We start from the raw sequence: 57,517 nt of genomic DNA on the forward strand, positions 1-57,517 counted from the left end.
CACCAGCGCAAACACCAGCAGGCCTATCGTAACCACCTGCGGATGCCACTTGCGGCGGTGCACCAGCGCCTGAAACCACGGCCGGAACACCACAAACAGAATACCGGCGCCCAAAAACCCAGTAATCGTGTCGCCGAGCCCATACAGAATCAGCGCTGCCAGCACTAGTAGGCTGGAGATCAGTAGTATATGTTGTTGGCGAGCGGAGTAGATGCTATCGGACATACAGGAAGATTTCAGAAATACAGATTGCCTAATGAGGCATTCGGCCCAGTTGGTGCGCCTCGCACTGGCAAGGTATACTTAACTGCCTGAATCCTGTATATATAACATAAATACTTGATAATCAAATAGTTGCATTTTATGCAAATAGCGAGTCTATGTCCTTAAGATGCAGGGCTTGAACCCAGTCCTGCTCTGCACAGCCAGGTGTTCGAACTCGCCGGTTGCTTTGGTTTTGTCTATACTGCGGGCTGCGGAGGCATCATCAGACTTTCATTCGGCTGGGTTTCCTTTGGTATGCGGGCTATTGTCCCGCTATGATCTTGTAATACACTATGGCTCATTTACTTATCGTCCGGCACGGGCAGTCTGTCTGGAATCTGGAAAACCGTTTTACCGGCGAAACCGACGTCGATCTGTCGCCGCTAGGCGAACAGGAAGCCCTGCGCGCCGGGAAACTACTCAAGCCGCATCCGGTGGATGTTGCCTACACCTCCGTTCTGAAACGAGCCATTCATACGCTGGCCATCATCAAGGTGCAAACCGGCTGGCTGGATCTGCCCGTGATTCGGTCGGCGGCGTTGAACGAGCGGAATTACGGATTGTTGCAGGGCCTGAACAAAGCCGAAGTAGCCAAAAAGTATGGTGCTGAGCAAGTTGCGCTCTGGCGCAGAAGCTACGACGTGGCGCCGCCGCAGGGCGAAAGCCTAAAAGATACCTACGAGCGGGTCGTGCCGTATTACACCGCCCAGATAGAGCCCCAGCTACGAGCCGGCAAAAGCGTGCTGATTGTGGCGCACGGCAACAGTCTGCGCGCCCTGATGATGCATCTGGAGCAAATCAGTCCGGAAAAGATCGCGCTCGTCGACTTGGCCACAGGCGTTCCGAGGCTATATGAGTTCGACGCATCGCTTCGGATCGTGGAAGCAAGCTATCTGCCTCATCGTAAAGGCGTTGTGTGAGCTTGGCATGACTCCACGGTTGCAGCCAGTTGACCAACTGCGTCGCTCGCCGCTGTGAAGAGGGGCGAGGGAGCGGATTTGCATCAGCGGAGGCTGGGAATTTCACGGTGGGATTTACCGGAAAAAGCGGTCGGCCCGGAATAGTGTCGAAGGTTTTGTTGCGCCGGACGATCGTTGCTTGGTGAAGCGGCCGTTTGCTATTCCGCCGGAAATCAGTATCTTATCTCCCCCATCAAGCTCCTTACGCCATGAATTCCACCCTGCCAAGTCCGTTTTCGGGTGTCCGCACCTGTGTGTTGCGGCGCTATCTGACGCTGCGCTACCAACTGCTTTCGGCTCCGAACGGAGCCGCCAAAGCGGCCCAACGCGCCCGCAAACGGCGCAAGAAACAAGCGAAGCAGGAGCGGCTGCGCAACTTCTTTGCTTGGTGCGCGGGCTTCGAAGCTTACGGCTCCATCTTTTAGCACCGCTTCTCCAAAGCCGCTTTGGTTAGGAAAAGCCTGAGCGGCTCTGTTACTTGGCGGCCGTTACTTCAATTTCCACCAACAGGTTGGGGAAAGCCAGGGCTTTAACTTCGACCAAGGTACTGGCCGCCCGGCATTGGTGCTGGGCCAGCCGGTTGACAACCGCGCCGTACTGGGGAAAGAAGTCGGCAATGGAAGTCGTGAAGTAATTGAGCCGTACCACGTGGCTCCAGTTGTAACCCGCCGTCGTCAATACTGCTTCCACGTTGTCGAGGGCGGCGCGCAATTGCCCGGCCATGTCGGCCTCGACTGGTGTGCCGTTGGCATCCATGGCGGCTTGTCCTGCGCAGTAGAGCGTGTGGTGGGCCTGGGTAACTTCTACGGCCTGCGCATACCCGAGTTGATCTTGCCAATGCCAGGGATTAATGAGGGTCTTTTCCATCGTAGGTGCTGAACAGAAGAGCCAAAGCTTAGAAAAGGGAACGGCGCAAAGTACGCGTTGGCAACGGTGCGGCGGTATCGCATAATCATGTGGTTATCAGGGTTATGCGGATGTAGCTTGGCGGCGCATTTACAGAGGTGGCTTGTTTGGCGCACTGAGCAGAGTACATTGGGTTGCCAGACCAGTTTTCCTCTATCTATCCGTTCTGTATGAGTCTTTTCGATATGGTATCCCACCTGTCTTCCGGCGGCCAGTTGCAGGAAGCCCAAGAGCTTCTCAATCAGTTGGTTGCGTCTGGCCTGACCGATGAACAACAGGCCCTGGTGCACCGGCTGCGCGACCTGCTCGATAGCTTGGCCAGTAACAACACCCTCGGCTTGTTTTTGTAACACGGGTGGAAGCGGCCAGCGCCTCGCAGCCGAAGAAGGAGCGACGCTTGTCGGTGCCTCGCTCTTCTGCTCTCATTGGTATGGGCTGCGGCTGCAGGCGGCCTCAGGGCTTCTGGGCCGCCGCGGGGAGTGCGCGCCACTTGATGACGTGGTACACGGCGCGGGTGCGGCCCACGTTTTGGATGCTGTGCATCAGGTTGGGCGCTTGAAAGATCACCGACCCCGGCCCTACCTTAGTGAAGGCCCCCTGAACCAGAGCTTGCACCGTGCCTTCCTGCACGACCATGAGTTCTTCCTCCGGGTGCTGATGAGCTGCATGGGCAAACTCGCCAGGATTCAGGGTGGTTACGTGGATTTCTAGGTTGGCCAGCGTGTGGGTAGGCCCATCCAGAACCGTGCGCTTTTCGCCCACGGCCGTAGGCGTGACCGGCATACGGCTCCACTCATAAGCGGCCGAGGACAACAAGGGCTGTTGCCGGGTCATTGCCATTACCAGAGCCAGCGGTAGGCTCATTACCAGCACCGTGCCGGCCACCAAGCGGCGTTCTCTCGTCGTCATTGCGTTCTGCGAAAATATCCCGCCACCTGTCGGCGGGAGCATATGCCAACTTACGCATTTTACACTACCTGCCGTGCAGCCGCGCCCGCTTCCACGCTCGGCGTCAGCTGGTGCTGAACTTGTTGGAAGACGGGCGGACCCCATGTAAATGAAAAAGGCCTTCAGTGCAATACTGAAGGCCTTTTCTGTGGTCGCGCCAGGAATCGAACCTGGATCAAGAGCTTCGGAAACTCTTATACTATCCGTTGTACGACGCGACCCGATCGAAACAGATATGCGGCAAAAGTAGAGAGAAAAATATGGCCTGCCAAACGCGCATTGCATTTGATGAAAGCAGATAGGTAAGCGCGAATGCAGATTGCATAACTAAAAAGGCAGTAAGGGAGTTAATCTAACTCAACTCCGACAACCCACAATCCAATCACCTAACTATATGAAAAAGACCCTGTATACGGCTGATGCTACGGCCGTTGGTGGCCGCAGCGGCCACGTGCGTTCCTCTACCGGTATCATCGATATGGAGATGTCGGTGCCCGCTGGTTTGGGCGGCAAAAAAGGCGCTACCAACCCCGAAGAGCTGTTTGCGGCTGGGTACGCGTCGTGTTTTCAGCAAGCGTTGTTGGTAATTGCACAACGCGCCGGCGAGCGGCTCGACCCGCAAACGACCGTACAATGCTCCGTGACGTTGTTTCAGGACGGCGAAGCATATGGACTCAGCGCCGTGCTCGACGTAGATCTGAAATCCGTTGCTCCTGAAAAAGCGGTGGAAATGGTCAACCAGGCCCACCAGATCTGCCCGTATTCGGTCGGTACGCGCGGCAACATGGAAGTAGAGCTGAAAGTAGCTGGCGCTCAGGTGCCCGTATCGCCGGAAGACAATGCAGGCGTTGCTCAAAACGGCCAGCAAGCGGCAGCCAGCAACGTTGGGAATGCCTAAACTTAGAATGGAGCAAGTTTGCTTCTGACAGGCTATTCTATACAAAAAGCCCCGTTCGGTGTACCGAACGGGGCTTTTTGTATTTATTTGACAACCAAGCAGTTACGCGCCTTGGCTTGCCAGTACTTCTTTTACCTTCTGGGCAGCGTCCTTCAGTAATACGGCCGAGAACACTTTCAAGCCCGATTCGTCGATGATGCGAGCGCCTTCCTCGGCGTTGGTGCCCTGCAAGCGCACGATGATCGGCACCTTGATGTCGCCGATGTTTTTGTAGGCTTCTACCACGCCGTTGGCCACGCGGTCGCAGCGCACAATGCCGCCGAAAATATTGATCAGGATGGCCTTCACGTTCGGGTCTTTCAGGATGATGCGGAAACCGGCTTCTACGGTTTGTGCGTTGGCCCCACCTCCTACGTCGAGGAAGTTGGCCGGCTCACCACCCGACAGTTTGATGATGTCCATGGTAGCCATGGCCAAACCGGCGCCGTTTACCATGCAGCCCACGTTGCCGTCGAGCTTCACGTAGTTTAGGTTCGACTCCGAAGCTTCAACTTCCAGCGGGTCTTCTTCTTTGATATCGCGCAGGGCGGCGAAATCCTTGTGCCGATAAAGGGCGTTGTCGTCGAGGTTTACTTTGGCGTCAACGGCCAGAATCTTGTTGTCCGAAGTCTTCAACACGGGGTTGATTTCGAACATGGCAGAGTCGGTTTCGTCGTAGGCTTTGTAGAGAGCCGTCACAAACTTCACCATTTCCTTGAACGCATCGCCCGACAGGCCCAGGTTGAACGCGATTTTGCGGGCCTGAAAACCTTGCAACCCAACGCGCGGATCAACGTGCTCGTGGTGGATTTTCTCGGGGTGTTGCTCGGCAACTTCCTCGATGTCCATGCCACCTTCCGTCGTATAAATGATCACGTTCTGGCCCGTAGCACGGTCCAGCAACACGCTCATGTAATATTCTTTTGGCTCCGAAGCGCCAGGGTAGTACACGTCCTGCGCCACAAGCACCTTGTGTACTTTGCGGCCTTCAGCGCCGGTTTGTTTAGTAACTAATTGCATACCAATGATTTGGCTTGCAATGTCTTTTACTTGCTCTAGGTTTTTTGCCAGTTTCACGCCGCCCCCCTTGCCGCGGCCACCCGCATGAATTTGGGCTTTGATCACGTGCCAGCTCGTGCCGGTTTGCTCGGTAAGCTTCTTGGCAGCTTCTACTGCCTCCTCGGGCGTTTCGGCCGTGATGCCTTCCTGCACGCGGACGCCGTAGCTTTTCAGAATTTCTTTACCCTGATACTCGTGAATGTTCATAGAGGTCAGTTGAGTTGGATTTCGGGGTGGTTGAGGGCACGAAAGTAGGCAATAATAGTGGGGGAAGAAACAAAAGCCATGCGAGGTAGGCCGCGCTCCGAGCGCATTCAGCCTTGAAGTTCGTCAGGCGCGGCTTTTACCGCCCGTACCAGCGGGCCATGACTTGTTCGGCGGGCTTGTGTTGGGGTGTAAAATCGAGGTGCCGGCGAGCGGGGCCGTCGGCCGCAAGGCCGGGGTACCATTTCCACACAAACAGGCCTTTGAACCACGGTTTCGACCAAAACGTCTCGAACAGCGCTTCGTAGCACGCTGCCTGCGTTTGCTCGTCGGGCGAAGCAAAGACGGCCATGTTATCGGGCCATTTCCACGGCTCGACGGCGGCATCGGCAGTGGTTTTGTAACCGGCCTCCGTGAAAATAATGGGTTTGTTGAAACGCTTCTGAATGCGTTCGATGGCGGCCAGATGCGGTTTCCAGCCGGCCAGCAGCGTGGCTTTATCGGGGCTATTAGCTTGACTCAGAGGGAAATAAGCCTGAATGCCAATGAAATCCAGCGCGTCCCAGAAACGGATCTTTTCGTATTCGCCGCTCCAATTGGCAGCATACGTCAGCGGGCCGCGATAGACTTTTCGCACCTGCCGGATGAGCATTCGCCATTCGGCTTCGTGCTCCGTGGAAGCGTGTAGCAATTCGGTGCCAAGGCACAGAGCGTCAAAGTGCTCTCGCTCAGCAAGTTGTGCGTAATGCAAAACAAACCTTGTGTAATTCGCAAACCACGCCTGCCAATCGGCCGCCGATTGCATTTGTACGTCGCCGGGCCAACTCCCTCCGCTGCCTTGCACCCACAAATGCGGCTTGAGCATCGTGCGAATGCCGTGCTGGCGGGCCAGCTGTGCGGTATAGGCCAAGCCGCGGTCACTTTCGCCCCAATAGCCGCGATTGCCTACGCCAGTGTTCATGCCGATTTCGGGTGAGGTAGCGCCGCGCTGCCAGCCAAAGGGTGTCTGGACTATCCAAGTGACGTGATTGCGGATGAGGGGCTCCAAATCGGCATCCGTAACCGAATCGCCGCCAACCCAACTCACGCCGCGAAGCCGTCCGTCGGCGTAAATGCTGGGGTTAGGAGCCGTAGGGGCAGGGGCCGCCGACAAATCGGCGGTTGGGGTGTGCGGTTTCCACCACCAGCGGGCCGCACCAACCAGCAGTACTGCCGGCACCAGCCACCAGAAGCGGCGCACGACCAAGGAAACTCGCATAGGCGGCAGGAGGAAAGGCATGAACCTAGCGTCAAGATAAGGCTGGGCCCCGACTAATGCGCCTGGCAAGGGCCCAATAATTGTCTGCCGCGAATCGGGGGCATACTACAGACAACTCCCTACAATGCGTAGATTTGTTTCTTGAAGTAGGCTCACCATTTTACGCTATCCCCTTTGCTGCAAGCCATTAACATTCATAAGAGCTATAACACGCTGGAAGTGCTCAAGGGCATCGACTTGACCATCGAGAAGTCGGAAATCGTGTCCATCGTGGGGTCGTCGGGGGCTGGCAAAAGCACGTTGCTGCACATTCTGGGTACGCTGGACGACCCGGACATGGGCGAAGTGCTGTTCGATGGCGAATCGGTCAGCTCGCTCAAGCGCTCGGATCTGGCGCGGTTTCGCAACCGGCACATTGGCTTTATCTTCCAGTTTCACAACCTGTTGCCTGAGTTTACGGCCCTCGAAAATGTGTGCCTGCCAGCCTATCTGGCGGGGCGCTCGGAGAAAGAAACCCGCGTGCGAGCCCGCGAATTGCTTGGCATGTTGAACTTGGAGCGCCGCGCCGACCACAAGCCCTCCGAAATGTCGGGTGGAGAGCAGCAGCGCACAGCCGTGGCGCGGGCGCTCATCAATTCGCCCGAAATCATCTTTGCCGACGAACCTAGCGGTAACCTCGATTCGCAGAACGCCCAGGAATTACACCAGATCTTCTTTCTGTTGCGCAAAGAACTGGGCCAAACCTTCGTGATCGTGACCCACAACGAGCAGCTTGCCGAGATGGCCGATCGCAAGATCATCATGAAGGACGGATACATCTCGGAGTAACTTCTTGATTTAAAAATCGTTATAAGCCTGTTGGGTCTCGGCCTGACAGGCTTATTTTTTGGCTCCTGCATGTGATGCGCCCGTTTCCGATCCGGGCCATAGATTGAACCTGCCGCGCTGTTCCGGAACAGTGCGGCAGGTTTGTTTACGCACGCTCCTGAATGAATGGGTCAGCCGGCTGTAAAGCTGAAAACAGCCGGGCAACGCCAAATTTTTTGGCCCGATTTTCTCTACTAATCCTGTTAGAATAGAGATTTTTGAATCTTATTTGTAAGTACTTGATTATCAGTGTGAAAATTTACTAAAAAATAGGTACATTTTCGCACTAAAAGACCGGCCACTTGGTTAGGTAATAGAACAACAAAACGTACTACAGGGAATTAATAACAAGACCATGAACGAGGTAACCAAAAACACCAAGGATCAGGTTCGGAAGAACAAAGTGGAGAGCTACGACATTGCTCGCTCCGATGAGACGCTGGATCTGGCTAAGGACCTGGCGAAGTTCATTAAGGAGAATAAACTTTCGACCTCGGTTCAAGGCAAAGACTATGTGAACGTGGAAGGCTGGCAGTACGCCGGCTCGCGCTTGGGCATTGTGCCCATCGTGGACCACGTCATCAATGTATCGACCGAAACAGAAATAAAGTACCAAGCCAAGGTCACGCTATTTGACCTGCGCTCGGGCCATACCGTAGGTGCTGGCTTTGCTATTTGCTCGAATAAAGAGTCGGGCAAGAAGTTCTACCAGGAGTTTGCCATCATGAGCATGGCGCAAACGCGCGCTATCGGCAAAGCATACCGCAACATTCTGGCTTGGATTATCCGGGCCGCTGGTTACGAGCCTACTCCGGCTGAAGAGATGGAGTACGGCGGCAACTCGACCGATGCGAAGGTGAGTGCCAATGCTGTGACGCCGGCTGCTGCCCCAGCTGCGCAGCCTGCTGCCATGAAAGCCGTGCCCGCTGAGCCTGTTGCGCCTGCTGCCGAGGCTCCTGCTACCACTGCCGTTGCGTACGCCACGGCACCGCAGAAGGAAGAGATCATCCGTTTGCTTAACCATCCGGTGATCACGCGTCAGGAGAAGACCAAGATGTTGTTGAACATCAACCGTTTGGACGAGGAGCGTGCCACGCAAGCTATTGCGAAGCTCAAGAAAGCGATCGACGACCGTGAGAACGGCGAGTCGGCTGCTGCTTAAACAATCTTCTTATCTCAGCATACAAAAGCCCGGTTCCGGTAGGAGCCGGGCTTTTTGTTTGCGAAGCGGCTGCGTTACGGCTTCAGTTTCCCACGCAGTGGCAGTACCTTCGTAGTCCGGCCAACCCCTGCACTGCTTTGCCTTTACCCACCGACGATATCCTGCTCCTGCTGCGCCAGCACTGGGGACACTCGGCTTTCCGGCCGATGCAGGAAGATATTATCCGGTCGGTGCTGGCTGGGCAGGATACGCTGGCGTTGCTGCCGACAGGCGGCGGCAAATCCATTTGCTTTCAGGTGCCGGCTATGGCGCGCGACGGCATTTGCGTGGTAGTGTCGCCGCTGATTGCCCTGATGAAAGACCAAGTCGAGCGGCTGCGCTCACGCGGCATTCGGGCCGAGGCAGTGTATGCCGGCATGAGCCACCAGGAAATTGACCAGACACTCGACAACTGCGTTTACGGCCCGGTGAAGTTCCTGTACGTATCGCCGGAACGCCTGCTGACTGAGATGTTTCGGGTGCGCGTCGCCAAAATGAAAGTCAATCTGCTGGCCATCGACGAGGCGCATTGCCTTTCGCAGTGGGGCTACGATTTCCGCCCGCCTTACCTCCAGATCGCCCAGCTGCGGGAGTTGGTGCCCAACGTGCCCGTCATTGCGCTCACGGCTACGGCCACGGAGCAGGTCCGGCAGGATATTGTTGAAAAGCTGCATTTCCGTGCCAATTACAAGGTTTTTCAGCAAAGCTTTGCCCGCCCAAACCTGTCGTATTCGGCGCTGCAAACCGAAGACAAGCTGCGCCGCCTGCTGGAAGTTATCCGCGGCGTGGGAGCCGACAAAACCAGCATCGTGTATGCCCGTACGCGCCGCCAAACCGAGGAAACGGCCTCTTTTTTACAAAAGCATCAACTAGCCGCCGCTCCTTACCACGCCGGTTTGCCCGCCGAATTGCGCCACCGTACCCAGCAGGACTGGATGCAGAACCGGACGCGTATCATTGTGGCTACCAATGCGTTCGGAATGGGCATCGACAAGCCCGACGTGCGGCTGGTGGCCCACCTGGAAGCTCCGGATTCGTTGGAAGCCTACTACCAGGAAGCCGGCCGTGCCGGTCGCGACGAGAAATACGCCTTTGCCGTGCTGCTCGTCGGGCCACACGATGCGAGCGACTTGCGCCGCCGCACCGAACAGGCGCATCCGCCCCTGGACACGGTACGGCGCGTGTACCAAGCGCTGGCTAACTTTTCGCGGACGGCCGTGGGTGGCGGCGAGCTGGTGGCGTTTGACTTTGACATTCAGCCCTTTGCCGAAACGTACCGCGTCAAGCCGTTAGACGTGCACAATTCGCTGCGCACGCTGGAACGGGCCGGTTTCGTGCAGGTAAACGAAGCCGTGACCACCCCGGCACGCGTGCACATTCCCATCGACCACAACGATCTGTATCGGTTTCAAGTGGCTAATGCCCAGCACGACAAGCTGATCAAATCGTTGCTGCGCATGAACGGCGGCGAGATCTTCGCGGGCTTCCAAACGATCTCCGAAAACAGCCTTGCCACGCACCTGCGGCTGAGCGTGGTGGATGTGCGCAAGATGCTGCTGTTTTTGCACCGCTCTGGCATTATTCACTACCAGCCGCGCCACGATTCGCCCCAGGCGCTGTTCACCACGCCGCGCTTCGACGCCGACAAACTGCCTCTCGACCAGCCGCGCCTGAAGGCCGCACGCGAATTGGCCTTGCAGAAAACCGAGGCCGTGATCAGCTACGCGGCCGGTGGGCGCTGCCGGCAGCAATTGTTGCTGGAGTATTTCGGCGAGGAAAACGCGCCTGCCTGTGCCATTTGCGATTATTGCCTGGCTCGCAAAAAACAGCAGGCCGCCGCGCCCACTTTGCCGCTTCGCGAGCAGTTGGTGGCGCTGGTAAAAGCGCAGCCGCAAACGCCCCGCGAAGTCCTGACGCATTTCGTGCCCAGCCAAGCCGCCGCCGTCACGGAATTGATCCGTGAGTTGGTGGACTTAGGCGAGCTTCGCTATACAGACGAAGGTCAATTATATAAGTAATTAATAGTCAATTACTTATATAATTGATCTTCCTGATTCTATAACCGTAATCATGTGTCGAAAACAAACAGCCCCGGCCACCCACTAAAGGGTAACCGGGGCTGCGCTCATCCATTCGGCAGGGGGCTAATCCTGCAAAAAGGCACTGTAGAAAGTACTATGCAATTTCCTGGCCGATCTTGCGGCCGAGGTTACTGATACTACGGCAATCCGCCGGAAAGGATCGGCTGATTTGCCTTGACCGCTTATTTTTTCAGGAGCTCGAGTAGCGCTTCGGCAGCTGGCTCCGACGAGGCCGGGTTTTGGCCCGTGATGAGGTTGCCTGCGCTTACCACGTAAGGCTGCCAATCACCAACTTTCGAGTAGTTGCCGCCAGCATTTTTAAGCTCGTCTTCCACCAGAAAAGGCACAATGTCAGTTAGTTGTACTGCTGCTTCTTCGGTGTTGGTGAAGCCCGTAACCGACTTCCCTTTAACCAGCAGTGAGCCGTCGGGGGCTTTTACGTGGCGCAGCACGCCGGGCGCATGACACACCGCCACCACCGGTTTTCCGGCCGCAAACAGCGTTTCAATCAGCTTTATCGACGTGGTATCTTCTGCCAAATCCCAGAGCGGGCCGTGGCCGCCGGGGTAAAAAACGGCATCAAAATCGGCTGCCGAAATGCTGTCGAGCTTGACGGTGTTGGCTAGGGCTTTTTGCGCATCGGCGTCTTGCTTAAAGCGCTTGGTTGCTTCGGTTTGCGAGTCGGGTTCGTCGCTTTTGGGATCCAGCGGAGGTTGCCCGCCTTTAGGAGAGGCCAACGTCAGGGTAGCCCCGGCATCTTTGAAAACGTAATACGGAGCCGCAAATTCTTCCAGCCAGAAGCCGGTTTTCTTGCCCGTATCGCCCAACTGATCGTGGGAGGTCAATACCATTAATATGTTCATGATTCTGAGGTGTATAGGTCGGAGTAAGCAAGCTTATTCCGAGTGAAAAAAATGGTTTTACGCCAGCAAACGGTAAAACGTCACCTTGCGCTCAGTTAGCAGCGGCACAATCTGGCCGACTACAACCTGCTGGTAATGAGCCGATTCGCGGTGCGCTTGCAGGGCGGCGTCATCGGCGTATTGCTCGTAAACGAAGAAGCGGCTCGGCTCATCGGGCGACTGATGCGCCAAGTAAACCAAGTTGCCGGGCTCGTGCTCGCGTACGGCCACGGCGGCTTGCAGCAGCAAGCGGCGGACGGCTTCTTCCTGGCCCGGCTGCACTACCCACTCGGCTGCAACGCAGATAACATTTTCGGGAGTGATCATCAGCGAGTTACAGGCTCATGGTGAGAATCTCCTGTACGTCGCGGGGCTGAATATCGCCACGTTCGCCCAGGTTTTTGGGGCCGCGCTGCTCGAAGCGCTCCACAATGTGCTGAATGGTATCAGGACCTACTGCATAGTCCGAAAGCCTGGTTTTGATATCCACCGACTCGAAGAAGCGAACCGTGGCCTGCACCGTGGCCTCGACGCGCTCGGCGGGCGTGCCGCTGGTAATGTTCCAGACGCGCTCGCCGTACTGAAGCAGCTTGGCTTGCTTGCTTTCTTGTTTATAGCGCAGCAGCGATGGCAGCACCACGGCCAGCGTGCGGGCGTGGTCGATGCCGTACAGCGCCGTCAGCTCGTGCCCGATCATGTGCGTAGCCCAGTCCGTCACGACGCCGGCCGACAGCGTGCCGTTCAGCGCGTTGGTCGCCGCCCACATGAAGTTAGCCATCGCATCATAATCCTGCGGATTTTGCAGCACCTTGGGGCCTTCTTCGATCAGCGTGAGCAGCACTGCCTCGGCTTGCCGATCTTGCAGCGGCGAGTTGACGGGGTAGGTGAGGTACTGCTCCAGCACGTGCGTATAGGCATCCACGATGCCGTTGCTGATCTGGCGTGGCGGCAGTGAAAACAGTGTTTCGGGGTCCAGAACCGAGAATTTGGGGAACGTGTGCGGGCTACCGAACGAGAGTTTTTCCTTGGTCGATTCGCGGGTAATCACGGCGCCGGAGTTCATTTCCGAGCCCGTGGCGGCCAGCGTCAGCACGGCCCCGAAAGGCACCGCGCTTTGGGCTTTCACCGTGGCTTTCTGGCTCAGCAATTCCCACGGGTCGGCGCCTTCGTAGCGGATGGCCGCCGCGATAAACTTAGTGCCGTCGAGCACGGAGCCACCGCCAACCGACAGGATGAAATCGACGTTTTCGGCCTTGGCCAGCGCCACCGCTTTCATCAGGGTTTCGTAGTGCGGGTTGGGCTCGATGCCGCCAAACTCCACCACTTCAAACTCGCCTAAAGCGGCTTTTACTTGGTCGTAAACGCCGTTTTTGAAAATGCTACCGCCGCCGTACGTGACCAATACTTTGGCGCCCACCGGAATTTCCTTCGCAACGGCCGGGATCTGGCCTTTGCCGAAAATGATTTTGACGGGATTATAAAACGTGAAGTTTTTCATGGGTAATCTGGAAAATGCAAGCGCGCCGGAGCGCGTCGTTAGGAACGGGAATAGTCGGCTACTTTCACCAGCTGCTTGCCGGTGTTTTCGCCCTTAAACAAGCCCAGGAAAGCCTGCGGAATCTGGTCGAATCCTTCGGTAATCGTCTCTTCAAACTGAAGTTTGCCTTCTTGCAGCCACTGGCTCAGGGCCTGCACGCCTTCCGGGAAGCGCTCAGCGTAATCGCTTACGATAAAGCCCTTTAGCAAGGTGCTGGTTTTCAATAGTTTGGGTTCGGGCCGTGGGCCCTGTGGCTCTTGCGTAGCGTTGTAGTGCGAAATCTGGCCGCAGAGGGCAATGCGCGCGTGCTTGTTGAGCAGGTCATACACCGCGTCGGAGATGGCGCCGCCTACGTTGTCGAAATAGCAATCGACGCCATCAGGGCAGGCTTCGGCCAAGGCTTGCGCAATGTCAGGAGTGGTTTTGTAGTTGATAACTGCATCAAAGCCAAGCTGTTGCAGATACGCTACTTTGTCGTCGGAGCCGGCCGTACCGACCACCCGGGCACCTTTTATTTTGGCCAACTGGCCTACCACCGTGCCTACGGCGCCGGCCGCGCCCGAAACCACAACCGTCTCGCCGGCTTTCGGCCGGCAGATGTCCAACAGTCCGAAGTAGGCCGTTAGGCCCGGCATGCCCAGCAGGCCCAAGAAATAGCTGATGGGCGCCCCGTCCGTAGGGAGCGGGTTGAGCCCTTTGCCATTGGAAACCGTGTGTTCGCTCCACGGCAGGTTGCCCAACACTACGGTGCCTTTCGGTAAGCTATCGTTCTGACTATCTACAACTTCCGCTATCACGCCACCCGAAATGGGCTCGCCTACTTCGAAAGGCGGAATGTAGGATTTGCCCTCGTTCATGCGGCCGCGCATGTATGGATCGACCGAGACATAAAGCGTTTTGAGCAGGACTTCGCCCGACTGAAGCGGCGGTATTTCGGCGGTTTCGAAGCGGAATTGGGCGGCCGAAGGTTCGCCTTGCGGCCGGTTGGCCAACAGAATGCTGCGGGAATTCATAGCGGGGTGGGAAAAGTGAAGAGGATAAAATGCATCTGTCATCCCAGCGGAGGAAAAGCTCCTCGTCGGGATGACAGAAAGGGTGCTGAATGCAGCGGAGAGGCGCCCGGCTTAGTTTACCGTCGTGTTCAGGTGCACGTCGATGTTGCCGCGGGTAGCACGCGAGTAGGGGCAAACCTGGTGCGCTTTAGCGACCAGTTCCTCCGCCTGCTGCTGGGTGAAGCCAGGGATGTTTAAGTTCAGGGCTACTTCGAGGCCGTAATTGTCGCCGTCTTTGCCGAAGCTCACTTGCGCGTCTACGGTACTGCCGGTGATGGGCATCTTGCTCATGCGGGCCACCAAGTTTAGGGCGCCATCGAAGCAGGCTGCATAACCAGCGGCAAACAATTGCTCGGGGTTGGTAGCACCCGTTTTGCCGGGGCCGCCCATTTCTTTCGGAGTGCTCAACGGCAAGTCAATGACATTGTCGCTGGAGATAGCGCGGCCGTCGCGGCCGCCGGTGGCCTTCGCAGTGGCCGTGTAGATTTTTTGGATGCTCATACTGAGGCAAATAGGCCTGCCTTGGATTAGGCAAGCAGGGTTAAAAGGTGTTTCAATTGATCGCGGAAAGCGGCCATTTCCTCGGGCGTCATGGCTAGTTTGATGGCCATCTGCTCCGGTATCTGGCAGGCCCGCTTTTGTAAGGCCCGCCCGGCCGGCTGCAACGAAATAATGACGGAGCGCTCGTCCTGCGGGTCACGGCGGCGGCTGACCCACTGCTTCTGCTCCATGCGCTTCAGCAGCGGCGTAAGCGTACCGGAGTCTAATAAAAGCTTGTCACCTAACTCTTTAACAGTCAGTTCGTTGTATTCCCAGAGCAGCATAAACACGAGGTACTGCGGATACGTCAGCTCCAAGGCCTGCAAGTAAGGCTGATAGGCCTTCGTCAGCATGCGCGAAACGGCATAGAGCGGAAAACAGACTTGGTTTTCCAGCTTCAGCAGAGAATACGGTTGGTTTTCAGCTTGTTCGCTCATGGTGTCGGTAGGATAAACGAGTTTGATTGCGTAATGTTTAATTGTGTACAACCAAATATACAAAAAATTAGCCAACTATCTGGTTTACAGAGGCAAAACTTTGCTCAATAACAAACAAAAAAGGGAGCCGACACCGTCGGCTCCCTTTCACTACTGCTGGTAAAGCGTAGATTATTGCTGCTGGTAAGCCGTCATGCCACCTACTAGGTTGCGCACGTTGCTGAAGCCCCGCTGCGCCAAAAACGCCTTGGCCGAGGCCGAGCGCCCACCGCTTTTGCAATGCACAATAACTTCTTGATCCTTAAGATCTTCCAGTTCATCTACTTTTTCGGGGAGCGAGCCCAACGGAATGTTCTGACTGCCGTCGATGCGGGCTTCTTCGTGTTCCCAGTTTTCGCGCACGTCGATGATGGTGGGCTTTTCGCCGGCTTGCTGGCGCTGCTTGAGTTCGGCGGGGGTGATATCAGGCATATGCTAAAAGGTTGATTATGAAATGGTTGTGTTGATAAACGGACTGTTTGTTACTTGGTCAGTACCAAGCGTTTGGCTACGGTAAGGCCATTGGGCAGGCTTAATTGCACAATGTACACGCCAGCCGGCAGTTGACTTAGATCTAGCGTGGCGTGGCCGGCCTGGGCGGCGGGTTGTTGCCACACGGCTCGGCCCAGCGCGTCTGATACGGTTGCTTGGGTAAAACGGCCCTGCACATACACGATGCCATTGCTAGGGTTGGGATACAAGCCAAAGCTTGCGGCCGTACGCGAATCGGCCACCGCCGTCGCGACGCCGTTGGTGAGCACGGGCCGCATTAGGGGAGCGCCAGCCGGACTTGTCTGAGTAGCGCTCCAGGATTGTTGAGCGTTGTAAAACAAATAGTTAGCCGGAGGGGCGCTGTTCAAATCCAACCCAAACTGCACAAACTGGCTGATGGAGGCCTGCCCATATCCCACGTAAAACGTGCCGGTTACGGGCACGGGCGCATCAAACGGAATCTCCACAAAACCATTGCCACTAGGGGCCTGCGCCGCGATGGTGAAGCTCTTGGTGGCTTTGGGCTGCGCGGCGGGCTGGTCGGCAGCGGGGTCCTTGTCCCACACATTGATGGTGATGGCACGACCGGCCGCATTGGGCAGCACAGGGTAGATGCGCAGGGCCCGCACGTAATCGCTTTTGTTCAGGTCGATGCGATACGCAAAGTAGCTGGCCGGGCCACTAGCGAGCGCCGGCAGGCTCACCGCTGCCTCCGCGGTGCCATCGTCATAGGCGTAGTAATCAGCGAGTTCCGTGACGCGGGAGATCGAGTCGTTAGGAATTGTAAGCGGATCTTGCTCGTTGGTTTGGAGCACAATGTTGTGCCGGATGCGTTTGGCCTCGCCACTTAGCGGAATGGCCGCACTGCCCCCCCGAACATCGCCTGCAATGGCCGCCTGCTGCTGCGAAGCCGGCAGCGACTGGTTGCCTTTCAGGAAAGTAGCCGCAGGCCCGGAAGGCAGCACCTGCAACGTGCCCGACCACGTTATAGGCGTTGGGGCCGGTCCTACATCGAAGTTATTAATGGTGGTCGTGGTGCGGTCGTTAAGCTCGTTGGTTGGGGTCGGGTTGGCGTTGTACTGCCAGTAAGGCATTGCTGCATAACGCTTTAGCGGGCTCGTTAGCGGGGCACTGGTGGAGATGTCGCGGTACGACGAATCGGCGGCGCTGCGGTTGCGGTCGAGCTTGATGTAGTCGAGGCTCCAGGCGTCGCGGGTGGTGCCCAAGTTGCCGATCGAGCGAAAGCGGAATTGGAAAGTGCTGTGCAGGTACTGCGGCTGATCAATGGCTATCAGCTTCTGCCGGAAGGCTTTGCGCTCGCCGGTGCTGCGCATTTCCCACACCAGCTGCCAGCGTTGGGCATTGTCCAGAAACTCCAGCTGTAAAGCTACGGGCTGCGTGCCGCTGTTGGTTTTGGCAGGACCTACGATGCTGCCGACTTGCCAAAAGAAGCTCAGATACACGCGGTTAGAAGCCGTGAAGCCGTTCAGGTTAAACGGTTGCGACGTTAGGGTATCGGTATCGCTGTAGGCCGACGAGCTGCCGTAGGGCTGGCCGTTGGCCTTGAGGCCATCCAGGGTCACGACGCCCCGCGACGGTGGCGCCACCGGAAAGCGGTTGTTGACCAGCGCGCCGCTACGTTGCCACCGATCCGGATTTGGTTGGCCTTCGCGAGGCGTGGTAAAATCCTCGAAGAACGGCAGCGTGGCCTGCGTACCACGACGGGCGGTATTGGTAGTTGGCGTGGCCCCCCGGGCTGCATCCGTCGGGAGCGGTGCAACTACTTGGGCCTGTGCGGCAAACGGCAGCAGCAACAAGAGTAGATATTTCGGGCAGATCATCGCAGCAAGTTACGCAAGCCGAACGCGCACGGTCGCAGTTTAGTACGGGCGCTTACGCCGATCCGACTTTGAAAAAGCAGTTAGTGACCGGTGGCTAAGCGCCTGCTACCTAAAAATAAAAACGTCGCCCGAAATTCTGGCTTCCGGCGACGTTTTATAATTAATTGATAATCAAATAGTTGTGGTAATCAATTCACTGGAGTGAGTGGTGCCTTGCCCGCAATCCACAAATCCACGAGTTGACCGGTTCGGATGGTGGAGCCGGGCGCAGCTACGGGGCGCTGCTTCACCACGGTGCCTTCCTGCTGCCCTTCTTCGGGCGCTTGGTAGAAGGTTTCACCTTTCAGTAGGCCTTGGCCCACCAGCAGCGTAACCGCTTCGTCCTCTGGCATATTCACAACGTTCGGCACCGGGAATTCTTGGTTTCCTTGTCCGTCGCCAACCACTAGATCGACGCGGGTGCCCTTGGCGATGGGTGCGCCCGCCGCGATTTCCTTACCGTTGACCAGTTGCTTTAGCACCGAATTCTGCGCCAAATCAGGCACAAACTCGATTTTGCCTACTTGCAAATCGTAGCTCTTCAGGATCATCTGCGCGTTCTTCACTGAGCCATCCACCAGCTTCGGCATTTTGATTACCGGCGGATTTTTCATGCTCACCGAGATGTAAATCTTGCGGTCTTCCTTGACGCGCTCGCCGGGTGCCGGGTCCTGCGTGAGCACTGTAAATGGCTTAATGGTAGGATTATACGTGGAGTCATCAACGAAATAGCGCAGGTTCCTTTCGTCGAGATAGTCTTCCAGATTATCGACGCGCATGCCCGTCACTTTGGGCACCACGATGGTTTCGCCGTGGTTGGTGGTAAGGGGCAGGTAGATGAAAAAGAAGCCGAAAAGCAACGCGGCCCCGCACAGCCCAATCACCAGCAGGTGCTTCAGAACGTCGAGCGGAGTATCCGATTTAAGAAAAGCCATCAAAGGAAAAGCTAGTAGTTACGAGCTGGAAAATTAGAATTAAAAGGCTGGACTGTGTGCGCTAGTTTTTAGCCAACTCTCGTTTTGCATTGCGCTCTTTGCCAAACTCCAGAATCCGGTCGATGAAATCGTAGGGAGTGTAGCCGTTGAGGGCGGTTTGGTGGAAGATGCAGGTCGCGGGCGTCATACCAGGTAACGAATTGACCTCGATAATCAGTACCTCTACGGCACCCGTTTCGCGCACCCGCACGAAGGCGTCGATGCGGGCGTAACCTTCAATGTGCAGCACTTCGGCTACGCGGCGCAATTCCTGTTTTACTTCGTCTGAAATGCGCTGACGCTCAGCTGGCTCGGGGGCGTAGCGGGCGGGCGTGATGTTTTGGCCTTCCCCCGCCAGGAACTTCTCTTCCAAGCTGAGTACTTCCCCGGTAGCCAGCGCCTCCGACGCTTCAAATACCTCAATCACGAGCTTGCCGTCGGCGCCCCAGTGCGTGAGCAGGCCGCCCGTGATTTCGAGGAAGTGCTTGGCTCCGTCGCGCTCAATCAGGGTTTCGACCAAGAATACGTCCTTTTGAGGAAATTCTTCTTTGAAGCCCAAGTGCAGCGTAGTGGCCTCGGCGGGCATCAAATCTTCCTGGCTTCGGAAAATCAGGCGCGTGAATGCTTCCAGCTCCGCGCGGTTCTTGATCTTTTTCACCGCCGATGAGCAGCCATCGTCCGAAGGCTTGGCAATGAAAGGATAGTGAAATTGCGTTTCGAGGCTGCGGTAGAAGCCTTCCGGATCGGCGTCCCATTCGAGGCGGGTTGCCAGTCGGTGTTCGGCCACCCGCAGACCGGCTTCGCGCAGGCGGCGGTTGGTTTCGAACTTGTTGATGGTTACGCTGCTGGACTCCACGCCCGAGCCGTTGTACGGCAACCCGTACTGTTCCAGTTCCTTCTGCAACGCGCCGTCTTCGCCGGGACGGCCGTGCAGCGCAATAAATACCTCGTCTACCATTTCGGCCAATTCCTCAAAGGAAATCCGGCGCGGCTGGGCCGTAGGTTGGCCCGCATACGTGCTCGTGATGGCGTCGGCCTCGCGGCGGATGCGTTCTAGCACCGGGTGCAGGCTATGACCGGCTTCGGCATGCTCAATTTTCTCGCGAATGTCGTCGGCGTTGTCCTTGAGCATCACGTTGATAGGCAGTACGTACAGCTTGTGTTCGTGCGCCGAGCCCGTCAGGAAAACCGGCACCGGCTCGTATTTCACCGACGACGACAGCTTCTCGTAAATGTTGCGACCGCTTTCTACCGAAATGTGCCGCTCCGACGAGTAGCCGCCCATAATCACGGCTACTTTCGTGCGCTGCCGCTCCTCGTGCTGGCGCGAAGCCACCGCCTCGTCGAGTTGCCTTAACAACTGGCCCAGGCGCACCGGATGCATGCCGCCCCGGCGCCGAGCAGCCAAGGAAGTACGAATCAGATAAGTCAGGAACTGCGAAGGGTTGAGGCCAATTTCGGCCGCTTGGTGGAAGAAGAACGAAGCCGGCAACATGCCCGAAGTCGTATTCGGGTCGTTGAGAAAAATCTGGTTTTCAGCTTCTTCCGATTTCAAAGGACTGAAAAAGCCATCCAAACGCGCGTACACCTGGAAGCCGAACGTGCGGAACATCTCCTCACAGGCTTCGCGAATGCGCTGAATATCCGCCTCCGGCAAATCGATGGGCGTGACTTTGCGCGACAAGCCCGGCAGGTATTTCGAGCGGTAGTCAAACATTTCCTCGCCCTTCACGATCTCGGTAGGCGGCAAAGCCAGCGGATTGCCTTGGGGGTCTTCCACTACAATGCACGAAAACTCCCGGCCGGCCACAAACGACTCTACCAACACGCGGGCTTCGCCGTCGACGTTGGTGAGGCGCACCTGCTCGGCGGCTTGGAATTTCTTATTAAGCGTATCTATCAGATTATCAGGGTGATAGATAATGGTGGTTTCTTCGTCTAAAACAACGGGCAGGCCGATCCCTTCGCGGATATCGGTCAGCTGCTGCACCCACGCGAGGCGTTCGCGCTCGGAAAGGCCCTGCCACTCCTCACGGGTGAGGGTTTTGCGAAACAGGCTCCGTTCGATGGCCGCCTGAAATTTTTCTACGCTGGCTTCGCGCAAGATGGAAACGCCGATGCTCGAACCTTGGCGCGGGGCCTTGAACACCAGCGGCAGGCCCAATTCGCGCACCAAGTAGTCGAGCGTAGCGACGGGGTTGGCTTCGTCCCATTCTTCCGCCGTGATAATGCGGAAGTCTGGCGTGGGCCGGTGCAGAGCTTTGAGTAGGTTTTTCTGCGCGATCTTATCGATGCCAAAAGCCGAGGGCAGAATGCCGGAACCCGAATACGGAATGCCATACCATTCGAGCAAGCCCTGAATGGCGCCGTCTTCGCCGCCGGGGCCGTGTAGCGCCAAAAACGCAAAGTCCATCAGGTCAGCGAGTTCGTGCGGCAAAATACGGCGGCCTACTTCGCTAATGATGCGGTCTTGCTCCTCGATGGTCAGTTCACCCAACGACTCGAGGTACACCTGCAACTTGTGCTCCGAAGCCGGCAGCGCCGACACCGGCGGATAGAAGTCGCGAATGGTGCCTTTATAGATATAGTGCCAGTCGAGCAGAATGAAGTTGCCCCGGCTATCGACAAACACAGGCACTGGCTGAAACAGCGCCTTGTCGAGGTTATCGTATACGGTGCGGCCGCCCGCAAAAGAAATTTCCCGCTCGCGCGACGGGCCGCCGAAGAAGATGCCTATTTTCATACGTGCTGCAAAGGTAGGGCAATGTTGCGTAAGCTTGGTAGGGCTTTGGCGCGCCAACCGGAGGCCATCAAGTCCGGAAAATATCCTCGCGTTCCTACATCTTGCCGCAGAAGCTGCGAAGCCTATTAAGCTTATACTACATTCGCGCCGTATAAGGCTCCATCTAACCTTTTCGTTCCTTCTATGAAAACCCTCGACCAGTACAACTTCGCCGGCAAAAAGGCGGTGGTACGCGTGGACTTCAATGTGCCGCTCGACAGCGACTTGCGCATCACCGACGACACCCGCATCCGGGCCGCGACGCCAACCATCAAAAAGATCTTGGCCGACGGCGGCTCGGTGATCCTGCTTTCGCACCTGGGGCGCCCGAAAGGCGGCCCCGACAAGAAAAACTCGCTGCGCAGCCTCGTGGCGCGCTTGCAGCAGGAATACGGGCAGGAAGTGAAATTTGCCGACGACGTAATTGGTCAGGAAGCGCAACAAATGGCCGCCAATTTGCAACCCGGCGAGATTTTGCTGCTCGACAACGTGCGCTTTTACAGCGAAGAAGAAGCCGGCGACCCCGCCTTTGCCGAGAAACTCTCGCACCTCGGCGACGTGTACGTCAACGATGCTTTCGGCGCGGCGCACCGCAAGCACGCTTCCACTGCCGTGATGGCTCAGTATTTTAAGCCCGAAGATCGGATAGCTGGATATCTGCTTCAGGGTGAGATAGATAACGCACACCGCGTGCTCACCAACCCCGAGCGGCCGTTCACGGCCATCATGGGCGGCGCCAAAATTTCGGACAAGATCCAGATCATCGAGCAACTGCTGGATAAGGTTGATAACCTGCTGATTGGCGGTGCCATGGCCTATACTTTCGCCAAAGCCGAAGGCGGTTCGACGGGCCGTTCGCTGGTCGAAAATGACAAGCTGGAATTGGCCCAGAGCCTCATCCAGAAGGCCAAAGAAAAGGGCGTGAACCTGGTGCTGCCCGGCGACAGCGTCATTGCTACGGCTTTCTCCAACGACGCCGACATCGATCAAGCCGGCAACCACGCCATCCCGGCCGACTGGATGGGCTTGGACATCGGTCCGGAGTCGCGCGAAATCTTCGCCGAAATCATTCGCCAGTCCCGAACTATCCTGTGGAACGGCCCGATGGGCGTGTTTGAGATGTCGAATTTCTCGCTCGGAACGCGTTTTGTGGCCAGCGCCATTGCCGAGGCTACGGCGGCCGGCGCCTTCTCGCTCATCGGCGGCGGCGACTCGGCCGCGGCGGTGCACCAGTTGGGTTTCGCCGACAAAGTCTCCTATATCTCGACCGGCGGCGGTGCCCTGCTCGAATACATGGAAGGCAAAGAGCTGCCCGGCGTAGCCGCGCTGGAAGGGCGTTAGGCCTGATTTCTCACAAACCAGAAGCCCGATTTCTTCCGCCGTGCTGGCGGAAGAAATCGGGCTTCTGGTTTATCTAGGTAGTTCGCCTCTTTTATAGTCTATATGTTCGTGAATTAATATAAATACTTGGTTATAAACCAGTTACATTAATTTACGAAAGGCGCTTCCAACTCGTGACCCATGCCTTGCAGGGTTTCGGAGTGGCGGCCGGTGAGGCGTACGGACAGGGCGTGGGCTTCGGCTTCGTTGAGCACGTTTAGCTCGCGCAGCCACCGCAAACGGCTGAGCTGCAACTCGATAGGTCCTAACGGGTTGATGCGGCCGTAGTGGTGGCGCAGGTACGATTTGGTCTGGGATTCGAGGGCCTCGGCAAAGCGGTACAGCTCGGCGCGCTGGCCAGGGCGGTCGGCCAGCGTAATGTTGAGCCGAGCTGTGGAAATGGTAAATTTCTTCCACCAGTTCTGCAAGCCGTAGTACACAATCAGGCCCAGCAGCCCCCCGATCAGGAAAGCGCCCGTCCAGAATTCGTCAGTAGATTGACCCTGAGCAAGTTGCTTGCTGAAAATATCTTGGCCGCCGAGCAGGAGCGCAAACAGCACCCCGGCCAGCGAGCGCGTGGGTACGGCACTGCGGCGTTGCACCGCAATCGGCAGAAGCTCCTCGTAGGGCATTTCTACCTCCAGGGCGTCGTGGCCGTTGAGCTCTTTTTTGCGGACGTACAGGCCGTGCGGGCGCAGGGCCAGCAGGACGTCGCCGCCCAGTAATTGATGTTGTTCGAGAACCATAGAAAAAAGCGTTGGCAAAGATGGCCAACCAATCCGTAACGCACCCGGAAAAGTACGCGCCGGCTATTGCAAACTCACCCGAAGGGCGACGGGGAAAAGCATAAGATAAAGATTATCAGCATGACCCAGCCCAATACTTTACGCGCCGGACTCAGCGGCCGCTCGTCGGCGGCCGGCGGATGGAAAATGCCGGTTATGCGACCCAGCAACAAGCCAAATACCAGCCAGCCGGGGTTGCCTTCGAGGCCTGGCAGGGCCACGGTTAGGGCCAGCTGCGCCGACCACACGCCCAGCGCCAGCAGCAACGCCCGCCGCGATGTGGGCAGCGTCCGCCGGAATACCACGAACAGGTAGAGCAAGTACGGCGCGGCCCCGTACAGCCACACATCGGCGGAGCTGTGTAGGGTAAACAACCCCAGCCCGGCATAGAAGATGAAGCTGATAAACAGGATCACCGACAACCGATTGAAGCGGCGGAAACCCAGCAAGCCGTATAGAATATGCCCACCGTCGAGCTGGCCGATGGGCAGCAAGTTGAGAGCCGTAAAGAACAGTGCCAGTGCGCCCGCTAGTAGGATGGGATAATGCATCAGCTCATTGGGATGTGGCAAAAGCCCCGGATCGGCAAACCAATATTCTAACAATCTGTATAAGAGGGGCTTAGCAAGCGTCAGCCCCTGCCCAGCGCCGCGGTATACATGTTGCGCGTAGTCGGCTCCGTAAGCGCGGTACTCCGGGTGAATCTGGAATACATACTCCACGGGCGGCAGGTGCGTGAAGCCGTAAATCAACACCGGCACGGCTACGATAAAGCCCGCCAGCGGCCCAGCCAAGCCGATATCGAAGAACTCTTTGCGCGAAAAAATGCGGTCTTTAATGCGAATTACCGCCCCGAAAGTGCCGATGGTGTTGAATACGCCCGTAAAAAAAGGAATATAGTAGGGCAGCGTCGCACGCACTTTGTAGTGCCGCGCCGTGAAATAATGTCCAAACTCGTGCACCGTCAGCACGCCCAGGAACGGCAGCGAAAACAGCAGTCCGCGCTGAATTTCGGCGCTGGAAAGCCAGCCGCTCAGCTTAACGGCATCGCCTTGCAGAAAAAAGGATTTGCCCGTAATCCATTCGGCTCCTGCTAATGTTGTGGTTATCAGGGTGATAACAAACAGCAGCAAATGCAGTCCGTACACACGCCAACGCGGCGGAGCAGGGCGTTCGTAGCGGACAAACTCGACGGGCAGCGCTGGCTCGGGAGCCGGGGCATCAGGCAGTGGCAGGAGTGAAGGCACGGATGGCGGCAGGAAGGGCTTCGGTAAGCGTGAGCGGCGGCGCCAGGTGCAAGGTCTGCAAGCCTAGGCGCCGCGCAGTTTCGATGTGTTGAAAACTGTCTTCGATGAAAAGAGTTTCTTCCGGCTTCCAGTTCATTTCGCGCAGGGCGTGGTGAAAAATGTCGTCGCCGGGCTTGCGCAAGCCTACTTCCTGCGAATAAAAAACGCGATCGAGCGCATCAGCAATGCCGTGCTCAAACCCGTACGTGGTGGCTAGCCGACGGTTAATCTCCTCAATATGAATGTGATTGGTGTTGGAGAGCAGTGCCGTTTGGTGGCCTTGGGCGCGCAGTTCGGAAATCAGGGCCAAACGGTCGGCGGGCACGTCGAGCAGCATGGCGTTCCAGGCCGCATCAAGCTCTTCGTCGGTGCCCGTCAGCTCGTAGCCTTGGCGCAAGCCATCGCGAAACTCGGCCGGGGAAAGTCGTCCGGTTTCCATGCGATCAAACAAATCGGACTGGTGCTGCTGGTTGAATTCGATGGTGCTGCCCGCTGCGCTAAACTGCCGCATGGCCTCCAAGGTGAGCTGATAATTGATGTTGATAATAACGCCTCCGAAGTCAAAAAGCAGGTTGGGCAAACGGCGAAGCAAAGTCATGGGCAAGTCAAAAATTGGAAATTCGAACGCAAAACTCGTAGTTTGCACTGCCGAAACCAACCGCTACGGTTAAGTTCAGCACCGGGCCCATAGCTCAATCGGTTAGAGCAACTGACTCATAATCAGTAGGTCCTTGGTTCGATTCCAAGTGGGCCCACCAAACCGGATTGAACGTCTTTTAAGGCGTTTGGTCCGGTTTTTATGTTTACAACTATTTGATTGTGAGATAGTTAATTTGATACTGTGCCGGAGCGGCTAGTCCAATATAAGATCCTTCTCAACGCCGCAGCGATACCGTGCGGTGAAGTGGAGGTTCATTGGGATAACGGGAAGAGTCCTGCGGGTGCTCACCTGAACGGCGCGTGCCGAAAAGTGCTATTCCTTACTGCGCTTTATTTTAAATAAAAATCAGCGATGCCCTTGATGATGGCGTCGGCCTTTGACCCCGTTAGGTTGGCCAGCACGGCGATGGTCAGGCCTTCTGAGCGGTAGTAGTTCACCCAGGCGCAGCCTCCGCCTTCGTGGCCGTAGCAGGTGCGACCGCGGTAGTGCTCAATCACCCAGCCCAAGCCGTAGTCCACCATTTGGCCGCTCGGCAGCCGGGTCGGAGTGAATAGGCTGTCGAGGCTGGCTGGCGAGAGCAGTGCGCCGCCGTGCAGGGCCGTAAAGAACTTTGCCAAGTCGGTGGTCGTCGAATTCAGCCCGGCGGCGGTAAAACCGGCGTTGCCGTAGGTGAAAGTCCAGGTTTCAAAAGGGCCGTTTTGATAGGTGTATATTGTGGAGCTGCGGTTGGGAATGACCGTGCGATAATCCCCAAATTGGGTCTGCTGCATATGCAACGGAGCAAACAAGGTGCGGGTGATGTATTCCTCGAAGGGACGACCAGTCACCTTTTGCACCACCATACCCAGCAGCAAGTACCCCGTCACGCTGTAGGCATATTGTTCGCCGGGCCGAAAAGCCAGCGGCAGGGCCGCAGCGACTTTCACCACTGCCTGTTGGGGCGAGAGGTGGGCTTTTTCCAGCGTCGCCCAGGCGGGGTTCATAAAATGATTGCGGATGCCGGAAGTATGATTCAGCAGGTGGCGAATCGTAATCGTGTGCCAACTTTCCGGCAAGCTGTCCACGTACTGGGCCACGGGATCTTGCAGCGAAAGCTTGCCCTGCTCGACGAGCTGCATGATGAGAGTAGCCGTAAAAATCTTGGTTACGGAAGCCAGCGCGTACACCGTGCGGTCGGAGGTGGGGACGGCAAATTCTACGCTGGCCAAGCCGTAGCCTTTGTTTTTCAGCACCTTACCGTTTTTTAGCACCAAAACCGACAGGCCCGGAATCTTATACTGCTTCATTTGCGCCTGCACGTAGGCGTCCAGCGCGGCCGGCGTCTTTTGTTGCTGCCCTTGGCACACGGCTACTCTCAGCAGCACAAATAGCAATACTGATAAGTAGGGGAAGGCCGCAAACATAAGGTCGTCAGGTAAAGGTATGTGGAAAGTAAGGTGTTTGTAACATACTTAAAATGAGACAATTATAAAATCAGTTTTATTTCAAAAAAAGGTGGCCTTCCAAGCGAAAACCACCTTTTTGAGGTAAGAATCAGGAATGTGAAACCTTACTTGACGAGCAGCAGCCGTTGCGTGTGTCCGTTGCCATTCAGCAGTAGGCGGCACGTGTACACACCGGCGGGCAGGTTTGTGCCGGACAGGTTTTGTTCATAGTCATGGCCAACTTCGGCTACTCCCTCAAAGAGCGTGGCCACCCGCTGGCCCAGGGCATTGTAGACGTAGAGTTGCGCGGGGCCCGTTTTGGTTGTCCGGAAGCGAATGGTGGCGCGCTCAGCAAAGGGATTAGGATACGCTTCGAACACTTGTAGGCCCGCGGCTGCCTCTCCTGGGCCAAGTGCCACCGGGCGGCCAACTACGGCCGTCGAGGGCACGACTTCGATGGCGGCCACTTTGGGGTTGTCTTTGCCGCCGGCATTGAGGGAAGAAAAGTCGAGGTTGAGCACCCCGTCGGCGACACTTACCGTGAAGGTTTCAGTCGTGGCCGTGTTGGCGCCTACTTTCTTGTAGATGTCGTAAGCGGTGAGCACTTGGGCGTTTTCCAGCTTCACATCGAAGACTCGCTGCCCGGCGGCCGTCCAGTAGAGTTCGGCGAAGTGCAACGTGACGGTGTATGAGCCATTGGCGATGGGCAGCGCGTAGGCGAAGGTGCCGTTGGTGCCAAAGCGTTCGGTTTGGTACAAAGCATCGTCGTTTGTATTGGCAATGGGCGCGCTCGTGGCGTAGGTGTTGCCGGGCGCGGGCGCATACGCCTGATCGGCGGCAAAAGTGCCCAGGGAAGTGGACAGCGCGCCCCCGCCGGCGTTGAGGTGATACGCTGTAGGAGCCGGATTGCTGCCCGGCCCAGCCAGGATTTCGATGGCCGCCACTTTGGGATTGTCCCGGCCGCTGGCATTGAGGGAAGTAAAATCAAGGTTCAGCACGCCATCCGTGACGGAAGTGGAAAAGGTTTCGATGGCGGCTGTGTTGGCGCCCACCTTCTGGAAGATGTCGTAGGCCGATAGCACCTTATTACCTTCCAAGCTCACGTCAAACACGCGCTGGCCTGCCGCAGTCCAATACAATTCGGCGAAGTGTAGCTTGACGGTGTAGGTGCCGTTAGCCACCGGCAACGCGTAGGCAAAGGTGCCGTTGGTGCCGAAGCGTTCGGTTTGGTAGAGCGCATCGTCGGTGGTGCCGGCAATGGCCGCGCTTGTCGCATAAGTACTGCCGGGCGCGGGCGCATAGAATTGATCGGCGGCAAAAGCCCCCAGCGAGGTAGTCAACGCGCCCCCGCCGGCGTTGATGCGGTACACAGCCGTGGGTGGACCTGTGGGGTCGGGGTTGACCATAATCTGCACTTGGTCGGCGGGGCTGGGGATGTCCTGGTTATCGGTGACCACCAGCGAGAAAACATACGTGCCGGCCGTAGCTAACCCGCTGACCGTGGGATTCTGTGCGGTGCTGCTGCTGAAAGTGGCCATGGCCGGCCCGCTGACTTGGGCCCAAGCATAGCTTTTGACGGAACCGCCGCCAGCCGCCGTGCCCGACCCGGCGAGCGTAACGCTGCTGGTGGGCAGCGTAATAGTTTGGTCGGGGCCGGCATTAGCTACTGGCGGTGCAGTGGCTGTGGTGCTAAGTATCTCAATAGCAGATACTTTCGGGTTGTCCTTGCCGCCGGTATTGAGGGACGAGAAGTCGAGGTTGAGCGTGCCGTCGCTGACGGTGACGGGGAAAGACTCGGTCGTGGCCGTGTTGGCGCCCACTCTCCGGAAGATATCGTAGGCTGTCAAGACCTTATTGCCCTCCACGCTCACGTCAAAGACCCGCTGATCCGCCGTGCTCCAGTAGAGTTCGGCAAAGTGCAGCTTGACGACATACGTACCGTTGACCACCGGGAGGGCATAACCCATAACTCCGTTGGTGCCAAAGCGTTCGGTTTGGTAGAGCGCATCGTCGGTGGTGCCGGCAATGGCCGCGCTTGTCGCATAAGTACTGCCGGGCGCGGGCGCATAGAATTGATCGGCGGCAAAAGCCCCCAGCGAGGTAGTCAACGCGCCCCCGCCGGCGTTGATCCGGTAGCGGGCGGCCAGCGATGCTTCGGCCTGATTCAGGCGTATGCTGGCCGAGCCCGTTGTGCCGCTACTCGAATTGGCCGTTGCAAAGTCCAGGGTGCCGTCGCCGTCGAGGTCGCCCACGGCGATGGCGCGTGGGTTGTCGGGCACCACGAAAGTCTGGTCGCCGCTGAAGTTGCCCAAGCCGTCGTTGCGCCGCAGGCTCACGGAGTTGGGGAAGCCGCCCGCCAGCAAGTCAAGGTCGCCGTCGCCATCCACGTCGCCTAGGGCAGCAAATACGGCGAAGGAGCCTAAGTTCACGAACCGGCTGCCGCTGAAAGTGCCTTGCCCGTCGTTGAGCACCACTGTCACGGTGCTGCCCGTATTGGCTGCTACCAAATCCAGATCGCCGTCGGCATCGACGTCGCCCAGCAGCAAGCCTCCTTGCATTGTGGCGATGGTAAGTTGCTGACCGGTGCTGGCAAACATGCCCCGTCCGGTGTTCAGGCGCACATCGATGAGGCCGTTGCTGCCGCTAGCCAGAAGGTCTGGTGCTCCGTCGTTGTTGACGTCGCCCACCACAATGGTCGAGGCGTTGGGGCTCACGGGCACAGCAGAGCTTTCACTGAAGCCCCCGTGGCCGTTGTTGAGCCGCACCCGCACGACCGTCGACGAGGTAGGGGTGCTGGTAGTCTGGCCTTCGGTGAGCAGGTCGAGGTCGCCATCGCCGTCCACGTCGCTGAGTGCCGCGCCGCCCAGGCCCGCTGGTTCGGGGTTGCCAAACGTGCCACCACTATTCAGGCGCACGCCCCCACTGGTCACCAAATCCAGGTCGTGGTCGCCGTCGAGGTCGCCGAGCAGGATTTTCCCCGGACCGATGCCGGGCACTTCTTGGCCTCCAGTGAAGGTGCCGTTTCCGGCATTCAACCGCACGCTCACCGTGTTGCTGGGGCCCGTGCTGACTGCATTAACGGACACCAGATCCAAGTCGCCATCGCCATCGAGGTCGCCTACGGCCAGACTAGCGGGGTTGCTGAGCGGTACGTCGGGATTGGAGCGAAATAAGCCGGTGCCGCGTGCCGTGGCCGCCGTAAACTGGTATGCGTAGGGGCGAGCCAAGTTCTGCTGACTGCTGTTTTGCACCCCCGTCGTTACGGTTGCGAAAATGGTCTCTCCAGGTTTGAAGGGCGTTGTTGGGCGGAAAGTAAGCGTGTTTCCACTCACTGAGGGCGTGCCCGATTTCAGGCCGCCAGCCTGGGAGCCAAACACCACGAGGGCCTGCTGAGTGGCGGAAGTGTTGCTTAGGGCCTGATTGAAGCTCACGGCCACCGCAGTAGTGCGGGGCGCGGAAGGAGCATTGCGGGCGGGCGACCAACTGATCGGGGTAGGGCCTTGCGCCTGGACGGTGCCGGCTGTTGAGATCGTCAGAAACAGCGGCAACGCCAGTCCCATGCATCCCGCACGCAGCGAAAGGGAAGAGGCAACAACGAACGTCCGGATAAGTGTAACCATAACAACCATAGGAGCATAAGTGAAGTGAACAATAGGCCAACCGGCACAGACCGGCAAGCCGCAGCCATACGGGGAGTATGGTTAAATCTAAATCGCTTAGATGGAAAAATAATAGTTATTGTTGAAATATTTATATAAATATTGCTAGCATCTTGTATTCCTCTAGGTAAGAGCAAGACATTGGAAAGCTGTTGTCCTAGTAAGAAATTAATTTATAAATACCTTGAAATCAGGTATTTATAAACAATAAAGGCGTACTGTCCCTGTTAATGAAAAAAATCACCAGCCTGAGGAAACGCCCGCGTATTTACCAGTAACCGGCTAGCGAAATTTTGGGCCGCGACTACGGGTGCAAGTAGAATCGGCAGGCCCTTCGGATGAACAGGTAGGTACAGGTTGCGGAAGAAAATTGCTTTCCCGAGCTTGGAAACTGCAGTGTTCAAGTACAAAAACTAAGACCGATGCGGCGTAAAAAAGGTGCTTTGTGGATCGTGTTCCCGCTGGCGGGCTTGTTCTTGAGCTTGATGCCAGCGCACCCCAAACCGAAGCAGCCCAACATCATCATCATTCTGGCCGATGACATGGGCTACTCGGATATCGGCTGCTTTGGCTCGACAACGCAGACGCCTAACCTCGATGCCATGGCGCAGGGAGGGCTGAAAATGACTCAGTTTTACAATGCGTCGCGTTGCTGCCCAAGCCGTGCCTCGCTGCTGACGGGCCTCTACCAGCACCAGGCCGGAGTAGGAGACATGGTGAACACGCGGTCGCAGCCCGCCTACCAGGGCTACCTGAACAACCGCTGTGTGACCATCGCCGAAGCCCTAAAAAGCGGGGGCTACAACACGTTTATGGGAGGCAAATGGCACGTAGGCCAGGCCCCCGAGCACTGGCCCACCCAGCGCGGCTTCGACCATTATTTTGGGCTGATTGATGGGGCCAGCAGCTATTTCGCCACCTATCCGTACCGGCCAAATCAGCAGCTGACCCTGGCCCTTGACAACCAACCCTACACGCCTGGGCCCGGCTATTACTCCACGGATGCCTATACGGACTACTCCATTAAGTTTCTGAAAGACAGTAAGTTATCCGGTAAGCCATTTTTCCTGTACTTAGCTTACCAAGCCCCGCATTGGCCGTTGCAAGCACTGCCCGCCGACATCGCCAAGTACAAAGGCCGTTTTATGATGGGCTGGGACAAGCTGCGCGAAGAACGCTTCCGGCGCTTGCAGCAACTGGGCATCATCAGTGCCACCACGCGCCTCTCGCCTCGTGATGCGCACGTGCCGGCGTGGGAAACGCTGAGCCAAGAAGAAAAAGAACGCTGGGACGATAAAATGGCCGTTTATGCGGCTATGATTGACCGCATGGACCAAAACATCGGGCGATTGCGCCAGACGCTGCGCGAGCTGGGCCAGGATCAGAATACGGTCATCCTGTTTTTGTCGGATAACGGGGGCAGCAACGAGAGCATCAAAGGGCCCGGTTTTCGGCCCGAAATTTTGGAAGCCAGCCGCAAGCCGTCCAGCGACCCGACTTCGTTTACTTCGTACGAATTTGCTGGTGCCAACGTCAGCAACGCCCCTTTTCGCCTGTTCAAGCACTGGGAATACGAAGGCGGCACAGCCACGCCCTTCATCGCCTACGGCCCCGGCATCGTGCAGCCGGGGCGCACCGTTGCGCAGCCCGGCCACCTCATCGACCTGATGGCCACCTGCTTGGATCTGGCCGGCGTGGCGTATCCTAAGTCATATAAAAACACTCCCATCATTCCCACCGAAGGCATTAGCCTGGTGCCGGTGCTGAAGGGCCAATCTTGGCAGGGGCATCAGGCGCTGTTTTTCGAGCACGAAGGCAACCGCGCCGTGCGTCAGGGCAAGTGGAAGCTGGTCTCTGAATACCCCGCCAACACCTGGCAGCTGTACGACATCCAGGCCGACCGCTCGGAACTCAACGATCTGAGTGCCAGCAATCCGCAGAAAGTACAGGAGTTGTCCGCCCTCTACGATAAATGGGCTGCCCGCGTAGGCGTCATTCCGTTTGCGCAGATAGCCAAGGAAAAAGGAGGCGAGTAATGCCCGCGAAGACTATGGCCGCACGCAACGAAACCCTACGTGGCTAAGGCCGGCAGCGGGGTCGCTGCCGCGGCGGGCACTGGGGCGGTAGCTTTCGCAGTAGCTTACGTGGCAGAGAAACGAGCCTCCTTTGGTGACGCGTTTGGGAGTGGCGGGCTCGTCGGGGTCGAGGCTAGCCTGGGGGCCGTGCGGATTTTCGCAACTGCCGAGGCGAGCGAGCGTGACGTGCGTATCGGCCCGGTACCAGTCGGCGCACCATTCCCACACGTTGCCGGCCATGTCGTAGAGCCCATACCCGTTCGGCGCGAACGATTTTACCGGGGCCGTGCCCGCGAAGCCGTCGGTGCGGGTGTTGCGGTACGGAAAATCGCCCTGCCAGATGTTGGCTTGCGGGTGCCGGTCGTCGGGCGGCGTGTTGCCCCACGCAAAGCGCTTGCCTGCCAAGCCGCCGCGGGCAGCGTACTCCCATTCGGCTTCGGTCGGCAGGCGTTTGCCGGCCCAGCGCGCATACGCCGCCGCATCAGTCCACGAAACCTGCACTACCGGGTGTTGCGCGCGGCCGCGCAACGTAGAAGCAGGCCCTTCGGGGTGACGCCACGAGGCCCCGGGCACCCAGCGCCACCACGCCGCCACGTCGTCGAGCGACACGGCCTGCGCCGGGGGCGTAAACACCAAGGCGCCAGGCGCCAGCGCCTCTGGCCCGGGGCGCGGAGTACCCGGAGGCAGCTGTGCCCGCAGTTGCTCCCAATCCACGGGCTGTTCGGCGGCGGTGACGTAGCCGGTGGCCGCTACAAAACGGGCAAACTCGGCGTTGGTAACCTCGTGTTCGTCCATCCAGAAAGCTGCCACCCGCACCAGGTGAGCTGGCCGCTCGTTGGCAAAGCTATTTTCGGCATCGGTTCCCATCAGGAACTCGCCAGCGGGTATCCGAACCATGTGCGCCGGCTGGGCCGAGTCGGGCCGAATATCCTTATCCACGGTTGCGCTTGGTGCGGCACTACCCGGTCGTCCTGCCTGCGCGGGCGCACAGCAGGCCACTTGCTGGCTGGTGGGCGAGTCGGCGGCCAAAGGTTGCTGCTCCGAAAAGTGGCAGCCGCCCAAGAGAAGGAGCACCGCGGGGGCGCCGCGAAAAAAGCACGGCCAAGGCATGGAAACGAAGGCTACAAAGAAAAGCGGGTAGGAGTACCCGGCACCAAAAACTACTTTACAATCCCGAAAGCTACTACATTCCGGCGGTAGAAATGTGGTTCAGAGCCAGATACGCTTCCCTTGCCCGCATTCCCTTTCCCGATTTCATGCCGATTTCCCCCGCACATCGTTCTGCCTACTGCCTTGCTCGCCGGGCCACGGTTTTTGCTGCTTGCGCTTCCCCAACTAAGCCGGGCTCAGAACTGCTGCTCACCGCTACCTGCTGGCTCTGCCCCGAAGCGGGAGTTTGTGCGCGGCTGATGCGCCAGGCACTCGCCCCGATCGCAAAGATGGCTCATGCTTTTCGTGGCAGGTGGTGGCTAACTAGCGATGAAAGATTGATTTCAGCTTAGAAAAGTCGTAGACCGTATCATTGTGCTACGCAGATGGTAAACTTGCATTCCTCTATAACCCTTTCGAAAACATGAACAAAATCAAGGTAACGAACCCCGTCGTGGAGCTGGATGGCGACGAAATGACCCGCATCATCTGGAAATTCATCAAGGACAAGCTGATCCTGCCGTATCTGGACCTGGATATTAAGTACTACGATCTGGGCATCGAGTACCGCGATGAAACCAACGACCAAGTGACCGTCGATGCGGCCAACGCCATTCGGCAGTATGGGGTGGGCATCAAGTGCGCCACCATCACGCCGGATGAGGAACGCGTTAAGGAGTTCAACCTCAAGCAGATGTGGAAGTCGCCCAACGGCACCATCCGCAACATCCTGGACGGTACCGTATTCCGGGAGCCTATCGTGATGAGCAACGTGCCCCGCCTCGTGCCCAACTGGACGGCCCCCATCTGCATCGGCCGCCACGCTTTCGGTGACCAATACCGCGCTACGGATTTCGTAACCAAAGGCAAAGGCAAACTCACCATCACGTTCACCCCCGAGGACGGCGGCGAAACCCAGTCCTTCGAGGTGTTCAACTTCAAGGGCGACGGCGTGGCGCTGGCCATGTACAACACCGACGAGTCGATCCGTGGCTTTGCCCACGCCTGCTTCAATCAGGCCCTGATGAAAGGCTGGCCTTTGTACCTGTCGACGAAAAACACCATCCTCAAAAAGTACGACGGCCGGTTCAAAGACCTCTTTCAGGAAATCTACGAGCAGGAATACCAAGCCAAGTTCAAGGAAGCCGGCATCACCTACGAGCACCGCCTGATCGACGACATGGTGGCCTCGGCCCTGAAGTGGAACGGCAATTTTGTGTGGGCCTGCAAAAACTACGACGGCGACGTGCAAAGTGACACGGTAGCGCAAGGTTTTGGTTCTCTGGGGCTTATGACTTCGACGCTGGTAACGCCCGACGGCGGCACCATGGAAGCCGAAGCCGCGCACGGTACCGTAACGCGCCACTACCGCGACCACCAAGCTGGCAAACCAACTTCCACCAACCCCATTGCCTCCATCTTCGCTTGGACGCGCGGGCTGGAATTCCGCGGGCTCCTCGACGGCAACCAGGAGCTGATTAACTTCTGCAAAACCCTGGAAGCCGTGTGCATCGAAACCGTGGAAAGCGGCAAGATGACCAAAGACTTGGCCGTCTGCATCCACGGCAACAAGGTGGAGCACGGCCGGGACTACCTCTACACCGAGGAGTTTCTGGAAGCCCTCGACGAAACTTTGAAACGCAAGCTGGCAAACTAAAAGCCGCCGAAGTGACGCATACCGCAAGCCCATCCGATCATCGGATGGGCTTGCTTTTTTTCGGGCGGTTGGTTCCTGTAAAAGGGTTGCTAGCAGCGTATCGGCGAAAAGAGTAGGCGGGCCCACACTGAGCAAGGGGACACGAGAATGCCCTCGCGTGGCTGGCTTATCCGCTTTGCAGCAGCTCCTTAAGCTGTAGTCGGTGTCAGGGCGTGGCGAATTTTGTGCTTGAGGCTCTGCACGCTCTCCGCCGTATGGATTTCATCCTGTTGTTGGGGCCCCGCAAACGTGGTGAGCCGGAGTGTAGTATGCCCATCCGTAGCCGCAATCAAGGCAATGCTGTGCGAGTTGACCAACACTTGGTAGCCCGCAAGGGTGATGACTTCGATGAAAGGATTCATAAGACATAAAAGCAAGAAGAAGCTGCACGTTGCAACAAGGGCAGGGGCCGGTGGCTGTTGCGGCAGATATGGCCTTGGCAACGCAGCGCAAGCGCTTGGGGTTGCCTGCCGGTAGGTGGTTTTTACGCTCCCAAATGCCTATGCCCGCCGGCTAAGGATTGCCAATACACTGTTTTACCTGACTGTAGGTGCTGATCTAGCGTATAGCCCTTTTCCCAACGGTCGCTGTCCGGAGGCACTCTGCACTTCGCGGGGGCCGGTGACCTTGCAGATGCAGGTAGCGCAGCCCAATTTTTATCAAAACGCAATCATTTCATTATGAATAACATAGCTCTAGTAGTCGGCGCCAGCGGCATCATTGGCAGCAACCTCGCCCAAGAGCTCTTGGCCAACGGCTGGACGACCTTCGGGTTGGCCCGAAACCCGCGCACCGAGCTGGCCGGCCTGCAACCAATAGCCGCCGATTTGCTCGACGTAACCAGCCTCGAAACGGCGCTGGCCGATCTAAAACCCACGCACGTATTCATCACGAGCTGGATGCGCAACGACACGGAGGTGGAAAACATCCGGGTGAACAGCGCCATGGTGCGCAATCTGCTGGCGGTGCTTTCGCCCAAAGGCTCGGTGCAACATGTGGCTTTGGTCACTGGGCTTAAGCACTACCTCGGGCCGTTTGAGGCCTACGTGAGCGGAGGTGGTGCGCCGCCCACGCCCCTGCGCGAATCGCAGCCGCGGCTGGCACTCGACAACTTTTACTACGCGCAGGAAGACGAAGTGTACGCCGCCGCGGCCCGCGATGGCTTTACCTGGAGCATTCACCGCCCGCACACCATTATTGGGAAGGCCGTGGGCAACCTCATGAACCTGGGCACCACGCTGGCCGTGTACGCCAGCATTTGCAAGGAAACCGGCCGGCCGTTTCGCTGGCCCGGCTCGCAGGCGCAGTGGGAAGGCCTTTCCGACGTGACCGACGCCCGCGTGATTGCCAAGCAGTTGGTATGGGCCGCTACCACCGAAGCTGCCCGCAACGAAGCCTACAACGTCGTCAACGGCGATATTTTCCGGTGGAGCTGGTTGTGGGGCCGGCTGGCCGATTGGTTTGGCGTTGAGCCCGTGGGCTTCGATGGCACCGTTCACCCCTTGGAAGCCGAGATGGCGCAGGATGCCGATCTGTGGCGTAGCATCGCTGCCCAGCACGGCCTCGTCGAGCCTGAGCTAAGCCGCCTGGCCTCGCCGTGGCATACCGACCTGGATCTGGGCCGGCCCATTGAGGTAATGACCGACATGGCCAACAGCCGCCAGCGCGGCTTTACGGTTTACCAGCGCACTGAAGACTCGTTTTTTGACCTGTTTGCCCAGCTGCGCTCCGACCGACTTATTCCGTAGCTTCCACATCGCTCATATACTCCGAAAGGGCGCGGCAGCGTAGTCTGCGGCGGGCTTCGGGCAATGGTGCCTTGCGATCTTAAAAAGTCGTGAAACATAATGCATTGATTGTGAGGGTGTTATGCAATCTTCATTTGGAATGCCATTTACATCGCCCAACAAACACCTTACTTCCGGGCTTTTGATAAGCAACGAGCGCCGTAAAGCCGGAAGGTGTTATTTTTACCGTATACCCGACCGTTGGTTGGCCTCCGGCATTGCGAACGCTACTGCAATAGCCCTGTGAGGCCCTTCTGCTGGCGCTTGTAAGTAGTTGATGCTCGGGTTGCTCGCCCACTTTATACTTTTTTCCTATGGCTATGAATCCTGAACCGGACGTGCCGGCGAACCACGACGAAAACCGGCGCACGTTTCTCAAACAATCGTCTCTGCTCACCGCCTTTGCCTTGGTGCCCGGCCCGGTGGTGTCGGCTGCCGCGGCCCAACTCGACGAGCGCGTCGCCGACGCCTTCGAGAAAGTCCCGTTGAATCTGAAAGTCAACGGCCAAAAGGTCAAGCTCTCCGTCGAGCCGCGCACCACGCTGCTCGACCTGCTGCGCGAAAACCTCCACCTCACCGGCACCAAAAAGGGCTGCGACTACGGCCAGTGCGGCGCCTGCACCGTGCACGTCGATGGCCAGCGCGTGAACAGCTGCCTGAGCTTCGCCGTGATGCACGAAGGCAAGGAAATTACCACCATTGAGGGCCTGGCCGAGGGTGACAAGCTACACCCCATGCAGGAAGCCTTTGTGAAGCACGACGGCTTTCAGTGCGGCTACTGCACGCCGGGCCAGATTATGTCGGCCGTGGCGTGCGTGCGCGAAGGCCACGCCGGCTCAGAGGGCGAAATCCGGGAGTTTATGAGCGGCAACATCTGCCGCTGCGGGGCTTACTCGAACATTGTGGCGGCCATTCAGGACGTGAAAAAAGGAGGCCAAAAGGTATGAACCCGTTCCAATACGTCCGCCCTAGCAAGCAGCAAGCTGCCATTGACGCGGTAGCCAAAGACCCAACTGCCAAATTCATCGCCGGCGGCACTAACTTGGTCGATTTGATGAAGCGCGGCGTGATGACCCCCCACAAGCTGGTCGACATCAACCGCCTGCCCCTGAACAAGATAGAGCAGCAGAATAACAGTTTGCGCATCGGCGCACTGGCCCTGAACTCAGTTGTGGCCGAGGACCGGCAAGTGCGCGAGAAACAGCCCCTGCTGGCCCTGGCCCTGAACGCCGGTGCCTCGCCCCAACTGCGCAACATGGCCACGGTGGGCGGCAACATGCTCCAGCGCACCCGCTGCCCTTATTTCTACGACACCACCATGCCTTGCAACAAGCGCCAGCCCGGCACCGGCTGTGGCGCGCTGGAAGGCGTAAACCGCATGCACGCCATCTTCGGCTTTTCGGACAAGTGCATTGCCGTGCACCCTTCCGACATGAGCGTGGCGCTGGTGGCCCTGGATGCCGTGGTGCAGGTAAGCGGCCCCAAGGGCAACCGCAGCATTCCGTTCGCGGACTTCCACCGCCTGCCTGGCAACACGCCCGAAAAGGACACCAACTTGGAGCCCGGCGAACTGATCACGGCCGTGGACGTGCCGGACGGGCCCTTCACCAAGCACGTGCACTACCAGAAAGTGCGCGAGCGTGCCAGCTATGCCTTCGCGTTGCTCTCCGTAGCCGCGGCGCTCGATATCGACGGCAGCAACAACATCAAAGCGGCGCGCCTGGCGATGGGCGGCGTGGCCCACAAGCCCTGGCGCCTCACTGCGGCCGAGCAGGCGTTGGTCGGCAAGCCGGCTACTGAAGAAACGTTCCGGCAGGCCGCGGCCGTGGCCATGCAGGGCGCCAAAGCCTTTAAGTACAACGCATATAAGCTGAAGCTGGGTCCCAACGCCATTGTGCAGGCCCTCAAAACTGCCGCTGCGGCTTAACCCTCCGACTTTTGTTATGAAAACACCAGAAAAGCAAATCGGAGCGCCGATGAACCGGGTGGACGGCCGCCTGAAAGTGACTGGCGCGGCCACTTATTCGGCCGAATACCAGCTGCCGGGCATCACCTACGCCGTGCTCGTGGGCAGCACCGTTACCAAAGGCCGCATTACGGGCGTCGATACCAAGGCCGCCGAACGGGCACCGGGCGTGCTGGCCGTCATCACCCATTTCAACTCGCCCAAGGTGCCGGGCTTTGATACGGCGGGAAAGGACCCCTCGCAGCCAGCCACGGCGGGCGGGCCGATTAAGATATTTCACGACGATAAAATCCGCTTCAACGACCAGCCCATTGCCATCGTGGTGGCCGACACGCTGGAGCGCGCACGCTTTGCTGCCGGATTGGTGAAGGGGCAATACGCGCCGGAAAAGCACCAGACCAATCTGGAAGCCAATGCTTCGCAGGCCTTTTTGCCCACTTCGGCCAAGAAGAATCCGAAGTCGCCGATGAACGACTACCAGCGGGGCCAGGCGGATGCGTACAAGAACGGCGCCATCAAGCTGGAACGAGAGTACGTCATTCCGACCGAGGTGCACCACCCCATGGAGCTGCAAGCCATCACGGCGCACTGGGAAGCACCTGACCGCCTGACCATCTACGACAAGACGCAGGGCACTATGGCTACGCGGCGCGACTTCGCCAAAGAGTGGGGGTTGCCCGAGGAAAACGTGAAGGTGATTGCCACCTTTGTGGGCGGGGCGTTTGGCAACGCCCTGCACAGCTGGCCCCACGAGTCAGCCGCCATTATTGCCGCCAAGGTGGTAAACCGCCCGGTGAAGCTGATGCTGACCCGCGAGCAGATGTTTACCATGGTAGGTTACCGGCCTTACACCTGGCAGAAAATCGGCATGAGCGCTACCGCCGACGGTAAAATCACGGCAATCACGCACGAGAGCATCGGCCAGACCTCGTCCTTCGAGGAGTTTACCGAATCGACGCTGGCGCAGACGCGCATGATGTACGCCTCGCCTAACCTCACCACCCGCTACCGCCTGGCGGCCCTCGACATAAACTCCCCCATCTGGATGCGCGGCCCCGGCGAAGCGACCGGTGCATTTGCCCTGGAGTCGGCCATGGACGAAATGGCCCACCTGCTGAAGCTCGACCCGCTGGAGTTTCGGCTACGCAACTACACCGATCAGGACCCGGAAAAAGAAAAACCCTGGAGCACCAAGTTTTTGAAGGAGTGTTATCAACTTGGTGCTGAGCGTGTTGGCTGGAACAAGCGGAAGCTCGAACCCGGCTCCCTGCGCGACGGCGACTGGCTGGTGGGCTACGGCATGGGCGTGGGCACGTTTGGCGCGCACCGCGGTGCGGCCACCGTGGGCGCGCAATTGCTGGCCAATGGCACCGTCTTGCTACAGTGTGCCACCACCGACATCGGCCCTGGCACCGGCACCGCCATGACGCAGATTGCGGCCGATACGCTGGGCCTGGACCCACAAAAAATCCGGTTTGAGTTGGGCAACTCGTCCTTCCCTAAGGCCGGCACGCAGGGCGGCTCCTCCACAGTGAACAGCGTAGGGCCGGCCACGCAGCAGGCCTGTCTGGCCCTCAAAGACAAGCTGCGCGGGCTGGCGGCGTCCGGCAACGCAGCCTTTGCCTCGGCCAAAACGGAAGACATAAACCTGGCGGATGGCTACCTCACGCTGGCCGGTAACGCTGCAGCCCGCGTGCCCTACGCTGACTTGCTGAAGCAGGCGGGCGCCACGGCTGTGGCCGTAGAAGCCAAACCCGACGATGCGGGCCAGAAGTACTCCATGTACTCGTTTTCGGTGCATTTTGCTGAGGTGCGGGTACACGTGCTCACCGGCGAGGTGCGGGTCAGCAAGCTGGTTTCTTGTGCCGATGCGGGCACCATCATCAATGAGAAAACCGCCGGCAACCAAATGAAAGGTGGCGCCGTCGGTGGCATCGGCATGGCCCTGATGGAGCACGCCATCATCGACGACCGCTTCGGCCGCTACGTCACCAAGGACTTCGCCGACTACCACGTACCGGTTCATGCCGACTCGCCCGATGTGCAGGTTGCTTTTGTGAATCAGCCCGACTTCCACGTCAACGCGCTGGGTACGAAGGGGATCGGCGAAATCGCCACGATCGGTGTGGCCCCGGCCATCGCTAATGCCGTGTTCAACGCCACCGGCAAGCGCGTGCGCGAATTGCCCATCACCCCCGATAAGCTAGTCTAGGCAAAGCTTGGTGGTATAGAAAAGCCCCTTCATAACACATTTATTATCAATGTGTTATGAAGGGGCTTTTTGGCTGTGTGAAATGCTTGTTTGGTGCTTACGTCGGCTTTTCTTTCTGGGCAATGTCCTGCGCGATGGCTTGGGCCTCGAAGCCAATCTCGCGGAACAGGCCGGTCGGGCCCACGTACCACCCACACCCATACAAGCCCTCGTGGCCAAAATACCGTTGGTGCTTCAGCTGGCGTTTCAAATCTGCCGCCCGATTTGGGGACACCACAAGCCAGTTGGGGGCGCTTGGCTCGTAGCCCACGGCCGCCACTACGGCGTCAAAGGGCGCCTGCTGGCCGTCGGAAAAATGCGCGATGGCCCCCTCAAAATGGTCGAGACTGGGGTAAATGGCGATATTTCCCTGCCGGATGTGGTGGAGCGTGCCGCAGTCGAGAAGCGGAATTTTCCCTTCGCGCTGAATTTGGGCAAACGGCCCGTCTGGTCTTTTTTGCAGGCCCAGTTTGGTGATGTCACCCACCAAAAAACGCAGCAAAGGAGCCGCCAAAGCGTCGGCGACCCGGGCCGGTAACTTCGACAACAGAATGCTTACGCGCAGAATGGGAATGCCCAGCAGGTCACGCGGAATCACGTTGACCGGTGCGCGCACGGCCATTGCGGGCATGGCTCCGTGTTCGTGCAAATCCACGGCTATGTCGCCCGCTGAGTTGCCAAACCCGATCACCAACACGCGCTGCCCCTGAAAGTCGCGGCCGGTTTGGTAAGCGGCGCTGTGGATAATTTTTCCTGGAAACGTATTTAATCCTTTGATGTTCAGGGTTTTGGGTGTTCCGTATACTCCGGTGGCCATGATCACATAAGCCGCGCGGAAAGTGCCTTGGGTAGTCTGGGCAATCCACCCGTTGCCCTCTCTGCGGAGCGATTTTACTTCGGTATGGAAGCGGGGCTCGATGCTAAACTGTTGCCGATATGCCTCCAAATACGCCACCACCTGCTCACGGCTCGGATAACGAGAAACGGCGCGGTCAAAGGGTTTGTACGGCAACTGCGACAGGCCCTTATCGGTGTGCAGGTGCAGCCGCTCGTAGTGCCGCCGCCACGGGGCCGCCACGCACGCCTCTTTTTCGAGAATGAGGTAGTCGAGGCCAAGTTGCTGCAAACAGGCGGCCGCCGCCAACCCCGCCACACTGGCCCCAATGATCAGCGTCCGTGTCGTTTCCATAAAAGGTAGAAAGGGGAGAGGAGCTGCCCAATTACTGGTGTCGATGCACCGGGTGCAAACTAACCGGCAGCGCGCCGGCCCGCTACGGCAGATCGGCTGACTGGTATAATATAGTAAGTTTTGCCCGGTGACGCTGCCTGTTTCGAGGGTGATTTTGCGGCTTTCAGCGCTGTATTATCCGGTTTCATTGGCTTTGGGGTTGCCGGCGCCCCGCAGTTGTCTGCATCTTGGGGCGGCTTGCGCAACGATCAAGTGCGAGTCGGCAAATACAACCTCACTTCTTACCTTCCCAAGTACTTTTTAGGCTGCACTCTGATGCGAATGTTACAGGCGCCCATCTTCAAAACCATTGGCAGAGCTGCCCTAACGGCAATCGCATTTTATTACACTTTTGTTTTTATTAACCTCGGCACCATCTGGATTTTCGACCGCGGAATAGTAATTGAGTTAGGACTGGTATTTGTTTATTTGTTAGTCATATTCTGGTCGAACGGGGAAATAGCTTCTTTTTTTAAAAAAAGGAGCCTGAATGCTTTTTTGCCTTTTCAAAAATTAGTTATTGAAGGTCTTGTTGCCTTTTTAAATAACTTTATCATCTGCTTTTTCTGTATTTTTCTGCCCTACCTTCTGATTATAAAGCTATTTCGATTTCATGTCGAAATATCGCCGATGCGGGTGCGCTTGGCTTTTTTCGTGAGCAGCATTATATCGCTCTTTTTTTATTATTTCGTGGAGCGCGAAAATACCAAAGCGCAATTGCAGCAGGAGTTGTTGCGGGCTGAGCAACTGCAAAAAGAAAACTTTAAAGCGCAACTAGAACTGCTTAAAAATCAGGTAGATCCGCATTTCCTGTTCAACAGCCTAAACGTACTCAACTCCCTGATCTATAAAGATCAGCAGCAGGCCAGCGACTTTCTGAATCAGCTTTCTACCGTGTACCGACTGACGCTGGACAACAGCGCCAAGCCCGTCGTGACGCTCCAGGACGAACTGCAACTGGTAGAAGCATACATCTTCTTGATGCAGACGCGATTAGGCAACAAGCTGCAATTTCAGATCAACTTGCCGCCCGAAAGTATGTCGAAAGCCCTGCCGTCGGCGGCGCTGCAAATGCTGATTGAGAATGCCATTAAGCACAACGGCTCCACAACTAAAAAACCGTTGCAAATCCGTATTTACGCCGAAAATGACAGCGTGATTGTCGAAAACGACTTGCAGCCGCGCACTACCCCCGTCACCTCAACCAAAGTGGGGCTGAACAACATCATCAGCCGGTACCGCTACCTGAGCGACCGACCCGTGCGCATCGAAAAAACTGCCCAAACCTTCCGCGTAGTCCTTCCCTTGCTACCCCTTGACCGTTATGAAGACGCTACTTATTGAGGATGAGCAATTTGCGGCCGACATCCTGGCCGACATGATCCGGGCTGTGCGCCCAGATACCGACCTGCTCGCCACGCTGGGCTCGGTGGAAGAAGCAGTAGAGTGGCTGTCCACGCACCAAGCGCCGGACCTGATTTTCTGTGATATTCACCTTTCGGATGGCAGCAGCTTCGACATATTTAGCCAAGTAGAAATAAAATGCCCGATTATTTTCACGACGGCCTATAACCAATATGCAATTGAGGCTTTCAAAGTAAACAGCGTCGATTATTTGCTAAAGCCGGTAAGGCGGGAAGACGTGGCAAATGCACTGCGCAAATACGAAGAATCGAAACAACATTACCTCGCCGATGGCTTAGGAAAGTTGCAGGGATTATTGCAGTCGCTTCAGGGGCTGCAACCACAGCTGCGCTCACGTTTTCTGGTGAAAAACGGACAAAGCATTAAAGTGGTGCAGCTGCACGACATTGCGTATTTTCAAGCGGAGGATGCGGTGGTTTTTTTGGTGACAAACGAGAAAAAAAGATATATTCTCAATTTCACCCTCGACCAGCTGGAAGAGCAGTTGGATAAGCAGTTGTTTTTTCGCGTCAACCGGCAATTTCTGGTGCACATCAACGCGGTGAGCGAGGTAAAGCCGTACTTAAAAGGCCGCTTGTACCTGCTCGTGAATCCGGCCGCCCACGAAGACGTGTTTGTCAGCAGCAGCCGGGCGGCGGCTTTCAAGCAGTGGCTCGGCGCCTGAGGCTAGGGCGAAGGCTGGGTTTTGGGCCGGCCGTACCGTTGCTGTTAGCAGCCGGTGCGGCCGGTTTTGTGTGTAATCGCGTCTACATCCGGCGCACGTTTGGGGCTGGCCGCCGTCTTTTTCATTGGCCTGATATCCTCGTTCACAGTCCGGATTTCCGCTCTCGTGGGTTTTTGGTTTCGGGAGGGTGAGGTGTGTCACACATTTGAGCATCAGTCGCTTGACGCGCTGAGAGTGTGTTTCACCCCATCCTCCATACTGCCATGAAACCAACGCTTACTTCCCTGTTTCGTCCGCAATGCCTGCGTGGCCTGCTTTTCTGGTTGCTTTACTTCTGTTTAGGGCGGGCTGTGGTTGGCCAGCCTGCCGAGGGCATGCTTTCGGGGACGGTGAAAGATGCGAAGGGCGCGGCCGTCAGTTTTGCCAACGTGGTGGTGCTCAATGCCGCTACCAATGCGCTTGTAACGGGCGTGGCAGCCGACGAAGCCGGCAAGTTTTCGCTAAGAACCCCTGCCCCCGGAGCCTACCTGCTGAAGGTAACCATGCTGGGTTACGCGTCTCTGCAAACGCCCTCTTTCACTGTTGGTAATACCGATTTTCGCAAAGATTTCGGCGTTTTGACTCTGCAAAACGACGCCAAAATGCTGCAGGAAGTGACGGTGCAGGCCCTGCGCCCTACTGTAGTGAAGGAAGCGGATCGGATGATTGTGAATGTAGAAGGCACCCCGCTGGCGGCCGGTAGCACAGCCTACGAGGTGCTCACCAAATCGCCCGGCGTAGCGGTAGACCAAGACGGCAACCTTCAGCTCAACGGCAAAGCCGGCGTGCAGGTGTTGCTCGACGGCAAGCGCTCCTATCTCTCGGGCAAGGAGTTGCAGGCCTTGTTGCAAGCCATGCCCGCCGACAACCTCAAAAGCTTGGAGCTAATCACCAATCCGTCAGCTAAATACGATGCAGCGGGTTCGGCGGGCATTATCAACCTCAACCTGAAGAAAAACCAAGTGGCTGGCCTCAACGGCAGCGTGTACGCCGGCTATCAGTACCAGTACAGCCGGCTGCACGGCTACAGCACGGGGGCCAATCTGAACTACAAGAAGGGCAAGTGGAATACCTCCCTGGGGGTGGACATGGCCCGCCGCACTCGGTTTCGGACCAACCAGATGCACCGCGAGTTTCGGGGCGAGGCCGCGACCAGCACCTTCGACCAAAACGACCACGAAAACGGCGTGCACTACGTGCCGGCCGTGCGCCTCAGCGCCGACTATGCGCTCAATCGCCGGCACAGCTTGGGCGTTACGGCCAGCCTAACCCAGCGCAACGCCAACGACGCCTTCCGGACCGGCACCTACCTGCGCACCGGTTACGCTCCCGACGATCTCTTTATTCAAGCTAACAATCAAGCACATAGCGTGTTAACCAATGGGGCTGCCAACCTGCATTATGTGGGCCAGCTCGATACGGTGGGCACCACCATCTCCGCCGATGCGGACTACGTGCGGTTGTTCAACGACAACAACTCGACCTTCCAAAATCGCTTCGACAGCTTGGGCCGGGCCGCCGGGCCGTTCAGCACCTTGCTCACCAGTCACAACCCGACACACTACGACATCTATTCGGCCAAAACCGATTTCGCCAAGCCATTAACCAAAACGACTAAGCTGGAGCTGGGCGCTAAGGCCAGCCGGGTTGTGTCGGATAACGAGTTGAATTTCTTTGCTTTAACCGATGGGCAAGCCGTGCCGGATGCCACCCGGAGCAGCCACTTCCGCTACCAGGAAGACATCTATGCCGCGTACGCCAACGTTGCGGCGCGCCTGGGCCAGCAGTGGAGCGTGCAGGGCGGCCTGCGGGCCGAGCAGACGCGCACCCACGGCCACTCCCTGACGCTGGCGCAATCCACCCAGCGCAGCTACCTGGGCCTGTTTCCGAGCCTGCAAGTGCAGCAAACCATCAGCCCCGACTACCAAATCAGCTACAGCTACAGCCGCCGCATCGACCGGCCGCAGTACGAAACCCTGAATCCGTTTATCTTCTACCTCGACCCATATTCCTGGATCAAAGGCAATCCTTCGCTTAAGCCGCAGTATACCAGCGCGTTGGAAGTGGGGCAGATGCTGAAGCATCAGTACAGCCTGACTGTAGGCTATGCCGTGACGAAAGGCTACATCGCCGAGATTCCGGAGCAGCGCGCCGTCGACCAAACGACTGTGTTTCAGCAGCAAAACGTCAATGATTTTCAGAACCTCAACGCCACGCTGCTCGCGCCGGTTACGCTGGCGAAGAACTGGCAAATAACCAACACCGCTTCCGTGGCGTACCAGCGCTTTACCAAAGTGCTGCAGGGCCAAACGCTGACGAACGAGCAAGTGAGTTTTACGGCCCGCTCGTCGCAGAGCGTGCAGCTGCCCCGGCAATTCCGGTTGCAGGTAAGTGCTGGGTATCAGGGGCCTATGGCGTATGGGCTGTATCAGCTGAAAGCCAACTGGTGGGTGGATGCAGGCCTGAAGCGCTCCTTCCTGCACGACCAGCTCGACCTGAGCCTTAGCGCAACCGACCTCTTTCGGAGTCGCTTGCTGAAGGCCACGGCCAACCTCAACGGCAACATCAACGCCATCAGTCTGTACTCTGGCTCGCAGACCGTTCGTTTGACGTTGGGCTACCGCTTCAGCAAAGGCGCTAAATTTGAGGCAGTTAAGCACAGCGCATCGCTGGAAGAACTCAACCGCACGGGCAAGCCGTGAGCACCGGTTGCTCGTGACAGAACACAGTGGCGTAGCACAAGCGTCACATTCCCGTAATTTATCCCCGCTAGCTTTGCGTCCGAAATCATCCTGGAGGAGGTGCTTACAGCTGAATGAAAGCTCATGCTTTGAATATCTGGTAAGGAATTGATAATTAAATAGTTGTAGATTAAGCTTATGCGTAAGCAAAATCCGGGAGCGCGGCTTCTGGATTTTGCCGTTTTACCGGTAAGGCCATGAAAAAGACGCACTGCTTGTTGGTGATGCTGCTGTGGCTGTGCGCGCTGGGTGCGGCGGCACAGCGCCCCCTCGACTTGCAAGGCCACCGCGGCTGTCGCGGTCTGATGCCCGAAAACACGATTCCGGCCATGCGCAAGGCTCTCGATTTGGGCGTCAGGACGCTGGAAATGGACATTGCCATCAGTCAGGACAAGCAACCGCTGCTTTCTCACGATCCCTACATGAACGCCGATTTTGTGCGCACGCCGGCGGGCAGGCCCATCCCGAAAACCGATGAGCAGCACTACCGCCTCTACGCCATGCCGTATGCCGAAATCCGGCGTTTCGACGTCGGCAGCCAGGGCAATCCGAAATTTCCGCGTCAGCAAAAGCTGCGCACCTACAAGCCGCTGCTAGCCGAAGTGATTGACTCGGCGGAAGCCTACGCGCACCTGAAAAAACGGCCGGCCCCGTACTACAACATCGAAACGAAAGTCACGCCCGCCGGCGACGGCGTGCTGCATCCGGCGCCGACGGAGTTTGTAAAGCTGGTGCTAGCCGTGGTTGTCGCGAAGGGCGTGCAAAATCGGGTCATCATCCAGTCGTTTGACCCGCGCACGCTGGAAGTGGTGCACCGCCTGTATCCGGCTATGCAAACGGCTTTGCTGGTCGAAAACCTGTACGGGCTGGAGCACAACCTGAAAGGCCTGAGCTTTAAGCCTGCTATTTATAGTCCTGCTTATCAATTGGTTACCGCAGGCTTGGTGCAGGATTGCCATGCGCGCGGCATAAAAGTCATTCCTTGGACTGTAAATTCCGCCGACATCTTTGCGCAATTGGTGCAACAGCGCGTCGACGGCATCATCACCGATTACCCGGATTTGTTCGGTGCCCGAAAGCCTTGATTTTTCGGTTGATTATCTCCGGCTTGATCACTTATAACATTCAGTATATCAATGCGTAACGCACGTAAAGGAATTGTTAGCCTGTTTTTCGTGATAAGTGGTCTTGCGGCTACGGCCCAACGCCCGACCAACAACCCCAAGGCCCACCAGATCCTGTTGCCCAACGGCTGGTCGTTGAGCCCGGCCGGCACTTCGCTGCCCCTGGGCGATTTGCCGCTGAACATGCAGCTTTCACGGTCGGGCCAGCTGCTAGCGGTCACCAACAACGGCCAGAGCCGGCAGAGCATCCAACTCATTGATCCTAAAAGTGGTACGCTGCTCGATGAAAAGACCATCCGCAAATCGTGGTACGGTCTGAAGTTCAGCGCCGACGGCAAAAAGCTGTACGCCTCGGGCGGCAACGACAACGTGATTGTGGTGTATCCTGTGGTCAACAAAAAGCTGGGCGCCGCCGACACCTTGCGCCTCGGTCAGGCGTGGCCCAAAGCAATCGGCCCCACAGGCATCGACCTCGACGACGCTCGGCAGCGGCTCTACACCGTGACCAAGGAGGACAACGCGCTGTACGTGTTCGACCTCAAAACCAAAGCCGTAATTAAGAAGGTCGCTTTGGGGCACGAAGCCTACAGCTGCCTGCTGTCGCCGGACCGCCGCACACTGTACATCTCGCTGTGGGGTGGCGACAAAATTGCGCTCTACGACACCCAAACCGGCCAGCTCACGGGCGAAATAGCCACCGAAAGCCACCCCAACGAACTCCTCCAAACGCGCAACGGCAAGTATCTGTTCGTGGCCAATGCCAACGATAATTCGGTGTCGGTGATTGACGCTGGAGCCCGGAAAGTGCTGGAAATCATCTCGACTGCGCTTTATCCCACGAAGCTCACCGGCTCGACAACAAACGGCTTGGCACTGTCGCCGGACGAGAAAACGCTCTACATCGCTAACGCCGACAACAACTGCCTGGCCGTGTTTGATGTGTCGGTGCCGGGCAAAAGCTCGTCTAAAGGTTTTATCCCGACGGGGTGGTACCCAACCAACGTCAAAACGCTAGGACAGAAGATCTTGGTAGCCAATGGCAAAGGTTTTTCTTCGCTGGCTAACCCGGCTGGTCCGCAGCCGGTGAAGCGCACTGATACTAGCGGCTCGCACACCGGCGTAGCCGGGCAACCGGAAGTGCAGTATATCGGCGGCTTGTTTAAGGGAACGCTGTCCTTCATCAACCACCCCAACGAAACCCAGCTGAAAGCCTATTCGGCGCAGGTATACGCCAACTCGCCTTTCACGAAAGAGATTGAGGCCCAGGCAAAAGGCGAAGCGGGTAACCCCATTCCGAGGCGCGCAGGGGAGAAGTCGCCGATCAAGTACGTATTCTACGTCATCAAGGAAAACCGCACCTACGATCAAATATTCGGGGATATGAAGGAAGGCAACGGCGACACAACGCTGTGCATTTTTCCGGAAAAGGTAACGCCCAACCACCACGCCTTGGCCCGCGAGTTTGTCTTGCTCGACAACTTTTACGTGAACGCCGAAGTCAGTGCCGACGGCCATAACTGGAGTATGGCCGCCTACGCCACCGACTACACCGAGAAAACCTGGCCCACCAGCTACGGCGGCCGCGGCGGCACCTACGATTACGAAGGCACGCGCAAAATTGCCTACCCGCGCGACGGCTACATCTGGGACTACTGCCAGCGCGCCGGCCTCACGTACCGCAGCTACGGCGAGTTTGCCGACAACGGGAAAACCTCACTCAAATCGCTGGAAGGGCATATTTCGCCCAAGTCGCCCGGCTTCGACCTCGATGTGAAGGACGTAGAGCGCGTGCGCATCTGGCAGCAGGATTTCGATTCGTTGCTGGCGTTGGGTGCCGTGCCGCACTTCAATACCATCCGGCTCAGCAACGACCACACCAGCGGCCAGCGCCGCGGAAAGATCGCCCCCGTGGCGGCCGTAGCCGATAACGATCTGGCCCTGGGGCAGTTAGTGGAACACCTGTCCAAAAGCGGAATCTGGAAGGAGTCGGTCATTTTTGTGCTGGAAGACGACGCCCAAAACGGCCCCGACCACGTCGATGCCCACCGCTCGCCGGCCTTAGTGATCAGCCCCTACACCAGAAAGGGCACGGTCAACCACACAATGTACTCCACTTCGGGCATGCTGCGCACGATGGAATTGATCTTGGGGCTGCCACCCATGAGCCAGTACGATGCGGCCGCGTTGCCGCTGTACGGCTGTTTTGGGGCCGCACCCGACCTGGCGCCGTACCACGTCAAGGCGGCCCGCGTCAGTCTGGAAACCCGCAACACGGCCTGGAACAAAAGCGCGGAGCGCTCGGAGCACTTCAACTTCGCCAGCGAAGATGCCGCCCCCGACCTGGACTTGAACGAGGTCGTTTGGAAAGCCATCAAAGGCGAAAACGCCGTGTTGCCGGCGCCCCGGCGGGGCGCCTTTCTGAAGCTGGAGCAAAAACGCCGCAAAGACGACGATGATTAGTTATTGCTTCAGCCCTGACGTGCAGCATTTGTAGCTAAAAATCAACTAATCAAGTAGATACTTTTGTCTAGGGCAATCAGGAATTAGTATAATTTTCACTGATTCAATTCTTGCCGGCTTAGTGCGGCAAAGTCAAAACATTACCAAATGGTTTCATCCGCCGGGTTGGCGGTCCGAAAGCAGTCAGATCAGATCGCTGCCCGGCTTTTTAACGATAACATAACGTTGCGGTAACCGTTTGCGGGGAGAAGAACAAGAGGTTTGTGTCGCTTCACCCTTTCAAAACGTATCGTGACGAAAAAAACTCTTTCCCGCTTTCTGACAGGTTTGATCCTGAGTGTCTTAGCGGTGTCCTGCTCGCACGACGAGCTGGTCGCGCCCTCCTCAGTACTGAAAGGGGCGGCCCAAAGTGCCGACGCCACCGCCAGCCGCGACGGCAACTTGGCACTCGGCAACCCGAGCGGAGCCATCGCGGACCCTTATTATTATTGGAATTATTTGGTAGTCAAGCCACAATACACCATGTCGTACCACCGCGACCGGGGCACGCCCAACTGGGTAAGCTGGCACCTGAGCAGCGCCTGGCTGGGCTCAACGCCGCGCCAAGACAACTTCGCGGCTGACAACACACTGCCTACGGGCTGGTATCGTGTGCAAGCCACCAGCTACTCGGGCTCGGGTTTTGACCGGGGCCACCAGTGCCCCTCGGCCGACCGCACCGGGTCGGGGGCCGACAACTCGGCCACGTTTCTGATGAGCAACATGGTGCCCCAGGCCCCGCGCAACAACCAGCAAACCTGGGCCGGGCTGGAAAACTACTGCCGCACGCTCGTGGACGCGGGCAACGAACTCTACCTCATCTGCGGCAGCTACGGCAAAGGCGGCACCGGCTCGGCCGGCCCGCTCAGCACCCTCGACAACGGCCACGTGACCGTGCCCAACCGCCTCTGGAAGGTCATTGTGGTGCTGCCCAACGGCACTTCCGATGCCAGCCGCGTGACCACCAGCACGCGCATCATCGCCGTCAACACCCCCAACGACAACAGCCTGCTCACCACGTGGGGCTCGTACCGCACCACGGTCGATGCCATTGAGCAGGCCACCGGCTACGATCTGCTCTCGGCGGTGTCCGCGTCGGTGCAAAGCGTAGTCGAAGCCCGTACCGATAGCGGCCCGACCCAATAGAGAATCGACTAAAACGGGTTTCTTTTATGTAATTAGCTTAACCTTAAGTAGTTGGAAAGGATGCCGTTTTTTAGTCGGCTACCCAAAAGACGAATCAGTGCCGGGCGTGTCCGGAAGTTGCTCCGGGCTGCTGGTGTGGGAAGCGGGGCCGGGACCGGCTGGGGTGCTGCGTCGTTTGGTGAGGTAGCTTAGGCCCAAGCCCACCAGGGCGGCCCCGCCGACCACTTTCTGCACGGTGCTCAAACGGCTGAGGCCGGTAGTTTTGCCCAAGCTTTTAAGCGATTTGGCGGCGCCGCCGAGCAACGTCTTCTTCTTGCCGACGTTGGCCTTTTTTTTCTTTTTAGTCATGGCACATGCGACAAAAGGTGAAAAGTAGCGGGGCGTTTGAGCCAGCCCCAAGGGCCACTAAGCGGGCCCGATTTCTCTGTGTTTCTTAGGCCGGCCCAACGATCCGCGTGCGTTGTCAGGGTCGGTTTTGGACTCCGAAAGGAGTGATGAGGCACTGTTTTCTTCAGCGGCTTCGGCACTTGCTGCGGCAGAAGAGCGCGTATAGGCTTGCTGTTGAGCCAGATACGCCAAGCCCGTCGCCACCAAAGCTAAGCCGCCAACCAGTTTTTGCCCTGGGCTCAGCTTGGCAATTTGCTTGGTGATGCGGCGAAACTTTTTGATGGACACGGCAGCGCGGTCCAAGAGGTCCTGCGCCGGCTGGTTCTTATGTTTCGCTTTCTTTTTTTTGTCCTTGCCCATGAGTGTAGCAGCAGAAAACGGATAGGCGAGCGCGCCGTCGGCAAAGCGCTGGATGGCGACTCCCACAACACCTGCTAATTCGTAAGTGCCCCCCATAAGGTTGTAGTTTTGGCGGCCTCTTTTTCAGCCACTTGCGGCCAGCAGAACCACTGCCCAGCTGACTCGGCCGAGACGAGCGAACCTTTTTGGCAGGTTTTGCCGTTATTTGCTTATGTCGACTTCTGTAAAACGCCCGCGCCCCCGCAAATCTGCTGAACCTGCCGCTCCTGCCATCTCGCACGCCGACCAACTTATCGCGCTGCAAAGCCGGGAAGAAGGCAAAACCGTCATGTACAAGCAAGATGCTTGGGGCCATATCGAAACCCGCTTTGTCCGCAGCCAGAACGTGAAAGCTTGGGAGGAAAAAGGCTTCTTTGTGAGATAAATAATTGATCATTAAGTAGTTGTAAAACAAGTTGGCGCGTTCGTCTTTCTGCTGAACTGAGTGCAGAAAGGCTGGCCGCCGATCTTTTCCGCAAGGCGCTTGCCGTTCAGGAAACTCCCTGAGCAGCAGGCGCATGCTTGTTTATGGCCGCAGCTTTTCGCTCAAAGCCTACCGCACGCGGTAAAAGCGAGCCCCAAACAGAAAAATTACGACGTAACAAATGATGGGTAGGTAGTAGGCCGCGGCCACGTCGTGGTTGGCGATCAGGCCCATGATTGGCGGAAATACCGCGCCGCCCACCACGCCCATCACCAGAAAAGACGACCCCTGCTGGGTGCGCTCGCCCAGCCCCTTCAGGCCCAAGCTGAAAATGGTAGGGAACATGATGCTGAAGAAGAAATTGAGCATCAGCAGCGCAATAAACGACGGCCAGCCAAAGCTTTGCGCCACAATCAGGCACATCAGGATGCTGCCCAGCGTAAAGGTGGCCAGCAGCTTGTTCGGCGCGATAAAGCGCATCAGGAAGGTGCCCAGGAAGCGGCCGGCCATCATCAAAACCATGCTGAGCGAAAAATAATACGAGGCTTTTTCGGCCGGTAGCCCCATTTTCTCAATGCCGTAGTTGATGAAAAATGCCCAGGTGCCGCCCTGCGCCGCGACGCAGAAAAATTGCGCCACCACGGCCCACACAAAGTGCGGATAGTGCCACAACGTTTTGCCGCGGGGCTGGTCGGCCAGGGGCGGCGCCTCGGCGTAGCCGCCGGCTTCGGCACCGGGCACCACGGGCGCGTGGGCGTCCTGCACGGGCGGCACCTTCACAAAGAAAAAGGCCACGGCGATGAACAGAATTACGCTGCCAATAATCTGATAGAGAAGCTTTACCGATTCGAGATCGTTGGAGTGAGCCTGGCCGGCACGCAGGATGAAATAGCCGCCGATGAGCGGCCCCAGCACGGCCCCCAGTCCATTAAACGACTGCGCGAAGTTGATGCGCTGGTCGCTGGTGCGCGGGTCGCCGAGGCCGGCCACGAACGGGTGCGCCACCGCTTCGAGTGTGGCCAGGCCGCAAGCCAGCACAAACAGCGCCCCGCGGAAGAAGCCGAATGAGCCGGCGTTGGCAGCCGGTACAAACAAAAACGCACCCGTAGCATACAAGGCCAAGCCCAGCAACACACCGTTTTTGTAGCCAAACCGCTTCATAAACAGGCCCGCCGGAATGCCCATCACGGCATAGGCTCCAAAGATGGAAAACTGCACCAGCCCCGATTGTGCCTTCGACACGTGCAGCACGTTCTGGAAGTGCCGGTTCAGCACGTCGCCCATCGTGATGGCCACGCCCCAAAGCAGAAACAGCGACGTGACAAAGGCCAGCGTGACGAGGTAGCGCTTTTCGGTGAAGGCAGCGCGGGTAGAATGGTCTACGGTGGCAGTGGTAGCGGCTGGGTGCATAAGCCTGATAGTGAATGAATTAACGAAAAGTGTGCGTCGTCGAGGGTGAGAATATAACCATTAATCGACGGGCCGGGTCGCGACGGCTATTTTAGAATCGGCGGTGCCGTAGTAAAGAAACCACTTGGATTTGAAACGCGCCAAGCCTTCCAGAAATACCACCTGATTGACCTGCCCCGTCGTTTCGTAGGGCTTCTCGGGACGCATGAAATACGTATCTGTTCGTTGCAGCAATTTGGTGGGATCGTTTTTGTCAAACAGGGCCTGGGCCGCCGAATACGTGCCCACGGGCAGGGATTTATCGCCAAAAGAGGGCTCGTTGCGGCTGTTGTAAATCAGGCGAATGCCCTGGTCGGTGAGCATGGCCGGCGGGCCGGACTCAACCAGGTCGCTGTCGAATTTGTCTTCGCGGGTTGGCAATACGATCTTCAGCTCCGGCATGGTCAGGGCCTGGGCGCGCAGCGGCACGGGTGGCTTTTCGCCGTCGGCCATTTCGATGGGCGTCCAGTGAATCAGGTCGTCGGAGGTGGCCAGCCAGATCTGAGCGTCGCCCCAGTACATCCAATACTTGCCGTTGATTTTGGCGGCCACAATGCGGCCATCGTCTTCGTAGCGCGACACAATCGAGCCCGACTTGCTCCACTTGCTCACGTATTTGCCGCCCGCGGCCTGCGCGAAGACGTTGCCGTATTTGGTCCAGTGCAGCAGGTCGCGTGAGGAAGCCACGTGCAGGCGCGCCTTGTCGCCGTCGTAGGCCGTGTAGGTCATGTAGTAGGTGTGGTCGTCGCTTTCCACCACCCGCGGATCTTCGGTGCCACCGGGCCACTCATACTGCTTCTGGGCGTCGTTGTCGGGGTAAAGTACGGGCTCGGTCATGCGGGTAAAGTGAATGCCGTCCGGGCTGGTAGCCAGCCCGATCCGCGACGCTTTGCCAAACGCGCCTACTTTGTTTTCGGCCCGGTAGAGCATGTACACCTTGCCGTCTTTCACCACCACGGCGGGGTTAAACACATCCTTTTCCTCCCACAGCACTTGCTGCTTCAGAATGGGATCGAGGAAATGCCCGGCCGTGCTCGGCCCCATAATCGGGTTGACGCTATCTACTTTGGTGAAATTGAGCAGCGTCCACTCGGCTTTGGGCGGCGTAGCCGCCGACTGGTTGCGGTCGGTGCCGTTGCAGCCCGCCAGCAGCACGGCCAGCGCCAGGGCGGCAGCACGGCCGGGATTCTTATTGAAAATGCTCATTCGATTTTCAAGTTAAGTTATTGATATACAATAAATTATCTCAGGGCATTTCACACGTGAAATGCCCTGAGATAATCCTGTTGCAGTCAGCCGAAATTGCCTGGGCTACTTCGTGCTTTCGATGGTAAAGATCGACTGGATTTCCGCGTCGGTGAGGGCGCGGTTGTAGATGCGGATGTCGTCGAGCTGCCCTTTGAAATACGACGGGCCGTAGTAGGCGAAGTAGTCGGCGGCTTGGCCTGCTTTGGGAGCCCGGTTGTACACGTCTTTCGGCAGCTGCTGGCCGATGCACAGGTTTACGGGTTCGGGCACGGCCTTCATGGCGCCTTTGGTGTCGGTCCAGGTTTTTACCAGCGCGCCGTTCACGTAAAACTTGGTGGTGCCATCGACGTATGACGTGGCCACGTGCGTCCAGGTATTGAGCGCCACCACGCCCGTTTCGGCGTCTTTGTCGAAGATGCCCACGGTAGTAGTCGCCGTAAAGAAGGGCTTATTGGCGCTTTGCAGCTGGAATTTGTAGCCGTTCCAGCGATTCAACGACACGATGTAGTTGTTTTCGTTGGTGTCGATGCGCTTGCACCACGCGCTGACAGTGATTGCCTGCGGGTTGAGGGCCACTTTGTAAGGCACCTCGATGTAGGCGCCGTTGTTGAACTCATACGCCTGGTTGGCCTGCCCAAATCGGTCGGCCACCAACACCGGCAGCGTGTTGCCGTCGACGGGCGCTTTGTCGGTGCCGACGGTGCCCGACTTCAGGGTGCCGTTGTTGGCATTGGTGGTGGCGTCGTTGGCATTGCTGTTAAACTTCCACTGCGCCACCAAGTTAGCCGCCGAAACTTCCTGAATCAGGCTGCTCTGGAACGTCACCACGGCCCGGCGCAAGTTGGCCACGGCCGTATTGACGCTGGCTTGCGTGGCCTTGGTATCGTCTTTGGTGGCCGTGGCCAGATCCAGCGCGGTTTTGAGGGTGGCTTTCGAGCCGGCGGCGTAGGTGCCCGGTTTTGTACCTTCTACGGCGGCGTTGTAACCCAATGTTACTGAGTCGATTAGCGCCGTGAGCTTGGTTTTGTCGGCGTTGACGGTTGGAGTGTTGTTGTCATCCGATTTGGAGCAGGAAGAAACGACCGCCATAGCGCCAAACATCAGCCAAGACAGGATGAGCAGGTAAAGCTTTTGCCTTTTCATAGGTAGTGGATTGGAAAAAAGGTGGGAATTGAAAAGAAAGAATGCGTGTGCGGCTATAAGCCCAACTTTTTGTTGGTATCCCGCTCGCTCTGCGGAATGGGGAAAAACTTGTTTTTGGCGTAGTTGAAGTTGGGTCGATCGCTCAGGGCCTGGCGGGCGTAGG

The 57,517-nt window shown here is 57.6% G+C and carries 50 protein-coding genes and 2 tRNA genes (2 of these 52 only partly in view); 22 read left to right on the forward strand and 30 right to left on the reverse strand.

The window, feature by feature from the left end; genetic code table 11:
- Positions 1-225: the 5' end (the start) of an AI-2E family transporter gene (locus tag H9I52_RS03200; protein ID WP_187452628.1), read on the reverse strand. Its footprint begins 828 nt before the window's first position; 225 of the gene's 1,053 nt are visible here — the first part of the coding sequence; it begins with the start codon at positions 223-225; its stop codon lies beyond the left edge, outside the window.
- 332 nt (positions 226-557) lie between these two features.
- Between H9I52_RS03200 and H9I52_RS03205 the strand changes: the two genes are divergently transcribed.
- On the forward strand, positions 558-1,184 hold the full coding sequence (locus H9I52_RS03205) for a 2,3-bisphosphoglycerate-dependent phosphoglycerate mutase (RefSeq protein ID WP_187452629.1): 627 nt from the start codon (positions 558-560) through the stop codon (positions 1,182-1,184).
- A gap of 248 nt (positions 1,185-1,432) precedes the next feature.
- Positions 1,433-1,648, forward strand: a complete 216-nt coding sequence (locus H9I52_RS03210; RefSeq protein ID WP_187452630.1) for a hypothetical protein — start codon at positions 1,433-1,435, stop codon at positions 1,646-1,648.
- Positions 1,649-1,697: 49 nt separating this feature from the next.
- Here the strand turns inward: H9I52_RS03210 and H9I52_RS03215 are convergent, their stop codons facing one another.
- Positions 1,698-2,090, reverse strand: coding sequence for a RidA family protein (locus tag H9I52_RS03215; protein WP_187452631.1), 393 nt, complete (start codon positions 2,088-2,090; stop codon positions 1,698-1,700).
- 209 nt (positions 2,091-2,299) lie between these two features.
- On the opposite strand from H9I52_RS03215, the gene H9I52_RS03220 reads away from it, so the two are divergent.
- On the forward strand, positions 2,300-2,479 hold the full coding sequence (locus tag H9I52_RS03220; RefSeq protein WP_139514105.1) for a hypothetical protein: 180 nt from the start codon (positions 2,300-2,302) through the stop codon (positions 2,477-2,479).
- A 103-nt stretch (positions 2,480-2,582) separates the two neighbouring features.
- On the opposite strand, the gene H9I52_RS03225 is transcribed toward H9I52_RS03220, so the two are convergent.
- Together H9I52_RS03225 and H9I52_RS03230 are read right to left on the reverse strand one after the other, a co-directional pair.
- Entirely contained in the window at positions 2,583-3,038 is a 456-nt protein-coding gene (locus tag H9I52_RS03225; protein ID WP_187452632.1) for a cupin domain-containing protein, read from the reverse strand.
- Between the two features lie 188 nt (positions 3,039-3,226).
- Positions 3,227-3,298, reverse strand: a tRNA-Arg gene (locus tag H9I52_RS03230).
- A 173-nt stretch (positions 3,299-3,471) separates the two neighbouring features.
- On the opposite strand from H9I52_RS03230, the gene H9I52_RS03235 reads away from it, so the two are divergent.
- Positions 3,472-3,975, forward strand: coding sequence for an Ohr family peroxiredoxin (locus H9I52_RS03235; RefSeq protein ID WP_187452633.1), 504 nt, complete (start codon positions 3,472-3,474; stop codon positions 3,973-3,975).
- A gap of 102 nt (positions 3,976-4,077) precedes the next feature.
- Here H9I52_RS03235 and sucC read toward each other — a convergent pair whose 3' ends face one another.
- Both sucC and H9I52_RS03245 read right to left on the reverse strand, forming a co-directional pair.
- Positions 4,078-5,280 carry an ADP-forming succinate--CoA ligase subunit beta gene (gene sucC / locus H9I52_RS03240; RefSeq protein ID WP_187452634.1) on the reverse strand — a complete coding sequence of 401 codons (1,203 nt, stop codon included), beginning with the start codon at positions 5,278-5,280 and terminating at the stop codon, positions 4,078-4,080.
- A gap of 136 nt (positions 5,281-5,416) precedes the next feature.
- The gene (locus H9I52_RS03245; protein WP_187452635.1) at positions 5,417-6,535 is read right to left on the reverse strand and encodes a glycoside hydrolase family 113; all 1,119 of its coding nucleotides are present in this window, start codon (positions 6,533-6,535) and stop codon (positions 5,417-5,419) included.
- Between the two features lie 174 nt (positions 6,536-6,709).
- Between H9I52_RS03245 and H9I52_RS03250 the strand changes: the two genes are divergently transcribed.
- From H9I52_RS03250 to H9I52_RS03260, 3 genes are all read left to right on the forward strand, one after another.
- Positions 6,710-7,363, forward strand: coding sequence for an ABC transporter ATP-binding protein (locus tag H9I52_RS03250; protein WP_187452636.1), 654 nt, complete (start codon positions 6,710-6,712; stop codon positions 7,361-7,363).
- Positions 7,364-7,757: 394 nt separating this feature from the next.
- Complete coding sequence (locus H9I52_RS03255; RefSeq protein ID WP_139514078.1) at positions 7,758-8,564, forward strand: hypothetical protein; 807 nt, start codon at positions 7,758-7,760, stop codon at positions 8,562-8,564.
- Positions 8,565-8,701: 137 nt separating this feature from the next.
- A complete protein-coding gene (locus H9I52_RS03260; RefSeq protein ID WP_262385928.1) occupies positions 8,702-10,621 on the forward strand; it encodes an ATP-dependent DNA helicase RecQ in 1,920 nt (639 codons plus the stop codon).
- A gap of 245 nt (positions 10,622-10,866) precedes the next feature.
- Here H9I52_RS03260 and H9I52_RS03265 read toward each other — a convergent pair whose 3' ends face one another.
- From H9I52_RS03265 to H9I52_RS03310, 10 genes are all read right to left on the reverse strand, one after another.
- Positions 10,867-11,547: a type 1 glutamine amidotransferase domain-containing protein gene (locus H9I52_RS03265; RefSeq protein ID WP_187452637.1), complete on the reverse strand. Its 681-nt coding sequence runs from the start codon at positions 11,545-11,547 to the stop codon at positions 10,867-10,869.
- Positions 11,548-11,604: 57 nt separating this feature from the next.
- Positions 11,605-11,913 carry a putative quinol monooxygenase gene (locus H9I52_RS03270; RefSeq protein WP_187452638.1) on the reverse strand — a complete coding sequence of 103 codons (309 nt, stop codon included), beginning with the start codon at positions 11,911-11,913 and terminating at the stop codon, positions 11,605-11,607.
- A gap of 7 nt (positions 11,914-11,920) precedes the next feature.
- Entirely contained in the window at positions 11,921-13,084 is a 1,164-nt protein-coding gene (locus H9I52_RS03275) for an iron-containing alcohol dehydrogenase (protein ID WP_187452639.1), read from the reverse strand.
- A gap of 38 nt (positions 13,085-13,122) precedes the next feature.
- Entirely contained in the window at positions 13,123-14,136 is a 1,014-nt protein-coding gene (locus H9I52_RS03280) for an NADP-dependent oxidoreductase (RefSeq protein ID WP_187452640.1), read from the reverse strand.
- A gap of 111 nt (positions 14,137-14,247) precedes the next feature.
- A complete protein-coding gene (locus H9I52_RS03285; protein ID WP_187452641.1) occupies positions 14,248-14,676 on the reverse strand; it encodes an organic hydroperoxide resistance protein in 429 nt (142 codons plus the stop codon).
- Between the two features lie 26 nt (positions 14,677-14,702).
- Positions 14,703-15,152 (reverse strand): MarR family winged helix-turn-helix transcriptional regulator, encoded by a 450-nt coding sequence (locus H9I52_RS03290; RefSeq protein WP_187452642.1) that lies wholly within the window; start codon positions 15,150-15,152, stop codon positions 14,703-14,705.
- Between the two features lie 171 nt (positions 15,153-15,323).
- Positions 15,324-15,623, reverse strand: coding sequence for a rhodanese-like domain-containing protein (locus tag H9I52_RS03295; protein WP_139514071.1), 300 nt, complete (start codon positions 15,621-15,623; stop codon positions 15,324-15,326).
- 50 nt (positions 15,624-15,673) lie between these two features.
- Positions 15,674-17,524: a T9SS type A sorting domain-containing protein gene (locus tag H9I52_RS03300; RefSeq protein WP_187452643.1), complete on the reverse strand. Its 1,851-nt coding sequence runs from the start codon at positions 17,522-17,524 to the stop codon at positions 15,674-15,676.
- Positions 17,525-17,712: 188 nt separating this feature from the next.
- On the reverse strand, positions 17,713-18,498 hold the full coding sequence (locus H9I52_RS03305; RefSeq protein ID WP_139514069.1) for a PASTA domain-containing protein: 786 nt from the start codon (positions 18,496-18,498) through the stop codon (positions 17,713-17,715).
- Between the two features lie 61 nt (positions 18,499-18,559).
- Positions 18,560-21,280 (reverse strand): D-alanine--D-alanine ligase, encoded by a 2,721-nt coding sequence (locus H9I52_RS03310; protein ID WP_187452644.1) that lies wholly within the window; start codon positions 21,278-21,280, stop codon positions 18,560-18,562.
- Positions 21,281-21,463: 183 nt separating this feature from the next.
- Here H9I52_RS03310 and H9I52_RS03315 point away from each other — a divergent pair, with 183 nt between their 5' ends.
- Positions 21,464-22,660, forward strand: a complete 1,197-nt coding sequence (locus tag H9I52_RS03315) for a phosphoglycerate kinase (RefSeq protein ID WP_139514067.1) — start codon at positions 21,464-21,466, stop codon at positions 22,658-22,660.
- A gap of 146 nt (positions 22,661-22,806) precedes the next feature.
- On the opposite strand, the gene H9I52_RS03320 is transcribed toward H9I52_RS03315, so the two are convergent.
- From H9I52_RS03320 to H9I52_RS03330, 3 genes are all read right to left on the reverse strand, one after another.
- Entirely contained in the window at positions 22,807-23,445 is a 639-nt protein-coding gene (locus tag H9I52_RS03320) for a hypothetical protein (RefSeq protein ID WP_187452645.1), read from the reverse strand.
- 74 nt (positions 23,446-23,519) lie between these two features.
- Positions 23,520-24,731, reverse strand: coding sequence for a site-2 protease family protein (locus H9I52_RS03325; RefSeq protein WP_316247996.1), 1,212 nt, complete (start codon positions 24,729-24,731; stop codon positions 23,520-23,522).
- A complete protein-coding gene (locus H9I52_RS03330) occupies positions 24,706-25,368 on the reverse strand; it encodes an HAD family hydrolase (RefSeq protein ID WP_187452646.1) in 663 nt (220 codons plus the stop codon). Before H9I52_RS03330 ends, H9I52_RS03325 begins: the two co-directional genes overlap by 26 nt.
- 83 nt (positions 25,369-25,451) lie before the next feature.
- Between H9I52_RS03330 and H9I52_RS03335 the strand changes: the two genes are divergently transcribed.
- Positions 25,452-25,528, forward strand: a tRNA-Ile gene (locus tag H9I52_RS03335).
- Between the two features lie 232 nt (positions 25,529-25,760).
- On the opposite strand, the gene H9I52_RS03340 is transcribed toward H9I52_RS03335, so the two are convergent.
- Positions 25,761-26,834, reverse strand: a complete 1,074-nt coding sequence (locus H9I52_RS03340; RefSeq protein ID WP_187452647.1) for a serine hydrolase domain-containing protein — start codon at positions 26,832-26,834, stop codon at positions 25,761-25,763.
- Between the two features lie 146 nt (positions 26,835-26,980).
- Entirely contained in the window at positions 26,981-30,475 is a 3,495-nt protein-coding gene (locus tag H9I52_RS03345; RefSeq protein ID WP_187452648.1) for a malectin domain-containing carbohydrate-binding protein, read from the reverse strand.
- Positions 30,476-30,936: 461 nt separating this feature from the next.
- Between H9I52_RS03345 and H9I52_RS03350 the strand changes: the two genes are divergently transcribed.
- Positions 30,937-32,550: an arylsulfatase gene (locus tag H9I52_RS03350; RefSeq protein WP_222940393.1), complete on the forward strand. Its 1,614-nt coding sequence runs from the start codon at positions 30,937-30,939 to the stop codon at positions 32,548-32,550.
- A 12-nt stretch (positions 32,551-32,562) separates the two neighbouring features.
- On the opposite strand, the gene H9I52_RS03355 is transcribed toward H9I52_RS03350, so the two are convergent.
- A complete protein-coding gene (locus H9I52_RS03355) occupies positions 32,563-33,699 on the reverse strand; it encodes a formylglycine-generating enzyme family protein (RefSeq protein ID WP_262385929.1) in 1,137 nt (378 codons plus the stop codon).
- A 463-nt stretch (positions 33,700-34,162) separates the two neighbouring features.
- On the opposite strand from H9I52_RS03355, the gene H9I52_RS03360 reads away from it, so the two are divergent.
- On the forward strand, positions 34,163-35,395 hold the full coding sequence (locus tag H9I52_RS03360; RefSeq protein ID WP_139514061.1) for an NADP-dependent isocitrate dehydrogenase: 1,233 nt from the start codon (positions 34,163-34,165) through the stop codon (positions 35,393-35,395).
- A gap of 188 nt (positions 35,396-35,583) precedes the next feature.
- Here H9I52_RS03360 and H9I52_RS03365 read toward each other — a convergent pair whose 3' ends face one another.
- Complete coding sequence (locus H9I52_RS03365) at positions 35,584-35,796, reverse strand: hypothetical protein (protein ID WP_139514060.1); 213 nt, start codon at positions 35,794-35,796, stop codon at positions 35,584-35,586.
- A 318-nt stretch (positions 35,797-36,114) separates the two neighbouring features.
- Between H9I52_RS03365 and H9I52_RS03370 the strand changes: the two genes are divergently transcribed.
- The 4 genes from H9I52_RS03370 to H9I52_RS03385 all read left to right on the forward strand — a co-directional run bounded on the left by H9I52_RS03370 (position 36,115) and on the right by H9I52_RS03385 (position 41,399).
- Positions 36,115-37,182 carry an SDR family oxidoreductase gene (locus H9I52_RS03370; RefSeq protein WP_187452649.1) on the forward strand — a complete coding sequence of 356 codons (1,068 nt, stop codon included), beginning with the start codon at positions 36,115-36,117 and terminating at the stop codon, positions 37,180-37,182.
- A gap of 359 nt (positions 37,183-37,541) precedes the next feature.
- Complete coding sequence (locus H9I52_RS03375) at positions 37,542-38,168, forward strand: (2Fe-2S)-binding protein (protein WP_187452650.1); 627 nt, start codon at positions 37,542-37,544, stop codon at positions 38,166-38,168.
- Complete coding sequence (locus H9I52_RS03380) at positions 38,165-39,148, forward strand: FAD binding domain-containing protein (RefSeq protein ID WP_187452651.1); 984 nt, start codon at positions 38,165-38,167, stop codon at positions 39,146-39,148. The genes H9I52_RS03375 and H9I52_RS03380 overlap by 4 nt, the downstream gene beginning before the upstream one ends.
- A gap of 16 nt (positions 39,149-39,164) precedes the next feature.
- The gene (locus H9I52_RS03385; protein ID WP_187452652.1) at positions 39,165-41,399 is read left to right on the forward strand and encodes a xanthine dehydrogenase family protein molybdopterin-binding subunit; all 2,235 of its coding nucleotides are present in this window, start codon (positions 39,165-39,167) and stop codon (positions 41,397-41,399) included.
- A gap of 97 nt (positions 41,400-41,496) precedes the next feature.
- Here H9I52_RS03385 and H9I52_RS03390 read toward each other — a convergent pair whose 3' ends face one another.
- Positions 41,497-42,627 (reverse strand): flavin-containing monooxygenase, encoded by a 1,131-nt coding sequence (locus H9I52_RS03390; protein WP_187452653.1) that lies wholly within the window; start codon positions 42,625-42,627, stop codon positions 41,497-41,499.
- A 693-nt stretch (positions 42,628-43,320) separates the two neighbouring features.
- Here H9I52_RS03390 and H9I52_RS03395 point away from each other — a divergent pair.
- The 6 genes from H9I52_RS03395 (at position 43,321) to H9I52_RS03420 (ending at position 52,304) form a co-directional block, all read left to right on the forward strand.
- Positions 43,321-44,010, forward strand: a complete 690-nt coding sequence (locus H9I52_RS03395; protein ID WP_165699278.1) for a sensor histidine kinase — start codon at positions 43,321-43,323, stop codon at positions 44,008-44,010.
- Complete coding sequence (locus H9I52_RS03400; protein ID WP_187452654.1) at positions 43,991-44,755, forward strand: LytR/AlgR family response regulator transcription factor; 765 nt, start codon at positions 43,991-43,993, stop codon at positions 44,753-44,755. The genes H9I52_RS03395 and H9I52_RS03400 overlap by 20 nt, the downstream gene beginning before the upstream one ends.
- Positions 44,756-45,018: 263 nt before the next feature.
- On the forward strand, positions 45,019-47,496 hold the full coding sequence (locus H9I52_RS03405) for an outer membrane beta-barrel family protein (RefSeq protein ID WP_187452655.1): 2,478 nt from the start codon (positions 45,019-45,021) through the stop codon (positions 47,494-47,496).
- A 236-nt stretch (positions 47,497-47,732) separates the two neighbouring features.
- On the forward strand, positions 47,733-48,620 hold the full coding sequence (locus H9I52_RS03410) for a glycerophosphodiester phosphodiesterase family protein (protein WP_187452656.1): 888 nt from the start codon (positions 47,733-47,735) through the stop codon (positions 48,618-48,620).
- A gap of 51 nt (positions 48,621-48,671) precedes the next feature.
- The gene (locus H9I52_RS03415; protein WP_187452657.1) at positions 48,672-51,119 is read left to right on the forward strand and encodes a bifunctional YncE family protein/alkaline phosphatase family protein; all 2,448 of its coding nucleotides are present in this window, start codon (positions 48,672-48,674) and stop codon (positions 51,117-51,119) included.
- Positions 51,120-51,410: 291 nt separating this feature from the next.
- Positions 51,411-52,304 carry a DNA/RNA non-specific endonuclease gene (locus tag H9I52_RS03420; RefSeq protein WP_187452658.1) on the forward strand — a complete coding sequence of 298 codons (894 nt, stop codon included), beginning with the start codon at positions 51,411-51,413 and terminating at the stop codon, positions 52,302-52,304.
- Between the two features lie 78 nt (positions 52,305-52,382).
- Here the strand turns inward: H9I52_RS03420 and H9I52_RS03425 are convergent, their stop codons facing one another.
- Positions 52,383-52,652, reverse strand: a complete 270-nt coding sequence (locus tag H9I52_RS03425; RefSeq protein WP_187452659.1) for a hypothetical protein — start codon at positions 52,650-52,652, stop codon at positions 52,383-52,385.
- 57 nt (positions 52,653-52,709) lie between these two features.
- The gene (locus H9I52_RS03430; RefSeq protein ID WP_187452660.1) at positions 52,710-53,147 is read right to left on the reverse strand and encodes a hypothetical protein; all 438 of its coding nucleotides are present in this window, start codon (positions 53,145-53,147) and stop codon (positions 52,710-52,712) included.
- Positions 53,148-53,262: 115 nt separating this feature from the next.
- On the opposite strand from H9I52_RS03430, the gene H9I52_RS03435 reads away from it, so the two are divergent.
- The gene (locus H9I52_RS03435) at positions 53,263-53,475 is read left to right on the forward strand and encodes a hypothetical protein (RefSeq protein WP_187452661.1); all 213 of its coding nucleotides are present in this window, start codon (positions 53,263-53,265) and stop codon (positions 53,473-53,475) included.
- 168 nt (positions 53,476-53,643) lie between these two features.
- Here H9I52_RS03435 and fucP read toward each other — a convergent pair whose 3' ends face one another.
- The 4 genes from fucP to H9I52_RS03455 all read right to left on the reverse strand — a co-directional run.
- On the reverse strand, positions 53,644-54,924 hold the full coding sequence (gene fucP, locus H9I52_RS03440; protein ID WP_187452662.1) for an L-fucose:H+ symporter permease: 1,281 nt from the start codon (positions 54,922-54,924) through the stop codon (positions 53,644-53,646).
- Between the two features lie 60 nt (positions 54,925-54,984).
- Positions 54,985-56,169 carry a glycoside hydrolase family 130 protein gene (locus H9I52_RS03445; RefSeq protein WP_187452663.1) on the reverse strand — a complete coding sequence of 395 codons (1,185 nt, stop codon included), beginning with the start codon at positions 56,167-56,169 and terminating at the stop codon, positions 54,985-54,987.
- Between the two features lie 105 nt (positions 56,170-56,274).
- On the reverse strand, positions 56,275-57,354 hold the full coding sequence (locus H9I52_RS03450; RefSeq protein WP_187452664.1) for a LamG domain-containing protein: 1,080 nt from the start codon (positions 57,352-57,354) through the stop codon (positions 56,275-56,277).
- A gap of 53 nt (positions 57,355-57,407) precedes the next feature.
- Positions 57,408-57,517, reverse strand: partial view of a RagB/SusD family nutrient uptake outer membrane protein gene (locus tag H9I52_RS03455; protein WP_187452665.1) — the 3' portion only. 1,393 nt of this gene lie beyond the right edge of the window; 110 of the gene's 1,503 nt are visible here — the last part of the coding sequence; its start codon lies off the right edge, out of view; it ends in the stop codon at positions 57,408-57,410.

The organism is Hymenobacter sp. BT491 (assembly GCF_014349165.1).
Taxonomy (GTDB): domain Bacteria; phylum Bacteroidota; class Bacteroidia; order Cytophagales; family Hymenobacteraceae; genus Hymenobacter; species Hymenobacter jejuensis.

Coding starts and splice junctions, on each gene's coding strand:
- H9I52_RS03445 (WP_187452663.1), bottom strand. CDS start 56,169: ATGAGCATTTTCAATAAGAATCCCGGCCGTGCTGCCGCCCTGGCGCTG.
- H9I52_RS03300 (WP_187452643.1), bottom strand. CDS start 17,524: ATGATCTGCCCGAAATATCTACTCTTGTTGCTGCTGCCGTTTGCCGCA.
- H9I52_RS03290 (WP_187452642.1), bottom strand. CDS start 15,152: ATGAGCGAACAAGCTGAAAACCAACCGTATTCTCTGCTGAAGCTGGAA.
- H9I52_RS03425 (WP_187452659.1), bottom strand. CDS start 52,652: ATGACTAAAAAGAAAAAAAAGGCCAACGTCGGCAAGAAGAAGACGTTG.
- H9I52_RS03215 (WP_187452631.1), bottom strand. CDS start 2,090: ATGGAAAAGACCCTCATTAATCCCTGGCATTGGCAAGATCAACTCGGG.
- H9I52_RS03305 (WP_139514069.1), bottom strand. CDS start 18,498: ATGGCTTTTCTTAAATCGGATACTCCGCTCGACGTTCTGAAGCACCTG.
- H9I52_RS03265 (WP_187452637.1), bottom strand. CDS start 11,547: ATGAACATATTAATGGTATTGACCTCCCACGATCAGTTGGGCGATACG.
- H9I52_RS03435 (WP_187452661.1), top strand. CDS start 53,263: ATGTCGACTTCTGTAAAACGCCCGCGCCCCCGCAAATCTGCTGAACCT.
- H9I52_RS03380 (WP_187452651.1), top strand. CDS start 38,165: ATGAACCCGTTCCAATACGTCCGCCCTAGCAAGCAGCAAGCTGCCATT.
- H9I52_RS03220 (WP_139514105.1), top strand. CDS start 2,300: ATGAGTCTTTTCGATATGGTATCCCACCTGTCTTCCGGCGGCCAGTTG.
- H9I52_RS03330 (WP_187452646.1), bottom strand. CDS start 25,368: ATGACTTTGCTTCGCCGTTTGCCCAACCTGCTTTTTGACTTCGGAGGC.
- H9I52_RS03410 (WP_187452656.1), top strand. CDS start 47,733: ATGAAAAAGACGCACTGCTTGTTGGTGATGCTGCTGTGGCTGTGCGCG.
- H9I52_RS03390 (WP_187452653.1), bottom strand. CDS start 42,627: ATGGAAACGACACGGACGCTGATCATTGGGGCCAGTGTGGCGGGGTTG.
- H9I52_RS03400 (WP_187452654.1), top strand. CDS start 43,991: ATGAAGACGCTACTTATTGAGGATGAGCAATTTGCGGCCGACATCCTG.
- H9I52_RS03355 (WP_262385929.1), bottom strand. CDS start 33,699: ATGCCTTGGCCGTGCTTTTTTCGCGGCGCCCCCGCGGTGCTCCTTCTC.
- H9I52_RS03270 (WP_187452638.1), bottom strand. CDS start 11,913: ATGATCACTCCCGAAAATGTTATCTGCGTTGCAGCCGAGTGGGTAGTG.
- H9I52_RS03285 (WP_187452641.1), bottom strand. CDS start 14,676: ATGAGCATCCAAAAAATCTACACGGCCACTGCGAAGGCCACCGGCGGC.
- H9I52_RS03360 (WP_139514061.1), top strand. CDS start 34,163: ATGAACAAAATCAAGGTAACGAACCCCGTCGTGGAGCTGGATGGCGAC.
- fucP (WP_187452662.1), bottom strand. CDS start 54,924: ATGCACCCAGCCGCTACCACTGCCACCGTAGACCATTCTACCCGCGCT.
- H9I52_RS03315 (WP_139514067.1), top strand. CDS start 21,464: ATGAAAACCCTCGACCAGTACAACTTCGCCGGCAAAAAGGCGGTGGTA.
- H9I52_RS03295 (WP_139514071.1), bottom strand. CDS start 15,623: ATGCCTGATATCACCCCCGCCGAACTCAAGCAGCGCCAGCAAGCCGGC.
- H9I52_RS03430 (WP_187452660.1), bottom strand. CDS start 53,147: ATGGGGGGCACTTACGAATTAGCAGGTGTTGTGGGAGTCGCCATCCAG.
- H9I52_RS03385 (WP_187452652.1), top strand. CDS start 39,165: ATGAAAACACCAGAAAAGCAAATCGGAGCGCCGATGAACCGGGTGGAC.
- H9I52_RS03405 (WP_187452655.1), top strand. CDS start 45,019: ATGAAACCAACGCTTACTTCCCTGTTTCGTCCGCAATGCCTGCGTGGC.
- H9I52_RS03255 (WP_139514078.1), top strand. CDS start 7,758: ATGAACGAGGTAACCAAAAACACCAAGGATCAGGTTCGGAAGAACAAA.
- H9I52_RS03205 (WP_187452629.1), top strand. CDS start 558: ATGGCTCATTTACTTATCGTCCGGCACGGGCAGTCTGTCTGGAATCTG.
- H9I52_RS03235 (WP_187452633.1), top strand. CDS start 3,472: ATGAAAAAGACCCTGTATACGGCTGATGCTACGGCCGTTGGTGGCCGC.
- H9I52_RS03280 (WP_187452640.1), bottom strand. CDS start 14,136: ATGAATTCCCGCAGCATTCTGTTGGCCAACCGGCCGCAAGGCGAACCT.
- H9I52_RS03350 (WP_222940393.1), top strand. CDS start 30,937: ATGCGGCGTAAAAAAGGTGCTTTGTGGATCGTGTTCCCGCTGGCGGGC.
- H9I52_RS03310 (WP_187452644.1), bottom strand. CDS start 21,280: ATGAAAATAGGCATCTTCTTCGGCGGCCCGTCGCGCGAGCGGGAAATT.
- H9I52_RS03450 (WP_187452664.1), bottom strand. CDS start 57,354: ATGAAAAGGCAAAAGCTTTACCTGCTCATCCTGTCTTGGCTGATGTTT.
- H9I52_RS03345 (WP_187452648.1), bottom strand. CDS start 30,475: ATGGTTACACTTATCCGGACGTTCGTTGTTGCCTCTTCCCTTTCGCTG.
- H9I52_RS03225 (WP_187452632.1), bottom strand. CDS start 3,038: ATGACGACGAGAGAACGCCGCTTGGTGGCCGGCACGGTGCTGGTAATG.
- H9I52_RS03375 (WP_187452650.1), top strand. CDS start 37,542: ATGAATCCTGAACCGGACGTGCCGGCGAACCACGACGAAAACCGGCGC.
- H9I52_RS03415 (WP_187452657.1), top strand. CDS start 48,672: ATGCGTAACGCACGTAAAGGAATTGTTAGCCTGTTTTTCGTGATAAGT.
- H9I52_RS03210 (WP_187452630.1), top strand. CDS start 1,433: ATGAATTCCACCCTGCCAAGTCCGTTTTCGGGTGTCCGCACCTGTGTG.
- H9I52_RS03340 (WP_187452647.1), bottom strand. CDS start 26,834: ATGTTTGCGGCCTTCCCCTACTTATCAGTATTGCTATTTGTGCTGCTG.
- H9I52_RS03365 (WP_139514060.1), bottom strand. CDS start 35,796: ATGAATCCTTTCATCGAAGTCATCACCCTTGCGGGCTACCAAGTGTTG.
- H9I52_RS03370 (WP_187452649.1), top strand. CDS start 36,115: ATGAATAACATAGCTCTAGTAGTCGGCGCCAGCGGCATCATTGGCAGC.
- H9I52_RS03245 (WP_187452635.1), bottom strand. CDS start 6,535: ATGCGAGTTTCCTTGGTCGTGCGCCGCTTCTGGTGGCTGGTGCCGGCA.
- sucC (WP_187452634.1), bottom strand. CDS start 5,280: ATGAACATTCACGAGTATCAGGGTAAAGAAATTCTGAAAAGCTACGGC.
- H9I52_RS03320 (WP_187452645.1), bottom strand. CDS start 23,445: ATGGTTCTCGAACAACATCAATTACTGGGCGGCGACGTCCTGCTGGCC.
- H9I52_RS03275 (WP_187452639.1), bottom strand. CDS start 13,084: ATGAAAAACTTCACGTTTTATAATCCCGTCAAAATCATTTTCGGCAAA.